Annotated in this window: 58 protein-coding genes, 2 tRNA genes and 1 other RNA gene (1 of these 61 cut by a window edge); 36 read left to right on the forward strand and 25 right to left on the reverse strand. The window is 42.8% G+C overall.

The features are described 5' to 3' along the window. Window positions 1-591, reverse strand: partial view of an alpha/beta fold hydrolase gene (locus VRU48_RS03900; protein ID WP_330106613.1) — the start only. It extends 720 nt beyond the left edge of the window; only the first 591 of its 1311 coding nucleotides appear in the window; the start codon lies at window positions 589-591; the stop codon falls past the left edge of the window. Window positions 592-1134: 543 nt separating this feature from the next. Between VRU48_RS03900 and VRU48_RS03905 the strand changes: the two genes are divergently transcribed. The 5 genes from VRU48_RS03905 (at window position 1135) to VRU48_RS03925 (ending at window position 4927) form a co-directional block, all read left to right on the forward strand. Further along, on the forward strand, window positions 1135-1575 hold the full coding sequence (locus VRU48_RS03905) for a hypothetical protein (RefSeq protein WP_330106614.1): 441 nt from the start codon (window positions 1135-1137) through the stop codon (window positions 1573-1575). Between the two features lie 109 nt (window positions 1576-1684). Then, on the forward strand, window positions 1685-2173 hold the full coding sequence (locus VRU48_RS03910; RefSeq protein WP_330106615.1) for a DUF3347 domain-containing protein: 489 nt from the start codon (window positions 1685-1687) through the stop codon (window positions 2171-2173). A gap of 153 nt (window positions 2174-2326) precedes the next feature. Then, complete coding sequence (locus VRU48_RS03915) at window positions 2327-2893, forward strand: DUF3347 domain-containing protein (RefSeq protein ID WP_330106616.1); 567 nt, start codon at window positions 2327-2329, stop codon at window positions 2891-2893. Between the two features lie 6 nt (window positions 2894-2899). Further along, a complete protein-coding gene (locus VRU48_RS03920) occupies window positions 2900-3364 on the forward strand; it encodes a heme-binding domain-containing protein (RefSeq protein WP_330106617.1) in 465 nt (154 codons plus the stop codon). 18 nt (window positions 3365-3382) lie between these two features. Then, the gene (locus VRU48_RS03925) at window positions 3383-4927 is read left to right on the forward strand and encodes a multicopper oxidase domain-containing protein (protein WP_330106618.1); all 1545 of its coding nucleotides are present in this window, start codon (window positions 3383-3385) and stop codon (window positions 4925-4927) included. Window positions 4928-5025: 98 nt separating this feature from the next. Here the strand turns inward: VRU48_RS03925 and VRU48_RS03930 are convergent, their stop codons facing one another. From VRU48_RS03930 to VRU48_RS03945, 4 genes are all read right to left on the reverse strand, one after another. Next, the gene (locus VRU48_RS03930; RefSeq protein WP_330106619.1) at window positions 5026-5760 is read right to left on the reverse strand and encodes a hypothetical protein; all 735 of its coding nucleotides are present in this window, start codon (window positions 5758-5760) and stop codon (window positions 5026-5028) included. Between the two features lie 2 nt (window positions 5761-5762). Continuing rightward, complete coding sequence (locus VRU48_RS03935) at window positions 5763-6332, reverse strand: hypothetical protein (protein ID WP_330106620.1); 570 nt, start codon at window positions 6330-6332, stop codon at window positions 5763-5765. A 338-nt stretch (window positions 6333-6670) separates the two neighbouring features. Further along, window positions 6671-6742 (reverse strand) — tRNA-Arg (locus VRU48_RS03940). A 39-nt stretch (window positions 6743-6781) separates the two neighbouring features. Then, complete coding sequence (locus tag VRU48_RS03945) at window positions 6782-7228, reverse strand: hypothetical protein (protein ID WP_330106621.1); 447 nt, start codon at window positions 7226-7228, stop codon at window positions 6782-6784. A 128-nt stretch (window positions 7229-7356) separates the two neighbouring features. On the opposite strand from VRU48_RS03945, the gene VRU48_RS03950 reads away from it, so the two are divergent. Together VRU48_RS03950 and VRU48_RS03955 are read left to right on the forward strand one after the other, a co-directional pair. Then, window positions 7357-8274, forward strand: a complete 918-nt coding sequence (locus VRU48_RS03950; RefSeq protein WP_330106622.1) for an IS1595 family transposase — start codon at window positions 7357-7359, stop codon at window positions 8272-8274. Beyond that, window positions 8271-8444: a hypothetical protein gene (locus tag VRU48_RS03955; RefSeq protein WP_330106623.1), complete on the forward strand. Its 174-nt coding sequence runs from the start codon at window positions 8271-8273 to the stop codon at window positions 8442-8444. The genes VRU48_RS03950 and VRU48_RS03955 overlap by 4 nt, the downstream gene beginning before the upstream one ends. Here VRU48_RS03955 and VRU48_RS03960 read toward each other — a convergent pair. From VRU48_RS03960 to VRU48_RS03975, 4 genes are all read right to left on the reverse strand, one after another. After that, window positions 8441-8605, reverse strand: coding sequence for a hypothetical protein (locus VRU48_RS03960; protein WP_330106624.1), 165 nt, complete (start codon window positions 8603-8605; stop codon window positions 8441-8443). The genes VRU48_RS03955 and VRU48_RS03960 overlap by 4 nt on opposite strands. An 11-nt stretch (window positions 8606-8616) precedes the next feature. Continuing rightward, on the reverse strand, window positions 8617-9036 hold the full coding sequence (locus VRU48_RS03965) for a hypothetical protein (protein ID WP_330106625.1): 420 nt from the start codon (window positions 9034-9036) through the stop codon (window positions 8617-8619). Window positions 9037-9447: 411 nt separating this feature from the next. After that, a complete protein-coding gene (locus VRU48_RS03970; protein WP_330106626.1) occupies window positions 9448-9828 on the reverse strand; it encodes a hypothetical protein in 381 nt (126 codons plus the stop codon). A gap of 98 nt (window positions 9829-9926) precedes the next feature. Beyond that, window positions 9927-10202, reverse strand: a complete 276-nt coding sequence (locus tag VRU48_RS03975) for a hypothetical protein (protein WP_330106627.1) — start codon at window positions 10200-10202, stop codon at window positions 9927-9929. Between the two features lie 109 nt (window positions 10203-10311). Here VRU48_RS03975 and VRU48_RS03980 point away from each other — a divergent pair, with 109 nt between their 5' ends. Then, window positions 10312-11124, forward strand: a complete 813-nt coding sequence (locus VRU48_RS03980; protein ID WP_330106628.1) for a cellulase family glycosylhydrolase — start codon at window positions 10312-10314, stop codon at window positions 11122-11124. A gap of 1116 nt (window positions 11125-12240) precedes the next feature. Next, window positions 12241-12636, forward strand: coding sequence for an alpha/beta fold hydrolase (locus VRU48_RS03985; RefSeq protein WP_330106629.1), 396 nt, complete (start codon window positions 12241-12243; stop codon window positions 12634-12636). A gap of 91 nt (window positions 12637-12727) precedes the next feature. On the opposite strand, the gene VRU48_RS03990 is transcribed toward VRU48_RS03985, so the two are convergent. Together VRU48_RS03990 and VRU48_RS03995 are read right to left on the reverse strand one after the other, a co-directional pair. Then, window positions 12728-12800, reverse strand: a tRNA-Lys gene (locus VRU48_RS03990). Window positions 12801-12956: 156 nt separating this feature from the next. Beyond that, window positions 12957-13820, reverse strand: coding sequence for an AraC family transcriptional regulator (locus tag VRU48_RS03995; protein WP_330106630.1), 864 nt, complete (start codon window positions 13818-13820; stop codon window positions 12957-12959). 166 nt (window positions 13821-13986) lie between these two features. Between VRU48_RS03995 and fucP the strand changes: the two genes are divergently transcribed. The 8 genes from fucP to VRU48_RS04035 all read left to right on the forward strand — a co-directional run bounded on the left by fucP (window position 13987) and on the right by VRU48_RS04035 (window position 21844). Continuing rightward, a complete protein-coding gene (fucP, locus tag VRU48_RS04000) occupies window positions 13987-15231 on the forward strand; it encodes an L-fucose:H+ symporter permease (protein ID WP_330106631.1) in 1245 nt (414 codons plus the stop codon). A 2-nt stretch (window positions 15232-15233) separates the two neighbouring features. Beyond that, a complete protein-coding gene (locus VRU48_RS04005; protein ID WP_330106632.1) occupies window positions 15234-16868 on the forward strand; it encodes a UxaA family hydrolase in 1635 nt (544 codons plus the stop codon). Between the two features lie 16 nt (window positions 16869-16884). Further along, complete coding sequence (locus VRU48_RS04010; protein WP_330106633.1) at window positions 16885-17649, forward strand: SDR family NAD(P)-dependent oxidoreductase; 765 nt, start codon at window positions 16885-16887, stop codon at window positions 17647-17649. 2 nt (window positions 17650-17651) lie between these two features. Then, window positions 17652-18977: an alpha-L-fucosidase gene (locus VRU48_RS04015; protein ID WP_330106634.1), complete on the forward strand. Its 1326-nt coding sequence runs from the start codon at window positions 17652-17654 to the stop codon at window positions 18975-18977. A 7-nt stretch (window positions 18978-18984) separates the two neighbouring features. After that, the gene (locus VRU48_RS04020) at window positions 18985-19836 is read left to right on the forward strand and encodes a fumarylacetoacetate hydrolase family protein (protein ID WP_330106635.1); all 852 of its coding nucleotides are present in this window, start codon (window positions 18985-18987) and stop codon (window positions 19834-19836) included. Between the two features lie 70 nt (window positions 19837-19906). Beyond that, window positions 19907-20236, forward strand: a complete 330-nt coding sequence (locus tag VRU48_RS04025) for an L-rhamnose mutarotase (protein WP_330106636.1) — start codon at window positions 19907-19909, stop codon at window positions 20234-20236. Further along, window positions 20236-21060, forward strand: a complete 825-nt coding sequence (locus VRU48_RS04030; protein WP_330106637.1) for an amidohydrolase family protein — start codon at window positions 20236-20238, stop codon at window positions 21058-21060. The genes VRU48_RS04025 and VRU48_RS04030 overlap by 1 nt, the downstream gene beginning before the upstream one ends. A 4-nt stretch (window positions 21061-21064) precedes the next feature. Then, window positions 21065-21844 carry an L-fucose dehydrogenase gene (locus VRU48_RS04035; protein ID WP_330106638.1) on the forward strand — a complete coding sequence of 260 codons (780 nt, stop codon included), beginning with the start codon at window positions 21065-21067 and terminating at the stop codon, window positions 21842-21844. Between the two features lie 83 nt (window positions 21845-21927). Here VRU48_RS04035 and VRU48_RS04040 read toward each other — a convergent pair whose 3' ends face one another. After that, entirely contained in the window at window positions 21928-23985 is a 2058-nt protein-coding gene (locus VRU48_RS04040) for an OPT family oligopeptide transporter (RefSeq protein ID WP_330106639.1), read from the reverse strand. A gap of 88 nt (window positions 23986-24073) precedes the next feature. Here VRU48_RS04040 and VRU48_RS04045 point away from each other — a divergent pair, with 88 nt between their 5' ends. Next, entirely contained in the window at window positions 24074-24571 is a 498-nt protein-coding gene (locus VRU48_RS04045) for a D-glycero-alpha-D-manno-heptose-1,7-bisphosphate 7-phosphatase (protein ID WP_330106640.1), read from the forward strand. Window positions 24572-25166: 595 nt separating this feature from the next. Here VRU48_RS04045 and fsa read toward each other — a convergent pair. Both fsa and ffs read right to left on the reverse strand, forming a co-directional pair. Continuing rightward, the gene (fsa, locus tag VRU48_RS04050) at window positions 25167-25826 is read right to left on the reverse strand and encodes a fructose-6-phosphate aldolase (RefSeq protein ID WP_330106641.1); all 660 of its coding nucleotides are present in this window, start codon (window positions 25824-25826) and stop codon (window positions 25167-25169) included. An 82-nt stretch (window positions 25827-25908) separates the two neighbouring features. After that, window positions 25909-26008: signal recognition particle sRNA small type (gene ffs, locus VRU48_RS04055), an RNA gene on the reverse strand. A gap of 333 nt (window positions 26009-26341) precedes the next feature. Here ffs and gltB point away from each other — a divergent pair. From gltB to VRU48_RS04090, 7 genes are all read left to right on the forward strand, one after another. Continuing rightward, window positions 26342-30850: a glutamate synthase large subunit gene (gltB, locus tag VRU48_RS04060; RefSeq protein ID WP_330106642.1), complete on the forward strand. Its 4509-nt coding sequence runs from the start codon at window positions 26342-26344 to the stop codon at window positions 30848-30850. Between the two features lie 2 nt (window positions 30851-30852). Beyond that, window positions 30853-32319, forward strand: a complete 1467-nt coding sequence (locus tag VRU48_RS04065) for a glutamate synthase subunit beta (RefSeq protein ID WP_330106643.1) — start codon at window positions 30853-30855, stop codon at window positions 32317-32319. 201 nt (window positions 32320-32520) lie between these two features. After that, entirely contained in the window at window positions 32521-33771 is a 1251-nt protein-coding gene (locus VRU48_RS04070; RefSeq protein ID WP_330106644.1) for an erythromycin esterase family protein, read from the forward strand. A 146-nt stretch (window positions 33772-33917) separates the two neighbouring features. Further along, window positions 33918-34553 carry a hypothetical protein gene (locus VRU48_RS04075; RefSeq protein WP_330106645.1) on the forward strand — a complete coding sequence of 212 codons (636 nt, stop codon included), beginning with the start codon at window positions 33918-33920 and terminating at the stop codon, window positions 34551-34553. Between the two features lie 114 nt (window positions 34554-34667). After that, a complete protein-coding gene (locus VRU48_RS04080) occupies window positions 34668-35288 on the forward strand; it encodes a (2Fe-2S)-binding protein (protein ID WP_330106646.1) in 621 nt (206 codons plus the stop codon). Then, window positions 35285-36271 (forward strand): FAD binding domain-containing protein, encoded by a 987-nt coding sequence (locus tag VRU48_RS04085; protein ID WP_330106647.1) that lies wholly within the window; start codon window positions 35285-35287, stop codon window positions 36269-36271. Before VRU48_RS04080 ends, VRU48_RS04085 begins: the two co-directional genes overlap by 4 nt. Window position 36272: 1 nt before the next feature. Continuing rightward, on the forward strand, window positions 36273-38399 hold the full coding sequence (locus tag VRU48_RS04090; RefSeq protein WP_330106648.1) for a xanthine dehydrogenase family protein molybdopterin-binding subunit: 2127 nt from the start codon (window positions 36273-36275) through the stop codon (window positions 38397-38399). A 102-nt stretch (window positions 38400-38501) separates the two neighbouring features. Here the strand turns inward: VRU48_RS04090 and VRU48_RS04095 are convergent, their stop codons facing one another. The 4 genes from VRU48_RS04095 to VRU48_RS04110 all read right to left on the reverse strand — a co-directional run bounded on the left by VRU48_RS04095 (window position 38502) and on the right by VRU48_RS04110 (window position 42451). After that, on the reverse strand, window positions 38502-39833 hold the full coding sequence (locus VRU48_RS04095; protein WP_330106649.1) for an OmpA family protein: 1332 nt from the start codon (window positions 39831-39833) through the stop codon (window positions 38502-38504). A 200-nt stretch (window positions 39834-40033) separates the two neighbouring features. Next, window positions 40034-40699: a YdeI/OmpD-associated family protein gene (locus VRU48_RS04100; protein WP_330106650.1), complete on the reverse strand. Its 666-nt coding sequence runs from the start codon at window positions 40697-40699 to the stop codon at window positions 40034-40036. Between the two features lie 3 nt (window positions 40700-40702). Continuing rightward, window positions 40703-41233, reverse strand: a complete 531-nt coding sequence (locus VRU48_RS04105) for an RNA methyltransferase (protein WP_330106651.1) — start codon at window positions 41231-41233, stop codon at window positions 40703-40705. A 48-nt stretch (window positions 41234-41281) separates the two neighbouring features. Further along, window positions 41282-42451: a galactokinase gene (locus VRU48_RS04110; protein WP_330106652.1), complete on the reverse strand. Its 1170-nt coding sequence runs from the start codon at window positions 42449-42451 to the stop codon at window positions 41282-41284. Window positions 42452-42515: 64 nt separating this feature from the next. Between VRU48_RS04110 and VRU48_RS04115 the strand changes: the two genes are divergently transcribed. From VRU48_RS04115 to VRU48_RS04135, 5 genes are all read left to right on the forward strand, one after another. Then, entirely contained in the window at window positions 42516-43559 is a 1044-nt protein-coding gene (locus VRU48_RS04115; RefSeq protein ID WP_330106653.1) for an aldose epimerase family protein, read from the forward strand. Between the two features lie 92 nt (window positions 43560-43651). After that, window positions 43652-44041 carry a DUF1398 domain-containing protein gene (locus VRU48_RS04120; RefSeq protein WP_330106654.1) on the forward strand — a complete coding sequence of 130 codons (390 nt, stop codon included), beginning with the start codon at window positions 43652-43654 and terminating at the stop codon, window positions 44039-44041. 104 nt (window positions 44042-44145) lie between these two features. Then, window positions 44146-45354, forward strand: coding sequence for a glycosyltransferase family 87 protein (locus tag VRU48_RS04125; RefSeq protein ID WP_330106655.1), 1209 nt, complete (start codon window positions 44146-44148; stop codon window positions 45352-45354). Next, window positions 45347-46282 (forward strand): glycosyltransferase family 2 protein, encoded by a 936-nt coding sequence (locus tag VRU48_RS04130; protein WP_330106656.1) that lies wholly within the window; start codon window positions 45347-45349, stop codon window positions 46280-46282. The genes VRU48_RS04125 and VRU48_RS04130 overlap by 8 nt, the downstream gene beginning before the upstream one ends. After that, window positions 46282-47067, forward strand: coding sequence for a polysaccharide deacetylase family protein (locus VRU48_RS04135; RefSeq protein ID WP_330106657.1), 786 nt, complete (start codon window positions 46282-46284; stop codon window positions 47065-47067). Before VRU48_RS04130 ends, VRU48_RS04135 begins: the two co-directional genes overlap by 1 nt. Here VRU48_RS04135 and VRU48_RS04140 read toward each other — a convergent pair. From VRU48_RS04140 to ribD, 5 genes are all read right to left on the reverse strand, one after another. After that, on the reverse strand, window positions 47051-47542 hold the full coding sequence (locus VRU48_RS04140; protein ID WP_330106658.1) for a GtrA family protein: 492 nt from the start codon (window positions 47540-47542) through the stop codon (window positions 47051-47053). The genes VRU48_RS04135 and VRU48_RS04140 overlap by 17 nt on opposite strands. Further along, a complete protein-coding gene (locus VRU48_RS04145) occupies window positions 47543-48409 on the reverse strand; it encodes a nucleoside phosphorylase (RefSeq protein WP_330106659.1) in 867 nt (288 codons plus the stop codon). A 109-nt stretch (window positions 48410-48518) separates the two neighbouring features. Then, window positions 48519-49133 carry an IMPACT family protein gene (locus VRU48_RS04150; protein ID WP_330106660.1) on the reverse strand — a complete coding sequence of 205 codons (615 nt, stop codon included), beginning with the start codon at window positions 49131-49133 and terminating at the stop codon, window positions 48519-48521. Then, window positions 49123-49989, reverse strand: a complete 867-nt coding sequence (locus VRU48_RS04155; protein WP_330106661.1) for a DMT family transporter — start codon at window positions 49987-49989, stop codon at window positions 49123-49125. Before VRU48_RS04155 ends, VRU48_RS04150 begins: the two co-directional genes overlap by 11 nt. Window positions 49990-49992: 3 nt before the next feature. Next, window positions 49993-51039, reverse strand: a complete 1047-nt coding sequence (gene ribD, locus VRU48_RS04160) for a bifunctional diaminohydroxyphosphoribosylaminopyrimidine deaminase/5-amino-6-(5-phosphoribosylamino)uracil reductase RibD (RefSeq protein ID WP_330106662.1) — start codon at window positions 51037-51039, stop codon at window positions 49993-49995. A gap of 95 nt (window positions 51040-51134) precedes the next feature. Between ribD and prmC the strand changes: the two genes are divergently transcribed. Continuing rightward, entirely contained in the window at window positions 51135-51998 is an 864-nt protein-coding gene (gene prmC, locus VRU48_RS04165; protein WP_330106663.1) for a peptide chain release factor N(5)-glutamine methyltransferase, read from the forward strand. A 9-nt stretch (window positions 51999-52007) separates the two neighbouring features. Here prmC and xerD read toward each other — a convergent pair whose 3' ends face one another. Further along, window positions 52008-52907, reverse strand: coding sequence for a site-specific tyrosine recombinase XerD (gene xerD, locus VRU48_RS04170; RefSeq protein ID WP_330106664.1), 900 nt, complete (start codon window positions 52905-52907; stop codon window positions 52008-52010). 51 nt (window positions 52908-52958) lie between these two features. Here xerD and aroQ point away from each other — a divergent pair, with 51 nt between their 5' ends. Together aroQ and VRU48_RS04180 are read left to right on the forward strand one after the other, a co-directional pair. Next, window positions 52959-53375 carry a type II 3-dehydroquinate dehydratase gene (gene aroQ, locus VRU48_RS04175; RefSeq protein WP_199139605.1) on the forward strand — a complete coding sequence of 139 codons (417 nt, stop codon included), beginning with the start codon at window positions 52959-52961 and terminating at the stop codon, window positions 53373-53375. Window positions 53376-53381: 6 nt separating this feature from the next. Then, entirely contained in the window at window positions 53382-54104 is a 723-nt protein-coding gene (locus VRU48_RS04180) for a TlpA family protein disulfide reductase (RefSeq protein WP_330106665.1), read from the forward strand. 5 nt (window positions 54105-54109) lie between these two features. Here VRU48_RS04180 and VRU48_RS04185 read toward each other — a convergent pair whose 3' ends face one another. Continuing rightward, the gene (locus tag VRU48_RS04185) at window positions 54110-55132 is read right to left on the reverse strand and encodes a glycosyltransferase family 2 protein (RefSeq protein ID WP_330106666.1); all 1023 of its coding nucleotides are present in this window, start codon (window positions 55130-55132) and stop codon (window positions 54110-54112) included. A gap of 103 nt (window positions 55133-55235) precedes the next feature. Here VRU48_RS04185 and VRU48_RS04190 point away from each other — a divergent pair, with 103 nt between their 5' ends. The 3 genes from VRU48_RS04190 (at window position 55236) to VRU48_RS04200 (ending at window position 57614) form a co-directional block, all read left to right on the forward strand. Beyond that, window positions 55236-55844 carry a WbqC family protein gene (locus VRU48_RS04190; protein ID WP_330106667.1) on the forward strand — a complete coding sequence of 203 codons (609 nt, stop codon included), beginning with the start codon at window positions 55236-55238 and terminating at the stop codon, window positions 55842-55844. Between the two features lie 3 nt (window positions 55845-55847). Then, window positions 55848-56969, forward strand: a complete 1122-nt coding sequence (gene corA / locus VRU48_RS04195; protein WP_330106668.1) for a magnesium/cobalt transporter CorA — start codon at window positions 55848-55850, stop codon at window positions 56967-56969. A gap of 369 nt (window positions 56970-57338) precedes the next feature. Beyond that, window positions 57339-57614 (forward strand): hypothetical protein, encoded by a 276-nt coding sequence (locus tag VRU48_RS04200; protein WP_330106669.1) that lies wholly within the window; start codon window positions 57339-57341, stop codon window positions 57612-57614. Window positions 57615-57671: the final 57 nt, after the last annotated feature.

Consider the following 57671-nt stretch of genomic DNA (forward strand, 5'->3'; position numbering starts at 1 on the left):
ATCTGTGTATTTACATTCAATCCTTAACGAGAATTTTCCGTTAAAAGGATTTTTGGATTCGACACCGAATTTAACACCATCAAAATTTAGGGGCTTATTATTTGAACCAGCAATCCAATTTTGGAAATCTCCTTTTTCGAATCCATAATTGCCGATTGGTATTTGTTCCCATTTAGTTGGTGATACTTCTACTTTTAATTTAAAATCATCAAATGAGAAGATGCCATCACTGCTACAATAGCCTCCAATTTCAATCGTTTTTGCATCGCTATCGATTTTCCCTTTAATGTTGGTGACCTCCCAATTTGCATTGTTTTTTGAGCTTTGGGTAAGGTCTGTGTGAAAACCCACGGTGTTGTTCTTTTTCCTGATTAACGCTATTACCGCAGATTTTGAATTATTTGTACCTGCCTTTACTTTAGTAACCGCTTTAAGCTGAAATCGTTTTCCCGCAAATTTCTCCACATCTATGTTTTGTGAAAAATATGCTTTATCACCTACAACGGTCGTAGAAAGCATTTGTCCAAACAGCTTGCCTGTCAGGAGACACTGCAGAATAAATATTAGAAATAATTGATGTTTAGTTTTCATAACTAGGTTTATTTGGTTCGAAATTCTATATTACGAAATATTTCGTAGATAAAAATGCTTTTTTCAAAAAAGAACATTTTTATTAAAAGTGAAACAACACAAGACCCAATGTTTGGGCTAGGAGCTAAAACAATTCTATTAATAACGTAAACTTAGTTTTGCCGGCTAAATAGCTTAAGATGTTTTTTGTTTTAAGTTATTGATTAATAGTGTTTTGTGTTGTTTTTGGTGAGTAGAATGGAAGTCTTTTGATTTACTCACCAAATTACTCACCAGTTTTTGAGAATTGGTGCACATTTTGGCGTTCCCCCAAATGCAAAAAGCCCGCAATCTTGCAGTTTGTAGGCTTTTTATGTTTTTTGATACTTTAGCTGTGATCCCGCTGGGGGGGATTTGCACCTAGTGCAAAAATCAACGTTTAAGCAGTAGGATAGTTTTGAAATTCGGCTCCCCGAATAACGCGCCTTTTTTTAATAATGATGTAAAAAAAACATGGAATTATGTAAATTTATTTTTGCATCCTTTTAATAGATTTGCATAGTCATGAAAAGTAAAGCGGTCTTTCTGTTAGTGATATTTTTGCTCAACACCGTTGTTGGGTTTGGATGTGCATTAGGAATGGAGACGGATCATCATGATGAAACCCATGTTCATGTAAAATCTGCTAGTCGTATACATAAGGATCATGACCATCATCGTGTAGAGGGGCATGCACACAAAAGTGCTCCTGTACCGAGTGTGAATTTTTCAAAACAAGATCTTTGTTGTAAAACCTTAGTAAACGATTTAGTTACTCAAAGCAAGTTAGTTCCTGAAAGTAGTAAAGTACTTGTTGTTTTACCTATACTATGGCTTCCTGATTATTCTTATGCTTTATTAATTCCAGAAACAGTTCTTGAACTTGATCAAGGCTTCTATGTAGACCAAAGAGAAAGCCCCCCGAACAAGGACATTCGCATAGTTATTCAAAGTCTTCAGATATAAGATTTAATGTGAGTTGCTTAACAGTCTATTTACTGCTGTTATTGCACAAATATGTTCACATAGCTACTGCTATGTCAGAAAATAAGTATGCACATTAAGTTATTACATCATGAAAAAGATATTTTTAATAGTTGCTTTAATTGCAACTGTATTGATCAAACCTAGTTTTGCTCAAAGTAACCAGACACAAGCTTTATTAACCTCTTATTACGACATTAAAAATGCGTTAGTGAATTCTGATGCAACCGTGGCGGCGTCCAAGGCAGCCGAATTCTCAAAAGCACTAAGCAGTGTCGATATGAAAGCCATGCCAACAGCAGATATGAATGCTTTTATGGGCTTTCAGGATAAGCTTGCCTTTGATGCAAAACATATCTCCGAGAGCAAAGATATTGCCCATCAACGTGAGCACTTTGCAAATTTCTCATCCAATCTCTTTAAACTGGCCAAAGTGATAAAACCGACTAAAGCACTGGTTTATTACGACTATTGTCCTATGAAAAAAAGCTATTGGCTTTCAGATAACTCTGCGATAAAAAACCCTTATTTCGGAAACCAAATGCTTACCTGTGGTTCTATAAAAGAAACCCTGAAATAGTGCTGATTGTTAATTGTATAGCTAGCCCATAAGATGTTGCTGTGGCTGTACAATTGACTTTTTGATTTGGCATCCCTTGTAAAAAGCCTAATCTGTATTCCAGTTTGAGTTTCTACATTAACTATTTTTTAAACATTTAAAATCAATCATACAATGAAAACATTATTATATAGTCTGGCATTTTCTCTATTGTTTATGACAGCATGCAACAATAGCAATACCAAGACTCCCTCTACATCAGATTCCTCTAAAAACAAAACTACCCCTTCAAATGCCATCGCCAAAGTAGCACCAATGGCTTCGCTTCTTGAATCTTACCTTAAGCTCAAAAATGCTTTTACTAGTGATCATGACAAGGATGCAGCAGCGGCGGGCAATGAAATGGTTAAAGCATTTGCCAGTTTTGATAAATCCTCATTAACAAGTGCTCAAAGAAAAACCTATGCTGATATACAGGATGATGCAAAAGAACATGCCGAACACATTGGCGCTAATGCAGGAAATATTACCCATCAGCGTGAACACTTCGATATGTTGAGCAAGGATATGTATGACCTTGTAAAATTGCTTGGGGTTGGACAACCATTATACGTTGATCATTGTCCAATGTACAACAACAAAAAGGGAGCAATCTGGCTGAGCGAAACAAAAGACATCAAAAATCCCTACCTGGGGAAAGCCATGCCAACTTGCGGTACCGTTAAAGAGGAATTAAATTAATAGGCTATGAAAGGCACAAAAAAGGTACTTCTTGGCATATTGGTTATAGTTGTGGTTATTCAGTTTATACACCCTGCCCGCAACCAAAGCGGGCAGGCTATGCCAAATGATATTTCCAAAATCGTTGCCATACCCAAAGATGTTCAGGGGATTTTAAAAAAAGCCTGTTATGATTGCCATAGCAACAATACGGAGTATCCCTGGTATACTAATATACAGCCAATACATTGGTTTATGAATTACCATATCGTTTCTGGTAAAGAAGAACTGAATTTTAACGAATTTGGCACTTATACCCCAAGAAGACAGCAGAGTAAATTGCGATCCATAGAAAATAGTTTAAAAGATGGTACGATGCCCCTGTCTTCTTACACACTGATCCATAGGAATGCCATCTTGAGCGAGGTGGAGAAATCACAAATTATTAACTGGGTTCAAAAATCAAAGGATAGTTTAAAAAAATATAACTAACCCTTAATCACCAAAGAAATGAAAAATATATTAACGGCCTTTTTATTAATCCTTTATTCCATAGCTTCTGCTCAGGATATGAAGGGAATGAAAATGCCTAACAACGGAAGTCCTAAACAGACGCAGACTATTTATACCTGTCCCATGCACCCTGAAATTCAATCGGGTAAGCCCGGAAATTGCCCTAAGTGCGGAATGAAATTGGTACCAGAGAAAGCTAAGGCAACTATACCTAAGCCTGACCAAATGAAAATGCCCAAGAAAGATACTTCCAAAAAGAATGACGACATGGAAGATATGGGTGATATGGATATGGGGGACAATAGTACCACCATGGAAAACATCAAAAAGGCAAAGTTAAATTTAGGCTCAATTAATACTGTTTCAAGTAATTTACCACCCCGTACCGTTCGCTATGACCTTTACATTGCTGATACGACTGTAACTTATGGAAAGAAAACAAAAAGGGCAATTGCAGTTAACGGGCAGATACCAATGCCAACCTTAACATTTACCGAGGGGGATACGGCATTGATATATGTGCATAATAAACTGAATGAGGAAACGTCCTTGCATTGGCATGGCCTGTTCTTACCAAACAAAATGGATGGGGTACCTTTCCTTACGCAAATGCCTATTAAGCCTCATTCTACCTATATCTATAAATTTCCCATCGTTCAACATGGTACACATTGGTATCATAGCCATAGTGAATTGCAGGAGCAGATTGGGATGTATGGCGCATTCATTATGAACAAAAGGAAAGAATGGGACATCCCAACGATTCCAGTGGTCATCAGTGAATGGACAGATATGAAACCAGAAGAGGTACACCGAAGCCTGAAGAATGCCAATGATTGGTTTGCCATAAAAAAAGGAACGACCCAAAGTTATGCGGAGGCGATCAGAACAGGACATTTTAAAACCAAAATCAATAATGAATGGAAGCGGATGAATGCTATGGATGTAAGCGATGTATATTACGACACCTTTCTGATCAATGGCAAAAACCAGAATCATCAGCCCCAATTTAAAGCAGGCGATAAGGTAAGGTTACGCATTGCCAATGGCGGTGCTTCTGATTATTTCTGGTTGACTTATTCAGGTGGTAAAATAACCGTGGTAGCTACTGATGGAAATGATGTAGAACCCGTAGAGGTGGACAGGTTGATCATCGCCGTATCCGAAACGTATGATGTGGTGGTGACCGTTCCTGAAAATAAGAGTTATGAATTTTTGATAACTCCTGAAGACCGTACCAAATCGGCCTCTTTATGGCTAGGTAAAGGGGAAAAGGTACCTGCTCAGAAATTGCCTAAGCTGAAATATTTTGCTGGAATGAAAATGATGAATGACATGATGGACATGAGCGGGAACATGATCGAAATGAAAGGGATGAAAATGCAGAATCAGGTCATGGATATGAATACAGTGATGTATCCTGAAGTAACAGGCGAGGAAAATCCGAAAGCAAAAAGCAAAAAAACTGAAATGGCGGGTATGCAAATGCCAAACGATAAAAGCATGGCAGCTGATAACCCGGACATTGTTACTTTAAATTAGGCACTTATATACAAAGCTAACCAACGCCAAGCATTTTGGTATCGCCAATTGATAAAAAAAGACGGTTGCTAGCCGTCTTTCATTGATTTAAGGTCTGCCTACCTGATTAATGCCTTGTACTTCTCTATCAGTTTTTTCTCGTCGTCCGATAGTCCTTGTTCGTAAGTATATTTGAAGCTGACTATCATCTTCCTCTTGCTGTTTGGAAAGGTTGTCTCCAAATCTATCTGACTTACAAATCCATCATAATTTTTCGCCAGCGAGGGGCTAAGGTTTACGGGAAAACCTTTCAGGTCGGTATTGACATATGTCTTTGACGAATGCAACGGCCAGTTTGGAGGTACGCCATTTGCACGAAAAACGGTATCCTTTAACTGCTTGTAGTTATTGCCATCCATTATGGTGTCCTTAACCATTATCTTATCAAGATTGATGCCGTAAAGCGATACTATATCCATGTTCAGGTCAAGACCGACTTTTTTGCTGTCCACCGTATACTTTTTTACAAGCTTTGGAGCAACACTTGAGGTATCGAACTCAAAACATTCCTTGGTTTTCAAGTTGGTAATGACATAACTGGTAAGCACGAGCTGTTCCGAAGATTTGATCAAAGACTGTTCGCCAGTCTGTGGGTTTACCTTAAATTTCTCTACTGAATTTATCGTGCTCATCGTTTCAAACAGATAGTCGCCATCCAGATATCCTTCTTTGTCTCCAAAGGTCAATGGAGTGCCATCTGAAACACAGGTCATGCGTACCTTGCCATTATAGCCATCTTTTGTGTGGCTACAGCTGATGAAGGAAGCCAGTAGAAATACGATTATCCTTAACATGCCTACAAGGTAAAGATTTTATATCCATTTTTAGCAGGCCCAAGCGTCATTCCGCAGAAAAAAACATTTCCGGTTACCCTCATGCTGGCAACATCATAACTATAGTATGGGGTTGCGCTTCCCTCTGTCCATGACATAGGCAATGGAACAGTTGTTCCTATATCAGAACCATTGTGGGTTATTCCAGTCATTTTATATGGCTTGGTGGGGTTGGCGGGCACAACCTTTTTATATGTGATAGTTTCATAAGAGGTAACCCACCAAAAATCGTTAGTATGCTTCGATACAACCCAATCAACTACTTTGGTAATGTCTGTGGCCGTTCCCGTAACAGACCCGTCGCCGTCGAAGCCGTCTGGGTTGTCAATTGAAGGCTCCATCGCTGCCATGGTGACACCAGCCTCCTCTTCACATGCAGTCAATTGAGCTTTTTGTAACGAGGCAGATTTCGTTGGTTGTGGGGTGGATTCTGAACCGCTGTTTAATTGTGTGTCCTTTTTGCATCCAGAGGCAAGAAAGATAACGGCGTAAAGGCATGGCAATGCCAATAGTGTTCTCATTGTGTTTTTCATAATTTTTCGGTTTTAGGTTTTTAATTATCTCCTATTAAATTATGGAAATGCAATCAGGCAGAAACAAACTTTATACAGAAAGGTATATTTCAGGGACGAATGGGCATTTTCGCGCGATGAATGGATTTAGACGTTAGGAAATTTCGATGCTGGCATGGTGGACTTCCTACAATTATATTTGGATATTAAGAAGTAAGAGAATACCTTTGAGGTAGCATTAAAAGAAAACAGCCGACATTTCTGCCGACTGTTTGCACTTTAAAACCAAGGGGATGCAGAGGCTAGAACCTCATGCACTGTACAACCGCCTCACACGGAGTTACCCTTAGTTTAAAAGATGGAGATGATGGGATTCGAACCCACAACTGGTAGCTTAGGAGGCCCCTGTGATACCGTTTCACCACATCCCCGAAGATCATTAAGCCCGTTGTTAGTAGCATCGGGCTTTTTTATGGCTTGTATTCTTCTTTAAGAGCATCGCCATTAAAGAACTTAAGCATTCCATAATAGTATTTTTCATCGTTTCTGGCATTCTCTTTAACGTATCTCTTTAAAAACCCCTGTTTAACCCTAACCGAAAGCTGAGCGGAAAATATCTTATAATTTACATTAAATGCCGATCCGCCTCTTTCATAAATTTCTTTGCCAAGCATTACCCTGTTCTCTGAACTGATAATCGCGTTAACTCTATCTGCGAACGTCAAATTAATACTTGGTTCAATGCCTGGCACCGTTAATTGTTCGGGGACACTAATATTCTTTTTTGGCGTAATTGGAATAAAAGCAGGGTTTTGAAAGCTCTTGATAACATCCAATGCTTCCTGTAGCTTCTTTGCCACAGAAAGGTGATGCTCAATAGCCTTTTCTATTTCTGAAATTTTAACAATATCTTCCATAACTTTTGTGTTTGTTGAGACAAATCTGAGGATTCATTTTGAAGATTCCAAGAAACGTTTCTATATTTTTAAAAAAAAGTTGACAAGACTATAGATAAGTTCGTATCTTAGTATTATAATTACTCGTTATGCTACCTAAATTCAACAACATCTTAGAGCTTGTGCAGAGGTTCCCAGATGAGCGCTCGTGCCATCAATACCTAGCTTCTAGGCGCTGGAATGGCTATATGGAATGCCCTTACGAAGATTGCGAAGGCGATATAGCCTACGTATTCAAAGATGGCATTCGCTACAAATGCACCTGTTGCAACCGTGTCTATACCGCTAAGACAGGAACGTTCATGGAAGCAAGCAAGCTATCAACACTAAAATGGTTCATAGCAATATATCTGGTTCTACATAAGAAAGGAATCAGCTCGGTACAACTAGCTAAAGACATAGGTACGACACAAAAGACAGCATGGTTTGTACTACATCGTATAAGACATGCTTTCGGGAACGAGGAAAAGGAGAAGCTAGAAGGAGTAGTTGAGCTTGATGAGAGCTATGTAGGTGGCAAGAACAAGAACAGACACTACAATAAGAAGGTAAAAAACTCACAGGGAAGAGCCTACAAAGACAAGACGCCAGTATTCGGAATGCTACAGCGAGACGGACGATTGGTAGCAATGGCAATATCATGTACATCAGCAAGGGTATTAAGACCTATCATCTATTCTAATATCAAGCAGGGTACTACCTTGATGTGCGACGAGTTCAACGTATATAAGTCATTAGAGACCAACTATACGAGAAATGTTGTAGAGCACGGCAAAGGCCAGTATGTCAATGGCGACTGCTATACTAATGGGTTAGAGAACTTCTGGTCCCACATGAAGCGTGGCATCATAGGCGTATACCACAAGACCAGTAGAACCCATCTTAACAGATACGTTCAGGAGTTCGTGTTCAAGTACAACTACAGAAATTTACCAGTACAGGAGCAGATGAACGTTGTTTTCAATAACTTTGCATGCAGACTGAAATATAAGGAGCTAATCAAATGAAGAAACAGCATATAAAGAAACCGAAGGAAGAGTGCCTAGATGAGGATATAAGCCATGTTTCTAGTCCGGATAAGCCACAAGAGGACAAGCCAGTAGAGACTAGCGGTGATGACGAGTTCGACAAGGCTATAGACAAGATGTTTCCAAAGAAGAAGAAAAGTTCTTCCTAAGGCTTTTCGTTTAGTCCTGCTTCGTAGCCTTTAGCTACGGCATATAGGATAATCTCTCTTACCGAATCATGGCCAAATATGGCATCTTCGTCAACAGCCTTGAATATTTCAGTGGCTATTTCGTCTGCGGTTTCCTTTATTGTTTCGACCTTGCTTGACATACTGCACATATTTAGTCTACTATAGTATTGCCATCTTTATCAATATTTGAATAACACGCCAATGCGCCAAACAAACAGGCGATGTTTTCTGTGATAGGGCTGTATTCTGAGTTTGTATAGCCCGTAAACATAACGGCTCCTATTGAAATGCACAGGATTATCAAAAATACAAGGGCACTTGCCTTCTTAGCTTTTGGGGCTATTAATGGTACTATTCCTATACTTCCGTTTCCTGTTGCAAAGCCAGCAACGGCCGCAACCACAAATCTTTTGTACCATGGTCCAAATTCAATAAGAAACATAGGAAGTTCAAATATGATTTTTACAAGTGGCGATATAAGAACATAAGTCACCACAACAATTGGAAGCAACAGTACCCACCTTAACCAATAATTTCTTGGTTGTTGAAAGAATTTTACAAAAGAGCTCATTAGATTTTTTTGCCGTACAGTTCCTATAGGCGCTAAAGTAAAGAAGCGTGGAACTGGAAGCATCATCCGCCCTTAAGGCTCTGGAAAAGCCTGTACAACGAACAAAGTCCAGCCCACGCTATGCGTGAGCGGTAGGTACTTCATTCTTGTTGCACTTTTTAAATTTTCCAGATTCTAAGGGCAAGAATAAAAGCTAACGCTTCTGTTTTGAATATGTTCTAGTTATGTATTTCTAAGATTTATGTAACGTTCTAAAATGTTTAACAATAATTCAAATTTATAGTATTTCAATCATTTAACCATTTAAAATCATGAAAAAGAAAAAAAACAAAATCTATGTTGCAGGAGTAGATCCTCATTCATTTGATGAAAAAGAAGCCAATCCCGCAACACTTGTTTTACTAAACAATTCTAATCAGGCAGATCAACATTGTCAAGAGGTATTAAATCAGTGTAAGTTAGTTGCCGTTTATCATCCAGCCAACCAGTTGAAATAAAATTGACTTGGCCATTCAGCAACCATGCCACTGGTGGATAATTCGCTTCGGTTTTTGTCGTGGGCACCTTCAATTCTACTGCCAATTCAGGCATTGCCAATAGCAGCCCAACCGTAAGTTCGGAATCCTTGTTGAGGTAGCATTTAACACTGAAGTTGCCACCAGTAGATTTTATCATTCCTGATAATCCTACAGCAGCCGATTCATCTGGACAGATCAACACTAATGGCATCTGTCCGTTTTTAAAATCCCTTATCTGGATTTCGTTAGCATAGATTTGTTTTTCTTCGCTCATGTTAATTTAGATTTAGAAATACAATCTAACCAGAGCGACAGAAGAATCCTAAAAAGTCAAAAAACAGAACATTCCTAAGGCTAAACCCCATTTATGGTTCACGTCAGAAACTCTATTAATGTAACAGCTTTCATTTCATCCGTCTCATCTCCTTTTGAAATATACTGTACAAACACTGATATATCGTCATTTTCCTGTATTAAAGCTTGGTTTCTATGAGTTCTGCCAAGCATTGCATTCTTCAAGAACTCTTCAAAGAGTTCATTCTTGTAAGTCGGGGCAATAAAAACTATATTGACGGTTTTATTATCAATGGTTTTTCCTTTTAAACAACAGAAAATGTCTTTTATTTCATTAGCAATCTCGTAATTCATGAACCAAATATTAAAAAGCCACTGAAATAATCCAAAAAACAACGAACAATTTTTTAACTATACGACGCTTAGGTTAGCTTTGTATATAAGTGCCATAGGTTTTAACACCATGCGGGTATTCTTGCACAGCCTTGCCTGGAAACAAGATCCGAAAGGCTTCAAGACCAGGATAGACCAATTTTTGGCAATCTGTGCAAGACATAAGATCGTACCGATGTTTGTTTTCTTTGACGATTGCTGGAACAAGACCGCATTGGAAGGAAAACAGCCAATACCAAAGCCCGGGGTGCACAATTCTGGCTGGTTGCAGGACCCCGGAGATCCTGCTTCTAAGGAGTCGCTAAATTACCCCTTCTTAGAAAAGTATGTGACAGATATACTGTCCAGTTTCGGAAAGGACAAACGCGTGTTGATGTGGGACCTTAACAACGAACCTGGAAATAGTGGAAAGGGGGACAGTACCATTCCCCTGTTAACGAATGTCATCAAGTGGGCAAGGGCCGCTCGCCCGGAGCAGCCGATCACCATTGGCCTATGGAGGTGGGAATTAGAGAAGCTGAATGCCATCCAGGTGGCAAACTCCGATGTGATCACCTATCACAGCTATGAAGAACCTAATTGGCATGAGCGCACAATCAATTTGCTAAAGATCTACGACAGACCAATAATTTGTACAGAATATATGGCACGTACGAGGAACAGCCGTTTCTCAAACATATTGCCTTTGCTTAAAAAGAAGAACGTCGGCGCAATAAATTGGGGATTTGTTGACGGAAAAACAAATACAAAATATGCATGGGACACACCCGTTGCCAGTGGTGGCGAACCTGCAGAATGGTTTCACGATATTTTCCGCCAGGATGGAACGCCGTATAGACGAGAGGAAACGGAACTGATCAGGAAGCTCAACGCGAGGCCCTAGGGAATTTCCAAGAGAGTTTAAGCTAAAGTAGCACTCGAGAGGAGCAAAACAGCCTTGTGTTTCTGTACTGTATAAAACGGAGTTCCCAAATGTATAGTAGGCCTGTAGGTACCTAAAAGCACTCATTCTAGCGCCAAAATAACCATATTTAGCAGTTTTGATGGAATAGACGTTTACATGGTCCCGATCCGAAGTTAAGGCGAGCCGAGGCAATTTGCCTCGGCTGCTGGAAGATGCAACAATGACGTGGGTTGGCCGGTTTTCGGCTATTTACATAGAGATGAAATATTCAATCCCGCGTTTCACCACATTCTCCTCACAGGCAAAGAAGTAGGACATTGTCAGAATGCAGATACAGGCCCAATATAAGGGCCAATCTACCCCATAATAATGCCTTTCTACCCATAATTCATTCTAAGGTACTGTAATAATATGCATCTTTGCTGATAATCTCCTTATTGCATATTTGTTCCCAATTTTTAATAAAGATAAAATATGTCTAAGGTAATATCCTGCCCTCTTTTTAGGAAATCGAGTTTATTGTTGCTTGCAATTGCCCTGTGCTCCGGTATGGTCAAGGCGCAAAGCGGATGCGTTGTATATCCATACAATTATCCGATTCCGCAAACCAATAAGATTTTTTCAACGCTCATTGGCACCTCTCCATCAAATGTATGCGCTACTAGCAGTGGCTCGTTTCCCATGTACGATAGCAACGGCGCATCTACTCCAATCCCAGCTGGCTGCAGTATGGTAGAGCCAGGTAACGGAGCACCGGGAACGTCACCCATAAGACAATGCGTAATAAGGATATCGGGAAGCTATGCATGCGGAGTACTAGCGGAAAACTATCTGGAGTGTCCAATAGATGAGTATGCATCCATTGCGGCCATAGCGGTCTGTGCCATATTTTTTGTTTGGAGCAGAGTCCGTCACCCCTTAATTTAGACGATGCTAACTTTGGGTACTTGACAATAATCCACTGAAACGGAGGATAGATAATATCCTCGATAATCACGAGAATTAAAGCATCAAGAAGTCGGCAGAAAAGAACGGCACAGGAAGAAAACAACAAGACCAGAAAAGCAACGAGTTTCAAGCCAAGAAAAAAATCCATTGACATTGCTAAAAGACGATGTAACCGCAACCCGTACTGCCTTGGATGCCCAAGACGGACCAGCAATTCTCGCCGGACATTCTTGGGGAGACGCCGTTATTACCGAAGCGGATAACCACCCGAATGTTGCCGGCTTGGTATATATAGCAGCCTTCCAGCCAGATAATGACGAATCTGCTTTGCAATGGTTCCAAACCGCACAACCTGCTCCTGGAAACGGTGTATTGCCTGGTGTCGAGGATAAAAGCATCAATCCGGAAATCCAACGCAACGTATACAAACGTTCAAATACGATGGTTACAGAAATTGAAGCCAGTCATGTAGTATATGTTTCGCAACCCGAAAAAGTAGCCACATTTATTGCCAAGGCAACCCGCGAACTGTCGGCAGAATAATAGCCAAAGAAAAGAACGTTAAAGATTGTTTTACCTTAAACAACAATGCCCTGCAACTATTTAAGTGACAGGGCATTGATAATTTAGATTGTGATCCCGCTGGGACTCGAACCCAGGACCACTACATTAAAAGTGTAATGCTCTACCAACTGAGCTACGGAATCTACTTTATTAAAAAGCTTGTCGCTTTGTTTTAAAGTGCTGCAAATATAGGGTTATGATTAATTTCCTGCAAGACTTTTTTTTGTTAAAGCCGTACTTTGTTGATTTATAAGGAAATTAATTGTAAAGCTCAGGTTAAGCAAAGGTAAATTCGAGGTTTAGGCATCGCCTTGCACAAAGTTCTTTTGATATTGCAATGGACTTTTTCCGGTAATCAGCTTAAAATACTGATGAAAGCTTACAAAGTTGTTGAAGCCGCTTTCAAAGCAGATTTCCTTGATGTTTAACTGTCCGTCCATTAAAAGCTTACAGGCATGGCTTACCCTGATTTCGTTGATGAACCTCGAGTAGGGTTTCTTGCTGCGCGACTTAAAGTACTTGCAAAAAGAATTGGGACTGATTTTGGCAATACCGGCAATGGTTTCTAAGCTTATCCTTTCCTTGAAATTAGAAATGGTATACTCGTAAATGGCGTGCATACGGTCTTTTTCCGATTCCTGAAAGTGATAGCGAAAGCCTACCGAAACCAGGGTTTTCGTTTGTTTGCAATCGGCAATGGCTAACAAGGCTTCCATTAAACCGATTACTTTTCGGCTACCTTTGGCCGCTACGGTTTGGCAAATGAGCGCGGCAATCTGCTTTTTTTCCTTACCGGTTACCTGTATGCCTAATTGGGACTGTTGCAATAGCTTTTTAATGTCTTTGAGCTCGGGCAAATCCAGAAAAGAACTTCCCCAAAAATCTTCATTAAAATGGATTACGCTTACATCTACGCTGTTTTCTTCGCCTGTTGCATCAAAACGCCAATAATGGGGTACATTGCTGCCCACCAATAGCACATCGCCAGAGGAGAAGGACTGGATGCTGTCGCCGATAAACTGCATGCCCTTGCCCTTGGCAAAATAGATCAGCTCAATTTCAGGATGATAATGCCAATGGCTGTTGGTATCGGCCACGGTATCTTTCCGCGCACTAAAAGAGTGGATCAGATCGGTAGTAACTTTTAATAACTGGGGCTTCATTTATTAAGCAAATTGGCAATATGGAACTAAAAATAAGATATAAATGATAAAATTCCTTAATATTTAGACAATATTTTTAAATGAACTCCACTGCGCATTGCCTTTATTTGTAAATACCGTAGGGCTTCGGCTTTGCAACAACCACCTAACCAAATAAAACTAAACTATGAACAAAGCAACCGGCAACAAGTACCTTTTTGCCCTCATATTGGTTACAAGCCTGTTTTTTTTCTGGGGCTTTGTACACAACCTCGATCCGGTTTTAATCCCGCACCTGAAGAAAGCATTTACGCTGACCGATTTAGAAACTTCGCTGGTCGACTTCTCTGTTTTTATCGCCTATTTTGTGATGGCTTTGCCTGCAGGCTTTGTAATGAGGAAGTGGGGCTATAAAACAGGTATTGTGCTTGGGCTTACATTCTTTGCCTTAGGTTCCTTTTTGTTTTTGCCGGCTGCCGATACCATGCAATATCCTTTTTTTCTGGGTGCCTTATTTATTATTGCCTGCGGATTAACCTTTTTGGAAACAGCAGCCAATCCCTATGTTACCATTTTGGGTAACCCAGAAACTGCTACGCAACGTTTGAATTTTTCGCAATCCTTTAACGGCCTGGCCGCTACCTTGGCACCGATTGTTGGTGGTGCCATTATATTAACGGATGAAATTAGCCCCAAAGCGTTGGCAGCTATGACCCCGGTGGCTAGACATGCTTATTTAGTAGAAGATGCAGCTACCGTAAAAGGCCCGTATCTGGTATTGGGCATTGTGATTGTTTTGGTAGCTATTTTATTTCTCTTTACTAAATTGCCGGATATTAAAAATGAAGATGAAAACGAAGATTCAAAAATTGCTCATGCGTGGGTGCATCCTCATCTCAGATGGGCCGTTATAGCCCAATTCTTTTATGTTGGCGCGCAGGTTTGTGTATTGAGCTTCTTTATCCGTTTCAGTACGGTGTCGGCTTCAATTACCCAACAAGAGGCTAAATGGTATGCAGGTGCGGCAGGTTTGGCTTTTCTGGTTGGACGCTTTGCCGGAACTTACTTCATGAGCTTTATAAAACCTAACCGTTTATTGGCTTTTTATGCCGTGATGAGCATGTTGCTTACCTTGGTTGCTATTTTTGGTTCAGGCATGATTACCGTATATGCCCTGATTGGCGTAGCCTTCTTCATGTCGATCATGTTTCCAACCATTTTCTCTTTAGGCATTGCCGGTTTGGGCAAAGACACAAAAATAGCTTCTTCGTTAATTGTAATGTCAATCGTTGGTGGCGCATTGTTGCCATTGGCTTTAGGTTATATATCTGATCAAACCGGTCATATCCAATATGGCTATTTGGTTCCATTGATCTGTTTCTTTGTTGTATTCGTATTCGGATGGAAGAAATGGAGCCCGAAAGAAAATTAAGAATGAAACACAAAGTTTTAAAAATAAACAAAAAAGACAATGTATTGGTGGCATTAAGCGACCTTGTTGCAGGCGAGTTGATCGAGTTTGAAGGCACAACCTACAAGCTCCAGGAAAACATACCGGCAAAGCATAAATTTTTTATGCATCACATGCAGCAAGGCGATGAAGTGCTCATGTATGGCGTTTTGGTTGGCAAAACCCAATATGAAGTGCCTCAGGGAAGCAGAATGACCACAGACAATACCAAACATGCTACCGAGCCCTATATCTACAGAAAAACAAACTATCAATGGCATCAGCCTAACATTGATAAATATGCAAACCGCACATTTCAAGGCTATCATCGCAGTAACGGAACGGTAGGTACAGCCAACTATTGGCTTTTTGTACCTACTGTTTTTTGCGAGAACAGAAACCTCGACATGATTAGAGAAGCATTGCACAATGAGCTAGGTTATGCAGTTGGTGGTAAATACAAGAACTACGCACACGATTTGATCAGTGCGTATCAAAATGGGGAAGATTTAGACGCGGTATTGTCGGTTCCCAACCCGCAACAACGCCGTTTGTTTAAAAATGTTGATGGCATCAAATTCCTGAACCACAATGGTGGCTGTGGGGGTACCCGTCAAGACAGTCATACTTTGAGCCAGCTTTTGGCGGCCTATGCCGACCACCCCAACGTGGCCGGAGTAACCGTATTGAGCCTTGGCTGCCAGCATTTGCAGGTAAACGACTTTAAAAATGACCTGCTGTTGCGAAACCCTTCTTTCGATAAACCCTTGCTGGTTTTTGAACAGCAAAAGGCGCAGAGCGAAGAAGAACTGATTAAAGATGCCATTAAGCAAACCCTAAAAGGACTGATCCAAATCAATGAGATAGAACGTAAGCCGGCACCCTTAAGTCAGCTTTGTGTAGGCGTAAAATGCGGGGGGAGCGACGGCTTTAGCGGTATTTCTGCCAATCCGGCTGTAGGCCATTGCGCCGATTTGTTGGTCGCCTTGGGTGCCAAAGTACTTTTGGCCGAATTTCCGGAGCTCTGCGGGGCAGAACAAGAAATGATCGATCGTTGCGAAACCGAAGAATCGGCACGTAAATTTATGCGTCTGATGAGCGAATACGACGAATTGGCCCATCAGGTGGGTTCTGGCTTTTACATGAACCCTTCGCCAGGCAATATTAAAGACGGCCTCATTACCGACGCCATTAAATCGGTAGGCGCCGCGCGTAAGGCAGGCAGCGCCAGCATTGTTGACGTATTGGATTATACAGAACCGGCCACCAAACCAGGATTAAGCTTGGTTTGCACGCCTGGAAATGATGTAGAAGCCACTACCGGCAAGGCCGCTGCAGGGGCGACGCTGATTTTGTTTACTACCGGCCTGGGTACGCCAACCGGAAATCCGGTTTGCCCAACCATCAAAGTGGCTACCAATTCAGGATTGGCCAAACGCATGGGCGATATCATTGATATTGATGCAGGGCCAATTATTACCGGCGACAAATCCATTGCCGAAATGGGCGAAGATATTTTGGAATACTGCATTAAAGTAGCCAGTGGCCAGGAAATTCCGAAAGCCGTACAACTGAACCAAGATGATTTTATTCCTTGGAAAAGAGGAGTGAGTTTATAACTTTAACCTAACAACCATGTTTTCATTCGAACATAAAAAAGCAATAGTTACTGGAGGCGGAAGCGGTATTGGCAAAGCCATAGCCATGGCATTGGCCAAAAACGGCGCAATGGTTCATATTTTAGAAATGGATGTGGCCGGTGCCAGCCAAACGGTTGATGAAATTAAGGCGCTAGGCTTTAAAGCCGAAGCCCATGCCTGTAATGTAGCCGATCAAGTGGCTGTCAATGCCATTTTCGAACAGATTGGCAATATTCATGTTTTGGTGAACAATGCCGGTATTGCCCATATTGGCAAGGCCGATAACACTGCCGAAGACGATTTCGACCGTGTGATGAACGTTAACGTAAAAGGCGTTTACAATTGCATCAAGGCCGCTATTCCGCAATTGCGTCAAAGCGGGGGCGGGGTTATCCTCAATATGGCTTCCATAGCCGCTTTGGTGGGACTGGCCGATCGTTTTGTTTACAGCACAGCCAAAGGTGCCGTAAAAGCCATGACCATGAGCGTGGCCAAAGATTACCTGAAAGAAAATATCCGCTGTGTTTCTATCTCACCGGCGCGTGTGCATACGCCATTTGTGGACGGTTTCCTGGAAAAAAACTATGCCGATAACAAGGCCGAAATGTTTGATAAGCTCTCCAAATCGCAACCGATAGGCCGTATGGCCAAACCCGAAGAGATTGGATATTTAGCCTTATATTTATGCAGCGACGAAGCTTCGTTCATTACCGGGGTAGATTATCCAATCGACGGCGGATTTACCACTTTAAACAACTAGTTATGAAAAGAATTCTGATGGTTTGCCTGTTGGCATTGCTTGCGCTTGGTTCAAAGGCCCAATATGTGCCTACCAAAGAAAATCTTGAAGCCAGAAAAGCTTTCGAGGCCATGCGTTTTGGCTTGTTTATCCATTGGGGGCCATTCAGTATTCCGGGTAGTGGCGAGTGGGTGATGAACAACCGCAACATCAAGGTAAAGGATTACACGCGTTTAAAGGATTTTTTCAACCCAACGGCCTTCGATGCAAAAGAATACGTAAGCCTGGCCAAAAGAGCCGGCATGAAATACATTACCCTCATTACGCGTCACCACGATGGTTTTAGCATGTGGGACACCAAGTATTCGGATTTCAACATCATGAATACGCCCTACAAAAAAGATATCGTCAAAATGTTGGCCGACGAGTGCCACAAACAAGACATCAAGCTCTTCTTGTACTATTCGCTCTTAGACTGGCGCAGGGAAGATTATCCGCACGAAACCGGTAAAACAGGGCAAAAGACTGGAAGGATTGGTAAAAAAGGAGATTATGCTTCTTATTTGCAGTTCATGAAAAACCAGCTGACCGAATTGTTGACCAACTATGGCAAAATTGCCGGAATTTGGTTCGATGGGCACTGGGATCAAACTGCTCCGGAGGGAGAAAAAGACAGGTCGTCGAGAATTGATTGGAAATACGACGAAATTTATGGCCTCATCCACAAGTTGCAGCCTTGGGCATTGATTGGCAACAATCACCATTTAAGTCCGTTTCCGGGCGAAGATTTTCAGATGTTCGAAAAAGACTTGCCTGGCGAAAACAAAGCCGGATTGAGCTTTCAGGAGCCTTCAGACCAACTGCCGGTTGAAACCTGCGAAACCATGAACGATTCGTGGGGCTTCAATATCACCGACAGCAAATACAAATCCGAGAAACAGGTGGTCCATCTTTTAGTAGGCGCTGCAGGCAGAAATGCAAATCTATTGCTTAACGTAGGCCCAATGCCAAGCGGCAAAATACAGGAAGAATTTGTAGATACCCTCGAGGCAACCGGTAAATGGATGGCCAAATACGGCGAAACCGTTTATGGCACCACAGGCAACGTCATCAAGCCTCAAAAATGGGGTTTGGCTACTCGAAAAGGCAAAACGATTTACATCCACATTTTAAACGACAGTGGCAGCGACCAAATCGTTATTCCCGAATTTGACAAAAAACTAAAAAGCGCCACTTTTTTTGAGGGTGGCAAAAAAGTAACCTATAAATTGGAATCCGATGGCCTGCACCTGCTGGTTAAGAAAGATCCGGCAACAATAGACACGATTATCAAACTAGAACTAGAATAGCATAAGCATGAAACTGATCAGATTTGGAGAAATTGGAGAAGAAAAACCAGGTGTAATCCTCAATGGCGAATATTTCGACGTATCCTCTATCGTAACCGATTACGACGAAATCTTTTTTGCAAAAAACGGTCTCGAGAAACTTGAAAACGCCCTGAAAGATACCGAACTTAAAAAAATAGATCCAAATGTACGTTTGGGATCGCCGGTGGCCAGACCTTCCAAGTTACTTTGTGTAGGGCTCAACTACTTAGACCATGCCCACGAAACCAATGCGCCAATTCCGAAAGAACCCATTTTGTTTTTCAAATCGACCACGGCCATCGTTGGCCCTTATGATGATTTGATTATCCCTAAAAACAGTGTAAAAACCGATTGGGAAGTAGAATTGGCTATTGTAGTCGGTAAAAAAGCATCGTACGTAAGTGAAGCCGAAGCCGAAGACTATATTGCCGGTTACTGTCTGCACAACGATTATAGCGAAAGAGAGTTTCAGCTAGAGCGCAATGGGCAATGGGCCAAAGGCAAAGGTTGCGATACTTTTGCGCCGCTAGGCCCGTTTATGGCGACCAAAGATGAAATTGCCGATGTGCATCAGCTTCGCCTATGGCTTACCGTAAATAGCAAGACCTTGCAAGATGGCAATACGTCGAACCTGATTTTCAATGTGCCGTTTTTAGTGTCGTACATTAGCCAATTCATGACTTTGTTGCCTGGCGACGTCATTACCACCGGAACACCAGCGGGCGTAGGCCTAGGCCAAAAGCCAGAACCTTGGTACCTTAAACCTGGCGATGTAGTGGAACTGGGAATTGATGGATTGGGATCAAGCAAACAAACGGCTAAAGCCTACGGAGTATAAATTAGGGAATGATTGAAATAGGGTATTTCCATTCAAAATTCAATCGACTATTCCTTCAAAAATTAAAAAGATGAAAAGATACGCTTTAGCCCTCGATTTGATCAACGACCAAGAACTGATCGAAGCTTACGAACGCTACCATCAAGTCGTTTGGCCTGAAATTATAGCCAGCATCAAAGATTCCGGTATTACGAATATGGAGATTTATCGTATTGAAAATAGGTTATTTATGATTATGGAAGTGAATGATAGCTTTAGCTTTGAAGCCAAGGGCAAAGCCGATGCTGGAAATGCCAAGGTGCAAGAATGGGAAACTTTGATGTGGAAATATCAACAGGCTCTGCCTTTTGCCAAACCTGGCGAGAAATGGTTATTAATGGATAAGATTTTCAGTTTGTAATGATCGATTCGCACGTTCACTTTTGGCAGTTCGATCCCGTTAAAGATGCATGGATCAATGAGGAAATGGCTGTTTTGCAACGTGATTTTTCTCCTGCAGATTATTGTGCCTTGCAAACGGAAAATGGCATCGATGGCTGTATTGCCGTACAGGCCGATCAAAGCGAACAGGAAACAGCTTTTTTGGTTGATTTGGCCAAACATAACCCTATAATCAAAGGTGTAGTTGGTTGGGTTGACCTCAAATCGAAAGTAATTGAAGAAAAGCTTTCATTTTACGCAAAAGAGCCAATGATTAAAGGCTGGCGACATATTGTACAAGCCGAAAACGAAGGTTTCTTATTACAACCCGAATTTATAAGAGGAGTAAGGGCGTTGAAAAACCATGGTTATACTTACGATATCTTGGTTAAGCACAATCAATTGCCTGAAGTAATGCAATTTATAGACCAGCTTGGCGAACAACCCTTGGTTATCGATCACTGTGCCAAACCCGACCTCAACAACAAAGACATCAGTGCCTGGACCGCACAGCTAAAAACCATTGCCCAAGCATCTCATGTGTATTGCAAACTTTCGGGTCTGCTTACTGAAGGAGATTGGAATAATCCAGATAAACAATTAATTTTTAAATGTTTAGATGTTGTATTTGAAAGTTTTGGTACAGATAGATTGCTGTTTGGTAGCGATTGGCCAGTTATGTTACTCAGCAAAAAGTACAGCTATTGGATGCAAATGGTTGGCGAATATATGCAACAATTTAGCAAGCAGGAACAACAATTGGTTTTTGGCGATAATGCCATTAAATTTTACAAATTAGACTAAACAAATGGATTTAAATCTTCGCAATAAAGTAATCGTAGTATCTGGCGGCGCCAAGGGAATTGGAGCGGCTATTTCCGCAATTTTGGCCGAAGAGGGTGCAACAGCCGTAATCATTGGCCGTAATGAAGAAGACAATGCCAAACTTGTTCAAGAAATAACAGGCAAAGGCCACAAGGCAAGCCATGTTACCGCCGAATTAACGCAACCTGATGAGTGTAAACGTGCCATCGCAATGATATTGGAGCAATATGGCGGCATAGATGGTTTGGTAAACAATGCCGGAGTTAATGATGGCGTTGGACTGGAAAATGGCAATTATGAAGCTTTTATGGTTTCTTTACATAAAAATTTGGTGCATTACTATCTTTTGGCACAACATGCCTTGCCGGCGCTCAAACAAAGTAAGGGGTCCATTGTCAACATTGGCAGCAAAACCGGCGAAACAGGGCAGGGCGGTACTTCGGCCTATGCGGCCGCCAATGGGGGCAGAAATGCGCTTACTCGTGAGTGGGCGGTAGAACTTTTGCCTTATGGTATTCGTGTAAATGCAGTTATTGTAGCCGAAGCCTGGACCCCGTTATACGAAACCTGGATCAACACCTTCGAAAATAAAGAGGAAAAGCTTAAAAGCATTACCCAAAAAATCCCACTAGAGCAGCGCATGACTAAAACAGAAGAAATTGCCAATACGGTGGCTTTTCTATTGTCGGATAAATCAAGCCATACCACGGGCCAGCTCATCCATGTTGATGGAGGCTACGTACATTTAGACAGAGCTTTGTAATTAAATAGAAAAAGCCACAGACTGAAGATTTTACCTTTGAGGGATATTGAACTTCGGTCTGTGGCTTTATTATGTTTTGATTTTTAATCTATCTTGTCCTGCTTTTTGATGCCGATATTGTAAAGTACAAAGCCCATAAACAAGAAGAATAGTACGCCCAGGATTTCGTAACCACCTTGTCCGAACCAGTTTACAAAAGTTGGTTCTATATTTACCTTGCTCAAATTATCGCGTACTGCCGGAATAACCATCAAAATCGCAACGATTACACCAGCGATGGCACCACCCGCCACCAAACCGGTTGCAAAGAGGTTGCCGGGCGCAATTTCTTCTTCTTCGGCGGTTTTTACTTTTTGTTTTTCGCGCCAGTTTACAATGCCTTTAATGGCGCCACCTGCAAAAATAGGCAGGGTAGTAGACAACGGCAAATAAGCGCCAACTGCAAACGAAAGCGCATTAATGCCACACAATTCAATAGTAATTGCTATACAAGCACCTATCATTATAAATTGCCAATCAGGTTGATTTCCTAGTATCCCTTTAATTAAAGTTGCCATCAAAGTCGCCTGTGGTGCGGCATAGGTTTCGGTACCAATGGCATGATGAATGCCTTGTTTCAGCATTTCAGCTGTAGGAGTATCCAAAATACGAACAGTTATTCCAATCATAATCGAAGAAACAATAGCACCAATAAACAAGGCAATCTGCTGGTATTTTGGCGTAGCTCCAATCAAATAACCCGTTTTTAAATCCTGCGAAGTTGCTCCGGCGTTGGCCGCCGCAATACAGATCATGCCACCTACAACCAGGGCCATTGGTTCGTAAAGTTTTCCGGTCCAGCCCACAGCAATAAATACCAAGCAGGTACCCATAATGGTGGCAATGGTCATGCCCGAAATCGGATTGTTGCTCGAGCCAATCAAACCCACAATCCGGCTTGATACCGTGACGAAGAAGGCACCGAACACAATCACCAAGACCCCAATCAATAGCTTATTAACGATACTATCGCCAGGAATTTGGGGCAGAATAGCCATTAATAAAATCAATACTAAACTACCTATACCAACCAGTTTGATAGATAAATCGCGATCTGTACGTTTAACTTCACCTCCAGTTTTTCCTGCTTTTATAGCTCCTAAACTCTCTTTGAAAGAAGATATGATAGTAGGGATAGTTTTTATTAAAGTGATAAAGCCACCTGCAGCTACTGCTCCTGCACCAATCTGTTTCACAAAGGCCTGGTAAATAGCGCGGGGGTAATCGGCAAAGGTATGTGTGACCGGATCCCAACCACCAACACCACCAGCTTTATTAATATCAGCTAATAAGCCAAGGTTAAATAATTTTTTAGCTGCAATTAAAGGATCGATCAGAGTTGACAACAACGGAATTAAAGCCAACCAGGCCAACACGCCACCCGCTACTAAAATACCCGAGATTTTTGGTCCAATGATATAGCCAACCCCCATGTATTCGGGCGTAATCTCGCCACTTACCTGTGCCGATGGCAAAAATTTATTAGCCTGCTTTGAAACCCAGGTTGGTGCCTCGGCTACTAAGTGAAATACTTTTTGTAATAGCGCGTAAGTTAATGAAAAACCCAATCCCCAGAATGCCGTACGGGCAAAACTGCCACCTTTTTCACCAGCCTGCAGTACAGAGGCACAAGCCGTTCCTTCTGGGTAAGGTAGGTTTTCATGTTCTTTGACAATGAGCGACCTCCGCAAGGGAATCATCATCAAGGTTCCTAAAATACCTCCCAATATCGCCAAAATCAAAATGGTCATGTAATTGAAAAAGGCTTCGCCAGAACTTTGGCCACCAACACCGGTACTCAAAAACAAGAAACCCGGTAAGGTGAAAACCACGCCTGCTGCAATCGATTCGCCAGCAGAACCCGTAGTTTGGATAATGTTGTTCTCTAAAATGGTGGTCTTGAAGAACCTTTTGCCCAAGGTAATGGCCAAAACAGCGATAGGGATAGAGGCCGAAACGGTCAGTCCGGCTTTCAGGGCGAGGTAAACGGTGGCCGCGCCAAAAATAATCCCGGCAATACAGCCCAACAAGATCGACTTGATGGTAAATTCTGCCACTTTGCTTTCTGCTGGTACAAAAGGCTTAAATTCTTCTTTGCTCATTTGATTTAAGGTTTTAAAGGTTAAAGGTAATTTTTTTTGATGAGTTGGCAAGCCTGAAAAGAAGCCAATATTTTTAGATATTTGCGCCATGAAGAACAAAGCGATTTTTTTGGACCGCGACGGCGTGCTTAACCATGAAATTTATGATTACATCTGCAGGATGGAAGATTTTGAGGTTTTGGAATATCAAATTCCGCCACTCAAGCGATTTTATGACGAGGGCTACCTGCTGATAATCATTACTAATCAGGGTGGCATAGCCTTAAATCGTTATACGGAAGAAACTTTGACTCAAATGCACCAGGTTCTGTTTGATTCCTTTGAAGCCCAGGGCGCTAAAATCACCAAGGCCTACCATTGTCCGCACCACCCAACGGTTTCGGCACCATGTAATTGCAGAAAGCCGCTGTCTGGCATGTTGCTCGAAGCCATTGCTGCTTTTGATATCGATCCAGCGCTATCGGTTATGATTGGCGATAAGCCCCGCGATGTAGAAGCCGCCAACGGAGCAGGGGTGAAGGGCATCCTGATCGAACCCGACGAACAAATCGATTATGATCGAGTGAAGGCGGTTTTGCTAGACTAGTTTTTTGGGCTTTTTACCACCTAAGACACCTTAGGACAGCTAAGACTATGCCACTATAACCGTAAATATGTAAAGAAGCAAGCCTTATATTTGCTTATATGGCTCAACCATCAACCATATAAGACCATATTAAATCAATAGGAACTGCAAACCTAACCTAAGGTGAACTTAGGTTTCTTAGGCGATAAAACGATATGACGGCTTGTGTGTGGCGACTACAAAGTTTAACGCAAAAAAAACATAAGCTTTATATTTACCTTTAGATAGTGAAAATATGCGTCTACTCTCCAATCATATAAGACATATTGGATCAAATAAGAACTGCAAACCTAACCTAAGGTGAACTTAGGTTTCTTAGGCGGTAAAACGATATGACGGTTTTGTAGTATTACGTAAAAACATAAGCTTTATATTTACGTATATGCCTAAATGGTAAATGCGCTATCTATGTGCCTACGTGGTTTAATCCTATAAGGCATACTATTACGCTAACCTAAGGCGAACTTAGGTGTCTTAGGCGGTAAAACCCCCAAGCCTTAAAAACAAAAGAAGCCCCGAGTTATCGAGGCTTCTATTTTGTAATAACGTGTTCTAATTATTTTGCATTTGCTTTGGCGTGATCGGCCAAGAAAGTAGCCAAACCCGTATCGGTTAACGGATGTTTCAGCAAGGCGGTAATGGCCGACAATGGCGCAGTAATGACATCGGCACCCAATTTGGCACAATTTACAATGTGCAACGGCCCGCGGATAGAAGCAGCCAAAATTTGAGTAGGATAGCCATAGTTGTCAAAAATCAAACGGATATCTTCAATCAATTGCAAGCCATCGGTAGAAATATCATCCAAACGGCCCAAAAATGGAGAAACGTAAGTTGCACCGGCTTTGGCAGCCAATAAAGCCTGACCAGGAGAGAAAATCAACGTGCAGTTGGTTCTGATACCTTTACCCGAAAAATATTTAATGGCTTTGATACCGTCCTTGATCATCGGTACTTTCACTACGATTTTTGGATTAAGGGCCGCTAAAGCTTCACCTTCCTTTACAATGCCATCAAAATCGGTCGCAATAACTTCGGCACTTACGTTGTCGTCAACAATATCGCAAATGGTTTTATAGTGCGCAATCACATTGGCATCGCCAGAAATGCCTTCTTTGGCCATTAAGCTTGGGTTGGTGGTTACACCGTCTAAAATGCCTAAATCCTGTGCTTCTTTAATCTGGTCTAAATTGGCGGTATCGATAAAAAATTTCATAGTACCTAAATCCTGAAAAGGAAAAATTATGATGAGAAGAACCCTGATTTGTGTCGCCCCTTCAGGGGGTTAGGGGTAAAAAAAAGGGCAAGCAACTTTTATCGCACCGCTACAACCTTCTACCCTTGCTTTGTTCCCAACCTGGGGGAGTTCAAAGGGAGCTGATCGTAAAAGACTTGCCCGGCACAAAGGTAGCAAATACAGTCGTTTTTCAAAAAGGAAATGCGTTTATTTTTAAGAAATCAGGTATCTGATTGATTAGTAGTAGTTTGAATTTAACGATTTTTTAACCAGCTCCAAAATGTTGTACAGCCACCTATTGCAATTTTATTATGCATAAATATTAAATATGATATTACGAATTTGATAAATGAAAACGATTTCGTTAATCAATTTGACAATTATAGTCCCGTATTTTGAATAATATATATATAATTCCTAAAAGTATTGCTGATAATCTAATTTGATGCTCATTTTCGCTATCTTAGTGTTTCATATACACTAACTCAAACCAGATGAAAAACTTGAATGAACCACAAGGATTGTATCGTGAAAGCTTTGAGCACGATGCCTGCGGGATAGGCTTCGTTGCCCACGTGAAAGGGCGTAAATCTCATCAGATTATTTCGGATGCGATTACCATTCTTGAGAACCTAGACCACAGGGGTGCTTGCGGTGCCGAACCCAACACGGGCGACGGTGCCGGAATCATGATTCAAGTTCCGCACGAATTCCTTTTCGACGAATGTTTAAAAACCGGCTTCAGCCTGCCGGCCTATGGCGATTATGGCGTAGGGATGCTCTTTTTGCCCAAAGAAATCAGGGCCCGCGAAGAATGCAGGGAGATTATTTACCGCACCGCCGAAAAACTCGGCCTCGAAGTGCTCGGCTTTAGAAAGGTACAGGTAGATACCACCGATATCGGCAATATGGCCCTATCGGTCGAGCCTGAAATTGAGCAGGTATTTGTGGCCCGGCCATACCAAATTGCCGAGGGTGCCGATTTCGAGCGCAAGCTGTTTGTGTTCAAAACCTATTTAACCAAAACCATTTACAGTACCGTAGCAGGCAGCAAGCAGGATTTCTATATTGCTTCGTTTTCTTCGCGTACCATTATATATAAAGGTCAGCTCACCTCTTTGCAGGTGCGCACTTATTTTACCGAATTGAGCGATAAACGTATGGTATCGGCCTTTGGCCTGGTACATTCGCGTTTTGCCACCAATACTTTCCCATCGTGGCGATTGGCCCAGCCGTTCAGGTTTATTGCCCACAATGGCGAAATCAATACCTTGCAAGGCAATTTGAACTGGTTCAGGTCGAGCGTAAAATCGTTTACCTCGCCGTATTTTACACCAGAAGAACTGAACATGATTTTGCCGGTTATCGACGAAACCCAGTCGGATTCTGGCTGTTTAGATAACGTGGTGGAACTTTTATTACACGCTGGCCGTTCTTTGCCACATGTGTTGATGATGCTTATTCCGGAAGCCTGGGATGGCAACGAAGACATGGATCCGATTAAAAAGGCATTCTACCAATTCCACGCCTCATTGATGGAGCCTTGGGATGGTCCGGCGGCAATTGCCTTTACCGATGGCAACCTGATTGGTGCTACTTTAGACCGTAACGGCCTACGTCCATCGCGCTATGCCTTAACCAGCGACGACCGCGTAATTATGGCTTCCGAATCTGGAGCCTTGGCCATTGATCAAAGTACCATCATCGAAAAAGGGCGTTTAACCCCTGGCAAGATGTTCGTGGTGGATATGCAGCAAGGCCGTATCATCAGCGACGAAGAAATCAAGAAACAGGTATGTGGCCGCAGGCCTTATGCCGACTGGATTAACCAATACCAGATCAAATTGGAGGAATTGCCAGAGCCAAGGCTCATGTTTACCAATTTATCGCAGGATTCGATTTTTAAATACCAACAGGTTTTTGGCTATACCCGCGAAGACATCGATTTGTTGCTCAAACCCATGGCTATTGAAGGCAAAGAAGCGATTGGCTCGATGGGTACCGATACGCCTTTGGCCATTTTATCGAAACAGCCACAACATCTTTCTTCTTATTTCAAACAGTTGTTTGCCCAGGTAACCAATCCGCCAATTGATCCGATCCGCGAAAAAGTGGTGATGAGCTTGGCCGGATTTATGGGCAACAACGGCAACTTGCTGGAAGAAAACCAGATGCAGTGCCATTGTGTTGGTATCAAGCACCCGATTTTGACCAATCTAGAACTCGAAAAACTGAGGAGTATCGATACCGGATTGTTCCAGTCGAAAACGCTCCAAACCTATTTCAGGGCTAACGATAAGCCTGGATCGATGGCTAAAGCCCTAGATCGCTTGTGCCGTTATGCAGTTGATGCCGTAGAAGATGGTTTTCAGGTTATCGTGCTTTCAGACAGGGCAATCGACTCAGAACATGCCGCTATTCCGTCATTATTGGCGGTTTCGGCGGTGCATCATCATCTGATCAGAAAAGGCTATCGTGGCGCCGTAGGCATTGTGGTAGAAGCTGGCGATGTTTGGGAGGTTCACCATTTCGCTACCTTGATTGGTTTTGGCGCAACGGCAGTAAATCCGTATTTGGCATTGGAAACCATCAGCCATTTTGATCAAGAAAGTGGCCTGAAACCAGAAAAACTGATTTCGAACTATATCTATGCCGTAAACAATGGCTTGTTAAAGATTTTCTCTAAAATGGGAATTTCCACCTTGCAGTCGTACCACGGCGCACAGATTTTCGAAATCTTAGGCATCAATGAGCAAGTAGTGGACACGCATTTTACAGGTGCCGTATCGCGTATTGGTGGCTTAGGCTTGGATGAAATTGCTTACGAAACATTAATCAAGCACCGTCGTAGCTTTGGGCCACAAACCCAGGCCGAGCATTTGCTTTCGGCAGGAGGTACTTATAAATGGAGAAGAAGGGGCGAAAAACATTTGTTCAATCCCGAAACCATCCACTTGTTGCAAAACTCGACACGCAGAAAAGACTACGAAACCTTTAAGAAATACTCCAAACTCATTAACGACCAAACGGCACAAGCTTATACCATCCGTGGTTTGTTGGAGTTCAACTATAACCGTTCGTCGGTTCCCTTGGAAGAAGTAGAACCTATCGAATCGATTTTAAAGCGTTTTGCCACAGGAGCGATGTCGTTCGGATCGATTTCGCACGAGGCACACTCCACTTTGGCCATTGCCATGAACCGCATTGGCGGCAAGAGCAATACCGGCGAAGGTGGCGAAGACGAAATTCGCTACCAAAAGCTGGAAAACGGCGATTCGATGCGATCGGCCATCAAACAGATCGCTTCTGCACGCTTTGGGGTAACCAGTTATTACTTGACCAATGCCGACGAATTGCAGATTAAAATGGCACAAGGCGCCAAGCCTGGCGAAGGCGGCCAGTTGCCTGGCCACAAAGTAGACGATTGGATTGCCAAAGTTCGTCACGCTACACCTGGTGTAGGTTTGATTTCGCCACCGCCACATCACGATATTTATTCGATTGAAGACTTGGCTCAGCTGATTTTCGACCTGAAAAATGCCAATCGTGCTGCTAGAATCAACGTAAAATTGGTTTCAAAAGCAGGTGTGGGTACCATTGCAGCTGGTGTGGCCAAAGCACATGCCGATGTAATTTTGGTGTCTGGCTACGATGGCGGTACCGGAGCTTCGCCTTTAACATCTATCCAACATGCCGGTTTGCCTTGGGAGCTTGGCTTGGCCGAAGCGCACCAAACCTTGGTTAAAAACCGCTTGAGAAGCAGGGTAGTAGTACAAACCGATGGCCAGCTGAAAACCGGTCGCGATATTGCCATTGCCGCTTTATTGGGCGCCGAAGAATGGGGCGTAGCTACGGCGGCCTTGGTTACTTCGGGCTGCATCATGATGCGCAAATGCCATTTGAATACCTGTCCGGTAGGCGTGGCCACACAAGATCCGGATTTGAGGAAATTGTTTACTGGCGATCCAGACCATGTAGTCAACTTATTCTACTTCCTGGCCGAAGAACTGCGCGAAATCATGGCCGAATTAGGCTTCAGAACCGTAAACGAGATGATTGGTCAGTCTGATGCCTTGCGCATGAGGCCAATTGACAATGCCGATTGGAAACTGAAATATGTAAACCTCGCACCAATCTTGCACAAAGAGCCTGATCATGGCGAACCTTTGTACCAAACCGAGTTCCAAGACCACGGTTTAGGAAATGTATTGGATCACCAACTGATCGAAAAAGCACAGCCAGCCATTTTGAACAACGAGCCTGTGTTTGCCAATTTCGAGGTTAAAAATACCGATAGGGCTATTGGTACCATGCTTTCGAATGAGATTTCGAAAGTGCATCAAAGCGCAGGATTGGCCCCCGATACCATCAACTTTAAATGCGTGGGTTCTGCCGGACAAAGTTTCGGTGCATTTGCCACTAAAGGCTTAACCTTATCTTTAGAAGGCGAAGGTAACGACTACGTAGGCAAGGGTTTATCGGGTGCTAAATTGGTCATCTATCCATTTGGCAACATCAACTATGTGCCAGAACAGAACATCATTATCGGCAACGTAGCCCTGTATGGTGCCACTTCGGGCGAGTTGTATGTACGTGGCAAAGCGGGTGAGCGTTTCGCGGTACGCAACTCGGGTGCTACGGCAGTGGTAGAAGGTGTGGGCGACCATGGCTGCGAGTACATGACCGGTGGCGAAGTATTGGTAATTGGCGATACAGGAAGCAATTTTGCCGCAGGAATGAGTGGAGGCATTGCCTGGATTTACGATACTGCCGGAACTTTTGCCAAGAAATGCAATCCCGAAATGGTCGATTTAGATCCATTGCAAGCCGAGGACGAAGAAAGAATAATCACTTTACTTAAAAATCATATTAGGTTAACCAACAGTAGGGTTGCCGAGTTTATATTAAGTGATTGGGAAGCGCAGTCGGCACATTTTGTGAAAGTATTCCCTAAAGAGTACAAAGCAGTTTTATTACAACGTCAACAAGTTAAAATCAACTAACCATGGGAAAAGTGACAGGATTTCTTGAATTCGAAAGAGTTTCGCCTTCAAGACAGGAACCAGCAGAACGCATTAAACATTACGATGAGTTCTTACAGGCTTTGCCAAATGAACAGTTGAACAAACAGGCTGCGCGTTGTATGGATTGTGGGGTGCCTTTTTGCCAATCGGGTTGTCCGTTGGGCAACGTCATACCAGAATTTAACGATGCCGTTTACCGTGGCGATTGGCTGAATGCGACGGAGATTTTGCTCAGCACCAACAATTTCCCTGAATTTACCGGTAGGATTTGTCCAGCGCCCTGCGAAAGTGCTTGCGTATTGGGTATCAATAAACCACCTGTATCTATCGAGGAGATTGAAAAACATATTATCGAAATTGCTTTCGAGAAAGGCTATATCAAAGCCAATGCACCATTAATCAGAACCGGAAAACGCATAGCCGTTATCGGTTCAGGTCCAGCCGGATTAGCCACTGCTGCACAGCTGAATAAGGCTGGGCACGAAGTGGTAGTTTTTGAACGCGACGATGTACCGGGTGGTTTGCTTCGCTATGGTATTCCCGATTTCAAATTGCAAAAAGATGTCGTAGAAAGAAGGATTAAATTAATGGAAGAAGAAGGCATTACCTTTAAATGCAATGCCAATGTGGGCGAAAACGTAGAGCTGAGTACTTTGTTGAGAGATTATCATGCCATTGTATTGGCTGGTGGCTCCACCATTCCGCGCGATTTGAATTTGCCATGCAGGGAGTTAGACGGCATCCATTTCGCTATGGATTTCCTCAAACAACAAAACAAGCGCGTTGGTGGACGTGAAGTGACCGACAAACCGCTAATGGCAACTGGCAAAAACGTGATTGTAATTGGCGGTGGCGATACGGGTTCTGACTGTATCGGTACTTCTAACCGTCACGGTGCCAAATCGGTTACCCAATTCGAAATCATGCCTACGCCGCCGCAAAGCAGGCCCGAACACATGCCTTGGCCACAATATCCGATGCTGTTAAAGGTCACTTCTTCGCATGAGGAAGGAGCCAGCAGGAATTGGGCCGTGAACACCAAAAAGTTCATTGCCGACGAACAAGGAAACTTAAAAGCATTGAGTGTAGTAGAAGTAGAGTGGGAAATAGATGCGCTTGGCCGACCAGTGAGTTTTAAGGAGATTGCAGGCACCGAAAAAGAATATCCATGCGAATTGGTTTTATTGGCCATGGGATTTTTGCATCCTCAAAAACAAGGCTTGCTCGAAAAACTAGGCGTAGAACTAGATGCCAAAGGCAATGTAAAAGCAGTGGAAGGTCAATATCAAACCAATATTCCGAAGGTTTTTGCCGCTGGCGATATGCGTAGAGGCCAATCTTTGGTGGTTTGGGCCATTTCTGAAGGTCGCGAAACTGCCCGCAAGGTCGACGAATACCTGATGGGCTATAGCAAACTGCCCTCAAAAGACGCGATTGCCTACGCCTAAATAAGTATAGTTTTTCCCAAATTATAACGATAACCACAGTTAAGCATTTGCTGACTGTGGTTTTTTGTTTTGCAATTCTAAAGCAAGCAATCAAAACTAAGTAGCATTGTAATTAAAATATTATGTTAAAAGCTGTTAATTTACAGTCTTTTACACAAAGTCTTCTGTACATTTAAGAATTGACCGGAAATCATTAAACCCATGACCAAACAGTTCTTCTTGTTAACGCTCGTTTTATTTTCGCTTTTAAGCTACGGGCAACAGCCAACCAAAAAATATGTACAAAACAACATGGCAACAATTGCCACTATTGAACCTGATTCTTTAAATTTTAAAGACTTAGAAGCTATTGGAAATGCAATTGGCGATTCGAGAATAGTTATGCTTGGAGAGCAAGATCATGGAGATGCACCCACATTTTTGGCAAAAACCAGGTTGATCAAGTACCTACATGAAAAAAAGGGCTTTAATGTAGTGGCTTTCGAAAGTGATTTTTTTGCCCTTACGGAAGGATGGGAAAAATTGAACAAAGAAAAATCGGCAACCAATAAATTTATACGCAACAATATTTTCTCGTTATGGTCAAACAGTAAGGAGTGTGAAAATCTGTTTTACTCCTATATTCCAAGCACGCTACAAAGTGGCCATCTCATAATTATAGCCGGTTTTGATAGCCAGGTACATGCCAATTACAGCAAGGAAAACCTGAAGACTTTTATTGATAATTACTTGAAAAACAAAAATATCGATTTTGTGAAGACACCCAACTATCAGTCAGAGTTCCTTTCGGTAATGGATGGAGAACCGCTCATATCCTGGGCCAAACCACACGCGTCATTTGTAAATGCCATCAATACCATTATTAGTCAGTTGCCTAAAAAAGACAGCACCAGCTTTGAAATGATGGTCTTAAAAAGCATGCGGGAGAATAGTAGGAGCACGATGCAGTATAGAACCAACCCCAAGGAATATAGCGATATCAGAGACCAGCAAATGGCCGAAAACCTAAAATGGCTGGTACAGTACAAATATCCGAATGAGAAGATCATCGTTTGGGCGGCAAATGCGCATATCCTTAAAAACCAGATTTTCATCAAGGTACCTAAAGCCGATCGACAGCCAATGGGTAACTTTTTTACACAGGATGAGCTGTTGGCCAAAAGTACCTATATACTGGGTTTCAATGCTAGGCAAGGTACGGCTGGCAGGCTGACAAAAGAAAGCAAATACGCCATACAAGCTCCTAAAGCAACTGGTTTTGAAACCTGGATACCTGATGATACCAAGTTTGCTTTTGTCGATTTCAAGAAGTTCAGGGAAAAATATCCAAATCAATCAACGTATTTTTTCATGAAAGGCATTGGGCATTCTAATGCTTATGCGCTATGGACCAATATTTACGATGGTGTTTTTTACATTAGGGATATGTATCCTAGTGAAAAAATGGAGTGAGAAAAATCTACAATAAAAAAATGAGGAAGTTGCAGCAATGCGATTTTGTAGCTGATTTTGGCATTATCATCTAAATTGTATTGGAAGACTCCTGATGGCTTTATGGAATTTGTGATTTTCAATCATCATTTTATTAAACTCAAAAAATGCTACTGAAAAAACTACTTATTTTACTCCTAGTATTATGTTCATATGGCTTGCAGGCTCAAACCAATTTTCGCCAAATAGAAATTGCATTGGGCAAGCAGAGAAATGAACAGAAAATATCCGACAATGAGTACTATTCAAGACTTAAAAGCGAAGCTGGAGTTCTCAGTGAGTTGAATTTATGGATAGAATCTGAAGATACGATTGTCGTTAAATCCGGTACCAAAAAGCTCAGCCTTCGCTTTCCCGAAAAATTCCAAATCGTCATGCCCAATGGCAATAAATATGCACAGGCTTATCTGCAAAACAATACTTCCGATTCGCTTCATATTGCCAGGATAGACGCTACAATTAATAAGGTTAAGGAATATTTTTTCATCAACAAAAAATGGGTGGCTTATAGAACAAACGGAACATCGACTTGTGGAAATAGTTACTTTGACAGTAAACTGGCGCCTCATAGGCAGCTCACCCTTCATTTGGATAATGAAGATTTAACAAAGGGCAAAAATAAAATCAAGTATAAGATTCAAATCAATTTGGGTAATCAGGTCATCGAATCAAATGTGATTACTGTGCGTCTGTACGATAGCCAACTTAAACGCATTACAGAAAGCACCTTAAAAACGAAATGAGTCGTGATTTTGGTTCTTTCGAGCTTTTAGATTCCTTCTAAATAATTACGAGCCATTTTAAACCAACGTTCTTATTCCGATATTAGGTAATTATCCCTTAAACGCCGTTACCTTATGTCTGAAGCAGCTCACAATCAAGCAGGCGATACCCGTCGCGATTTCCTGAAAAAAACATCTCTGGCCGCCGCTTTATCCTTGGCACCAGCTACCATTTTAAAGGCAGCCGATCAAAAAATGGACGAACGCTTTGCGGAGCTGTTCGAAAAAATACCGTTGAATTTAAAGGTGAATAATAAGGCCTACAGCCTCAAAGTTGAACCTAGGGTTACCTTATTAGATTTGCTACGGGAACAACTGCACCTTACAGGCACCAAAAAAGGTTGCGACCATGGCCAATGTGGGGCTTGTACCGTTCACGTAGATGGACAACGCGTAAATTCCTGCTTCAGTTTGGCCGTGATGAACGATGGGAAGAGCGTAACCACCATTGAAGGTTTGGCCAATGGCGATGATTTGCATCCCATGCAAGCCGCTTTTATCAAGCACGATGGCTTTCAGTGTGGCTATTGCACACCCGGTCAGATCATGAGCGCAGTGGCCTGCGTACGGGAGGGACATGCCAATTCGAGAGAAGAAATCAGGGAATACATGAGTGGCAATATCTGCCGTTGCGGCGCTTATCCCAATATTGTGGATGCCATACAAGAGGTAAAAGAGAAAGGAGCCAAAGTATGATCAATTTTCAATACCTCAGAACATCGGTTGTCAAAACAGCCTTGGGACTGATTGCCAAGGATTCTAAAGCTACTTTCATTGCTGGGGGTACTAATCTCGTCGACTTGATGAAAAGGGGCGTAACGGCGCCAGAAAAACTGATCGACATCAACAGCCTGCCCTTAAAAGAAATCAGTTATGCCAATAACCTGTTACAGGTAGGCGCACTGGCTACGAATACGGCCTTGGCCGAAGCCTCGATTGTAAAAGAGAAGTTCCCCTTGCTTAGCCTCGCTATCCAGGCGGGTGCTTCGGCGCAGCTGCGCAATGTGGCTACTGTAGGTGGCAACATGATGCAACGCACGCGGTGTGGTTATTTTTACGATACCACAATGCCCTGCAACAAACGCGAACCCGGTAGTGGCTGTGGGGCTATTGGAGGCTATAACCGGATGCATGCCATTTTTGGCACTTCCGAAAACTGCATTGCCGTTCATCCGAGCGATATGTGCGTTGGTTTGGTTGCATTGGATGCACAGGTAACCATTGTGGGCCCCAAGGGCGAACGCAAAATCCGTTTTGCCGATTTTCATAAACTGGCCGGAAACACGCCTGAAAAAGACAATACGCTACAAAAAGGCGAATTGATCAAGTCCGTTGAAATTCCGGCCAATAATTTCCATAAAAACTATCATTACCTTAAGGTACGCGACCGTTCTTCGTATGCTTTTGCACTGGTTTCGGTTGCGGCAGCCATGGATATTAAAAACGGGCTCATTAACGATGTACGTCTCGCTATGGGTGGTGTGGCACACAAACCTTGGCGATTAACCGAAGCCGAGCAATTTTTGAAAGGAAAAACCCCTAACAAAACCAATTTTGAACAAGCGTCCAAAATAGCCATGAATGGTGCCAAGAGCTTTGGCGAGAACGATTTCAAGCTCACCTTGGCACCCCATGCAATAGTAGAAGCATTAACCTTAGCCCAAGCGAAAACAGCCTGATATGGAAGATTTATTTTTTTTAGACGAAAACGATCGTGTTGATGGCGTAGCAAAGGTAACTGGAAAAGCCAAATACTTTGCCGAATTTCAGTTGCCGGGCCTTGTTTATGGTGTTTTGGTAACCAGTACCATCACCAAAGGCAAAATTACCGCCATCGATGCCAAAGCGGCCAATAATGCGCCTGGGGTTTTAGGCATCTTATCGCATTTGAACAAACCTTCGGTACCTGCCTACGAACAGGAAGGCGGTTCGCCGATGAAGATTTTTTATACCGATCAGGTATTTTTTAACGGACAGCCTATTGCCTTGGTAGTGGCCGATACTTTTGAAAGAGCTACCTACGCGGCTTCATTGGTTAAAGTAAGCTACGAAAAAGCCAGTTTCAATACCGATTTTGAAGGCAGCATCAAAGATCCAAAAGCAAAAAAGCTACAAGGACAAGCACCTTATAAACGTGGTCTTGAAGACGCCTACAAAACGGCGGAAGTCAAAATCGAGGCCACTTACACCTTGCCGGTAGAAACCCATAACCCCATGGAACTGCATGGCATTATTGCCGATTGGGGGCCTAACGATAAAGTAACGCTTTATGCCAAGACGCAAGGCGTAAAATCGACCCAAAATACGGTGGCCAATACCTTTAAGATCCCGGCAGAAAATATTCAGGTGAATTCGGAGTTCGTAGGTGGTGGCTTCGGGATGGCTTTAAGAACTTGGCCATTGGAAATCGCAGCGGTAATGGCCTCCAAGCAATTGAAGAAGCCGGTTAAGCTGGTCATTACCCGCGACCAAATGTTTACGATGGTAGGCAATAGACCAGCATCGCACCAAAAAATAGGTTTGGGTGCCAGTAAAGACGGAAAAATTACGGGGATTACCCATACTGCTTTCGGGCAAGGGGCAACTTATGAGAACTTTACGGAAGGCGTGGTAAACATGAGCAAGTTTATGTATGCCTCTGAAAATGTGAACACCAATTATTATGTGGTACCCTTGGATATGGGCGTACCGATTTGGATGCGTGGTCCGGGCGAGGCCACGGGCGCTTTTGCGTTGGAGAGTGCCATTGACGAGTTAGCGCATGCCTTGGATATGGATCCCCTCGATTTCAGGATCAAAAATGACCCCGAAACCGATTTGGCCCAAAACAGGCCCTTTTCTAGCAAGTATGTAAAGGAAGCCTATCGTTTGGGCGCTGCTAAAATTGGCTGGAGCAACAGAAAAAACAAACCAGGAAGCCTCAGCGATGGCCCTTGGCAATTGGGCTATGGCGTAAGTGTAGGTGTGTTTAACGCTTCCCGTGGTAGGGCAAGCGTAAAAGGCATACTCAAGGCTGATGGAACTTTGGTTTTGCAAAGTGCAACCAGCGATATTGGTCCAGGTACGGGAACAGGCATGACCTTGATTGCCAGTAGGCTGATGGGACTTCCGGTAGATAAAATTACTTTCGAATTAGGCGATTCATCGTTGCCACCCGCGCCAAGCCAGGGAGGTTCTGCAACGCTTTCTACGGTAGGTTCGGCAGTAAATGATGTGTGCGTTTCCCTAAAATCGACCATTGCCGAATTGGCGGCCAATTCCAATATGCCCGCCACTTCAAATTTTGTGGAGGTGCTTAAAAAGAACAACCTGCCTATGATTGAAGTGACCAAGCAGTCGCAGGGCAGCTCGGAAGCCAGAAATTATTCGATGTATTCTTTCTCCATCCACTTTGTGCAGGTAAAAGTGCATCAAACTACAGGCGTGGTTAAGGTAAGCAAAATCGTTTCGGTGGGAGATTCCGGAAAAATAGTAAGCCCAAAAACCGCGCGAAGCCAAATGATAGGAGGCGCGGTAGGAGGTATTGGGATGGCGCTAACCGAAGAAGCTATCCTCGATAACCGCTATGGTCGTTATGTAAACAACAATTTTGCCGATTACCATGTGCCGGTCAATGCCGATGTACCCGATATCGATGTGATTTTTATCGACAAGCCCGATCCGGTCATCAACCCAATGGGCGCCAAAGGAATGGGCGAAATTGCCTTGATCGGTTTTTCTGCTGCCGTAGCCAATGCCGTATTCAATGCTACTGGCAAAAGAATCAGGAGCCTGCCTATCACACCCGATAAAATTCTAACCGCATAATGTTTTCCTTTAAATAGAATAACAAAAAATCCCGCTAGTGAATAAACTAACGGGATTTTGTTTTAAACGAAGCGCGCTGCAAAGCGGCTTAACGTTTGATGCTTAGTACAAAGTGAACTCTACACGACGGTTGGCTTGACGGCCAGCTGCAGTTTTATTGGTTGCAATTGGTTGGTCTGGACCGTAACCAGTAGCTTCGATACGTGAAGCATTGGCACCTTGACCTACCAAGTAAGCTTTCACAGCTTCTGCTCTGTCTTTAGACAAACGCAAGTTTAATGCTCTTGAACCGGTGTTATCGGTGTGGCCAGCTAATTTCAAGCTGAAATCTTTAGTCATCAATAATGAAGCTACATTGTTTAAGCTTGCATATGATTTTTGACGGATGGTAGATTTACCCAAGTCAAATTCCAAGTTTTTAATGGCCTCGGCAACTACTTTACGATCAGCTTCGGTTACCACAACTTTGGTTTCTTTAATTACCTGAGGTTTTGGAGTAACCAACGGACAACCTGAACCGTCAACTACAGTACCAGCAGGGGTACCTGGACATTTATCGAATTTGTTGGCTACGCCATCACCGTCATCATCGCCCATATCTTTGGCATATTGCGCTCTATCTCTTTCTGCATTTTGCTCAGCAGTAGACAAAGCTCTTCTCAACTCATCGCTTTCTTCTTTGCTTTGGATGCGTACGCTAGCCAAAGAGCTGTAGTTTTGCAATTGTGGTTTCTCTTTTTTGCCTAATGCAAACTCTAAACCAGCATGGGCATAAGTAAATTTATCGTTTCTTAAACCATTGCTTCCGTCAAATTTGCCCGATTTTACAAAGTTTACATCGTAGCCTAAATCAAGGTTGATGCCTTTAGTTACGCCAACTTTGAAACCGATACCTGTTGGAATAAACCAGTTTTCCATATAGCTCTGGTTGTTTTGTACAGCACCGTTGTAGTAATCTGCACCCGACGACATATAGCCGGCACCAGCTTTAACGTAAGGGATCAACACGGCATTTTCATTGTTGATGTTGATATTGGCAATGTTGTAAACCGCAGTTAAGGCACCAGACCACTGGATGTGGGTTTTGAAGCCAGAATTGGCAATATAGGTAGGATCTCCATTGGCATCAACACCAAATTGGCTTCTTAAACCCTCAACCTTACCGGCCAAGAATTCGGCTTGGATGCCCAAAGAAGGCAAAATTTGTTTTTTGATATAACCACCATAACCTATATTTTCTTTTGCGGTTTGGAAATCACGGAATTTTCCATCAAATAATGTTCTTGGTGTCAATACACCGCCATGAACTCCAACAGACCAAGTACGGAAACTTTGGGTGGAGAAGCGATCTGCCGTAGGCGTTTGCGCAAATACCTGAGTAGATAAGCCAAGCGCTGCAACCAGCATTGTCGATTTGATAATTTTTGTGTTCATGTTTTTTTGTTTTTGTAAGTGTTCTTAAACGTAACTCAACAAGTTTGTTACATCCACCACAAAGAAAAAACCCTGCCAAAAAGGTACAGAACAACATCAACTTACATGATTTCAGTAAGTTAGCCGGCTTATTTTGAAAAGCCTTACATTTTGGGCTTAACGTAAAAAAAGGTAAAAATTGTATACTTTACTAGACAAAATCAGCTTTTGGCACTGGGATTCTTCAAACTGTTTTCTAGTTTTTCGATGGCTTTTTCGATACGGTCGAGCCTCGTTTTTTCCTGCTTGGCCGTTAAGATCCAAAGCACGTATTCTTTTTGGTTAGAATAGGAGAGCTGCTCGTAAAAAGCCAAGGCTTTTGTGCTTCTTTCCAAGGCATTTTTAAGGTCGACCGGAAGCTTCACTTTTTTGTTGGCCACGTCAATGTACTCGCCAAAGGCATTGCCCGTAATTTCCTGATTGCCAACACCTGATTTCTTTTGGGCATCGGCAGGTTTGATCCTTAAGGCCGTCCAGGTTTCGTTAATGGCGGCCGAAGCGCAGGGTGCCAGGTTAAACACCTTTAAATCATCCCACGATTGCATCAGGTTTAAATCGGTAGCTAACCCTGATTTGGCTTTGGGATATAAAATCCAGCAGATGGTTTTGGCACCAATCGAAATAGCGTTTGCTTTTAGTGCATCCATCATGGCCGTTTTGGTTTGCGCGAAAATCAGGATGGCATCAAAATCGGCCTGTGGAGCAAAAGAAACGTCAATAGTTGTAGGTATAGGATCGAAAATGGCACTGGCATTAGCCGGCGCATTGACAATATTTACCTTAAATCCAGGTTTTACCTGCAGTTTTTTGAAAAGTGCGTGTTCCATGAGCTACAATCTGAGTTTGGCAAAGAAATCCCAAAGTACGATGCCGGCAGAAATCACAATATTAAAAGAATGTTTGGTGCCAAATTGCGGTATTTCTATACAGCCATCAATGTTTTTCATGGCTTCGTCGCTTACGCCATTTACTTCGTTTCCGAAAATCAGCGCATATTTTTTATTCGTGTCGGGTTTAAAAACATTGAGCATGGTGCTGTTCTCGGCCTGCTCAATGGCTATAATTTCATAACCATGTGCCTTTAGGCTGTTAATAGCCGTTAGCGTATCGGCAAAATGAATCCAATCGACAGATTCGGTAGCGCCCAAAGCCGTTTTTTCGATTTCGCGGTGCGGAGGCTGCGCCGTAATGCCACACAATACTACCTTTTCGATGGCAAAACCATCAGCCGTTCTAAATACCGAACCTACATTGTGCATGCTCCGCACATTATCCAACACCACTACTACAGGCAGTTTTTCCTGTTCCTTAAATTCCTGTACGCCTACACGGTTCAGTTCGTCGAGTTTCAGTTTTCGCATGTACAAACTTAGAAAAACCTAATTATTTTGAATGGCATCACGGGTAAATTAATTAACCGGAACAGCCAGGGCCTTTACGCCGTCGCCAATGGCATGCACGTAAATGGCTGCCGGATAACCAATTTTAGCCACGTAATCTTCGGTTAGGTGCTTGGCGAAATCTTGTTCATAACCCTTTTGAAGCAAAGCAATGGCACAGCCGCCAAATCCGGCACCGGTCATGCGCGCGCCGATCACATGCGCGTAGTTCTTACAAAAATCTACCACGGCATCCAGCTCTTTTCCGGTAACTTCATAAAGCTCTTTTAGCGATTGGTGCGAAGCATACATCAAACGGCCAAATTCTTCAAGTTCGCCGGCATTGAGCGCTTTGGCTGCCAAGTGCACCCGATCATTTTCCCTAACCACGTGGGTTGCTCTTTTCAATACGGTTTCGTTGGCAATCAAATGGCTATGCAAGGCGAATTTTTCGGCATTGAGCTCGCAAAGGTTATTGACGTTGATTTCCTGTTGCAGTGCCTTCAAGGCTTCCTGGCATTCGGCAACACGTTCATTGTATTTCGATTCGGAAAGTTCGCGGGTTTTATTGGTATTGATGATGGCCAAAATATAGTCGCCAAGCTGACAATCTACTACTTTGTATTTCAAGGTATCGCAATTCAGCACCAAAGCCTTGTCGGCTTCGCCAAAAGCAATGGCAAACTGGTCCATAATGCCAGAATTAACGCCTATAAATTCGTTTTCTACTTTTTTGGAAAGCTTAACCAGTTCGAGTTTGTCGTGGCCCAATTGGTAATAATCGTTAAGCGCATAGGCGGTAAGCACCTCGATAGAAGCCGACGACGAAAGGCCAGAGCCGATGGGAATATTGCCATAATAAAGCAAATCGAGGCCAGTTGCCAGCTTCCAACCTTTGCCCTGAAGTTCGTTAATAACGCCCAAAGGATAGTTGTACCATTCGCCACCCGTCTTTTCATAGCTGTTTTGCAGGGCAAAGTTGCCTTCGTCCTTAAAATTCATGCTTTTAAAACGGATCACCCCCTCGTTGTTTGGCGCCAAGAGCAACCAGGTTCCGGCCGTAATGGCACAAGGCATCACCAAGCCTCCGTTGTAGTCGATATGTTCGCCAATTAAATTCACCCGGCCCGGGGCAAAATACGTAGCAGCTGGATCTTGTTGGTAATGTTCGTTAAATACGTCGGTTAATTGGTTTTTCATGTTTTAGTTCTTGGTAGAGTTATATTTTAAATTGTATTTTAGCAGAGCACCTAAGATACAACTTATGAAAACAAAGCAAATACACACAGGTAAAATTATTGACGAAAAAGAAGTTATTGCGGTTGAACTGACCAATGACAAAGGCACTTTGGTAAGCATCTATAATTATGGTACCATCATCAGCAAATTTGTAGTACAAAATGCCAAGGGCGAAATGCAGGATATCGTGTTGGGCTTCGATAATTTTGACCAATACGTAAGCGATGAATATTTAGTGAATTACCCATATTTGGGGGCCATTATCGGCCGTTATGCCAACCGTATCAAGAACGGAAAGTTCAGCATCGATGGCGTCGACTACCAATTGGCCAAAACCAACGGCGAAGACTGCCTGCATGGCGGCATGAAGGGATTCGACAAAAAGATATGGGATATTGTGGCTACCAGCGAAGAACCGAATGCCAGCGTTACGTTCCAGTATTTCAGCTTAGATGGCGAAGAAAATTTCCCTGGCGATTTGGCTGTGCAGCTTACTTTCGAACTGACCAACAACAACGAACTGATCTTGACCTACCAGGCCGATACAGACGAAGCCACGCCGATTAACCTGACCCACCATAGCTATTTCAATTTATCGCCAACTTTAGGGCAAGTTACCGGGCACGTGCACCAAATGAATGCTTCCAACTATTTGGAGCAAGACAGCAATTATGTGGTAACCGGAAAATTGATACCGGTTGAGGGCACTTATCACGATTTTAGAAAAGGCAAAATAATAGGAGAGAACTGGAATACCGAAGAAGGCTATGACCAAACCTATGTGCTGGATAAAACTTATGGCGAACTGACCTTAGCCAGCAAAACCAGCGAAGCCAACAGCGGACTTACCTTAAGCATTTATACCACCGAACCTGTTGCACATTTGTATACGGCCAAATACCTGAATGTAAAAAATGGCAAGGGAAATCAGGATTATAACGAGTTCGATGCTTTTTGCGTAGAAACCCAGCACCATCCGAACGGCATTAACCTGCCGCAGTTTCCTTCAACCTTGTTAAGACCCGATGAAGTTTATAGCCAGGTTACCATTTACAAAGTTGGAACTTAAGCCAAACCTTTAGCGTTTTTTGTTGTTGCATAACTAGACTTGCCTTAATGCCGGAATGAATTAACCGCAATTTAACTTCAACTTCAATAGCGATGTTTACTTTAGACGCCATCGAGCAGGCAGCCAGCAAAGTGGCTTCCGGTGCCGACTTTCCTCAGTTTGCGAAAGCCCTCAAAGCAATGGGCGTGCGCAGAAACGATGTTTATGTAATGAATGGCATGGCCGTGTATTTTGGCGATGGCGAAGAGAGCATTGAAAGTGGCCCGGCTTATGAAAATCTGCTGATTGAAGAGAAGTCGGACAGGGAAGCCTTACAGCAAGCGCTGAAAACGCATCAGCAAGGCCAGAGCGATTATCAAACATTCTGCAGGCAAGCCGCCGCAGCCGGTGTAGAAAAGTGGATTATAGACCTGAACGTTGGCACGGTAGCGTATCTGGATACAAGCGGAAAGGAACTGATTATAGAAGAAATCGCGCTCTAGTTAAGTGTTTAAAAATATTTATTGTTTTGTAACAGAAATGTTATTGTAAGTTATATATTTGTTAAAATAATGAACAATTATTAACACACCAAATATAACCTTCTGTGACGAAATCACTCCTGCAAAACAACTTGCGTATAAAGGCAAGTTTATGCAATTTATTAAACAACCAGAACTTTATACTTGCAATTTGGGTAGCATTGGCGCTAGCCGTGTCGATAAAGCAGGCATTTCAGCCAACCAACAACAACTACCTGATTTTTAAATACGTTTACCTGCATGCAGTAGAGAGATTGCCGTTGTACGATTTCTATTTCAGCCAGTATCAGGATTCGAACCATTACGGACCTTTTTTCAGTTTGGTTATTGCGCCATTTGCAAAATTGCCCGATTATTTGGGGATGTTGTTTTGGCAACTGGCTAATATTGGCTTTTTGTTCTTCGCCGTTAAGCAATTGCCCCTAGGCAAGAACAAGGTAAATTTGGTTTTTTGGATCATTACCCACGAGCTTTTAACAGCCATGTTCGGCCTGCAGTTCAACATTTCCATTACGGCTATTATTGTGTTGGCTTATGTATTCATTGTCCAAGGCAAGAATTTCTGGGCGGCATTTGTCATTATGCTGGGTACTTTTGTAAAACTTTATGGCATTGTAGGTTTAGCTTTCTTCTTTTTTGCCAAACAAAAGCCCAAGTTTATATTGTATTGCATTTTTTGGGCAGCGGTAATGTTTGCGGCGCCCATGCTGTTTTTTTCGCCGGCCTACATTTTGCAATGCTACCACGACTGGTTTGTTTCGTTAAGCGAAAAACAGAACCTCAATGCTTCGCTCAATTCTATGCAGGATATTTCGGTAATGGGTATGGCCAGACGCATCAGCGGCTATGCCAGCTTGCCCAACTTGCCTTTTATTTTAGGGGGGCTTTTGCTGTTTGGCCTGCCTTATCTACGTATCAAATATTATAAAAACGAAGTGTTTAGGCTCCTGATTTTGGCCTCCACGCTCATTTTTACGGTCATCTTCAGCAATTCTTCAGAATCGCCTACCTATATTGTGGCCTTTACCGGAGTTGCGGTTTGGTTTGTGGTACAAGATAGGCCACTCAAACCGATTGTTATCTTCCTATTCATATTTGCCTTTGTATTAACCAGTTTATCACCATCCGATTTGTTCCCGAGGTACCTGAAAGAGGCTTACGTAAAGCCGTATTCTCTAAAGGCATTGCCATGCATACTCATCTGGCTGGCTATCATCTACCAATTGATAGTAGAGAAATTTAAGTTAAAACCTATACAACACACAAATGAATAAATTAGTTTCAATCGTTATCCCAGCCCACAATGAGGAAGAGAACATCATCGTCATTGTAGACAGGATAGAGAAAGTATTCGACACCTTGCCCTACCGGTTCGAAATTCTGGTAGTAGACGATGGTGGTACGGATAAGACCCTAGAAGTAATCGAAAACCTGGCCAAGGCCAAAGACAATTTCTTTTACGTCGAGTTTTCGCGGAATTTTGGTCATCAGCCTGCTTTAAAAGCTGGTTTGGACTATGCCAACGGCGACTGCGTAATTTCGCTGGATGCAGATCTGCAACATCCGCCAGAACTGTTCAGGCAAATGCTCGAAAAATGGGAGGAAGGCTACGACATTGTCTACACCCGCCGAAAGGAAGACAAAAAACTACCGTTTAAGAAGCGTAAAACCTCTTATTATTTCTACAGGTTGCTCAACTCGCTTTCCGATATTGAAATCGAACAAGGTACAGCCGATTTCAGGTTGTTAGACAAAAAAGCCGTCAAAATATTCAGGGATTTTAAAGAGAATGATTTGTTTATCAGGGGATTGGTTAAATGGTTAGGATTTAGGCAATGTCCAATAGATTATATCCCTGAAGCCCGTTTTGCCGGTGCCAGCAAATACAGTGTCAGCAAGATGCGCAAGTTGGCCATACAGGGCGTAACTTCGCTTAGCACCAAACCGTTGCACACGGCGGCTTATTTGGGCTTCTTTTTCTCCATGATGTCGCTACTCTATATTCCTTATGTAGTTTATGCGTTTTATGTAGGCAAACAGGTGAATGGCTGGGCGTCGCTCATTATGACGGTTGCTTTTTTCGGTGGCTTGCAGCTCATCATCCTGGGGATTATTGGTATTTACATTGGCAAAATGTTTATGCAGACCAAAAACAGGCCGAATTACATTATCCGTTCAACTAATATAGAGGGGATACTGTAGTGTTTTTGATCAGTTTTGATATTGAAGAGTTCGATATGGCCTTCGAATATGGAAAGTCTATCACTTTCGAAGAGCAAATCAGTATTTCGGTTGAAGGGTCGCATCAAATCCTCGATCTTTTAAAGAAGCATCAAATTACAGCCACGTTTTTCTCTACGGTCGTATTTGCTACGCATGCTCCCGAAATCATCGAACGTATTAAGAGGGAGGGCCACGAACTGGCCTCCCATAGTTATTACCATTCTAAGTTTGCCACCGAAGACCTAGCACTGGCCAAGCAGAAACTGGAAGAACTGTCGGGTTTGCCGATAACAGGCTTTCGGATGCCCCGAATGATGCCGGTTGACGAGCAGGAGATTGCCAAGGCTGGTTATTTGTACAATAGTTCTATCAACCCAACTTATTTGCCGGGCAGGTATAATAACCTGAGCGTTTCGAGGACTTACTTTGAGAAGGAAGGGGTATTGCAATTACCGGCATCGGTTAGCCCGATGTTTCGTGTACCATTGTTTTGGCTGTCTTTTCATAATTTCCCGCTTGGGTTGTACAAATATTTGCTGCAGAGGGCTTACCAGAAAGACGGCTACGTAAATATCTATTTTCACCCTTGGGAATTTACGCCATTAAACAACAAGCAAAAGTTTGGTTTTCCGGGCTACGTCAGCAAAAACTCTGGAGGACAAATGATTGCAAGAATGGACAAACTATTGGCCTGGGTAAACCAAAAAGGTTATAAAAGCAGCACTATAGCCGATTTTGTAAAGAAAATCAAGCCTCTTTCTTGACCGTTTTGAACGAAAAATAGGTTTGGCAAAAATAGCTGAACAAGGAAAGCAACACGATAATGAATGCTTGTGATGGTGTTGCCCAAAACTTGAAGTAGCCCACCAATAAGTGCAACAAGAAATAATCGAGAAAGATATTGGTTACCGTAAGGCTGGCATAGCGGATAAACTGTACGCGCCCTAATAGGTTGGAAGATTGGAATACCACATATTTATTGAGGCAAAAACCAATGGGAAAGCTAATGGAAAGAGCCAGCAGGTAGGCCGCGATATACCTCGATATGGCAAAGCCGAGTACATAGATCACTTTATCGGTAAAGAGAAAATTGTAGCTGGCCGAGAAAACCAACAGGTTGAGCAGGGCATTGCTGCCGCCACAAAAGGCATATCTAAATGTTTGTATTCCGATTAGCCTCCTAAATGGCGGATAAAAGAAGTCGATAAAGCTTAAAATAAAGTCCCTGACCCGGTGCATTTAGGCTAGTCTTTCTAAAACGGTTTTGATGGCTTTCTCTACGATTTTTTCTGGCTGGCTGCTAAACTCAAACTTTACGCGACTGGCCAGAATAGCATTAACTGACAATGCTTTATGTCCTAAGGTTTTGGCCAAGGCATAAATGCCGGCTGTTTCCATCTCGAGGTTCGTGATGCGGTGTTTGCCTTGTGCAAAGCTGTTGAGCTGACTAATGAAATCAGGCACTGCATTTTTGGCTCTTACCTGTCTGCCTTGCGGTGCATAAAAGCCCGGAGCGGTAATGGTAATACCCTGTACTATGTCTTTGCCTATGGTATTGAGCAAGGTGTCGTTGGCTGCAGTGAGGTAGGGATGAATGCTCCTGATGTGCGAAAAATGCGTTTTGATGCTTTCCAGCAAACTGTGTTCTTCTCCCGATGCCTGATGGATGTAATAGTTCATCAAAGCGTCAAAACCCAAGCCGTATGAAGAAGCCAGTATGGTACCCATCGGGATATCGGGTTGAATAGCTCCAGAAGTACCAATGCGGATAATATCCAGTGATTTTAATTCCTCTTTAACGGTTCGGGTTACAAAATCGATATTAACCAAAGCATCCAATTCGTTAAAAACAATATCGATGTTATCGGTGCCAATGCCTGTAGAGATTACGGTAATGCGTTTTTTGCCCAAATAGCCGGTATGGGTTACAAACTCCCTTTTGCCTTTTTTAAGCTCGATCGAATCAAAATGCTTGCTGATTTCGGGTACGCGGTCCAAATCGCCAACGGTAATTACCGTGTCGGCAATATCTTCGGGCAATAAATTCAAATGATAAATGCTGCCGTCGGGATTAATAATCAAATCGGCTTCTGATAGTTTTTGCATATGTTCAATTGTTATACTGTTTGATTGTTATATTGTTTGATTAGTGCATAATTGGTGGTTTGCATCAACCATCATAAACAATATAGCAATTTAACCATAATTAGAAATATTAAATTGTATAGAGGTATTTCACTTTTAGCCCGTTTACCTTTTCCAGTTTGCCCAGAACCGTATTGAGGTTGGTTTTTCGCACTTCGAAGCGCAGTACGCATTTCATGTCGAAGTTTTGCTCCAGTATTTGCAGTTCTTCTTCTTTCATGATGCGCATCACTGGGTTCATTTCGAGGTAATCGAATTCGGCTTCGTAAATATCGTTTACGGTCTTGGCAATGATTTCGCTGGCCTGCAAAGCTTCAACCGAGGCCGATTTGTAGGCATTGATCAGGCCCGGAACCCCCAATAAGGTGCCACCGAAATAGCGGACTACTACCATCAAGATATTGGTTACATCGGCCGAAAGCAATGAATTGAGGATAGGTCGGCCTGCTGTGCCCGAAGGCTCTCCATCGTCGTTCAGCTTAAATACATTGCGATCCTGGCCCAAACGAAAAGCCCAGCAAAAATGTCTGGCCTTGGCATGCTCGGTCCTTAACTTGCTTAAGATGGGCTTCAGCTCTGCTTCGTTTGTAAAAGGGTAGGCGTAGGCAATGAATTTGCTGCCTTTGTCGCGAAAAATCCCTTCGGCGGGGCCCTTTATGGTTTGGTAGGTATCATCAAACAGCATGCAGCTTGGATAAAGTAATCAGAATAATGGCCGCCAATGCTAAAACCAGTCCCAGGTAATTGAGCTTGGTCAATCTTTCCTTAAACAATACAATGCCAATAAAGCTTCCGGCTATAATGACACCCATGTTCATGGTGGCAAAAACCGTAGATGGATTTTCCGACATAGCTTGGTGGGCCTTGAGGTAAAAAAGGATATTCCCAAAGTTGAAGAAGCCAAGCACGCAGCCACAAATAAAGTTGATCAGTTGCAGTTTGGTCTTTTTAATCGATGCCAAATAAAGGATATAAGCCAACGACAACACAAAACAAATACAGAATATCACAAAAAGCGACGTGGTAAAAGGCATGACCGTAATTTGGCTGACCAGCTTCAGCAACACATCTATGACCCCAAAGCCCACAAAAACGAGCAAGAGGTACAGCCACGATTTTTTTGACGAAACGCCTTCAGACTTGCGGTACATGGTAAAGATAATAGCCGCAAAGCCGAAAATAAGTCCCACGTATTTCAAGCGGTCAAAACTATCATTGAATAGGAAATAGGCAGCGCAAAGCGAAATAAACAAAGACAAACGCTGGGCAATATCGGTGCGGGCCAAGCCGGCCTGCCTAACGGCAATACCCTGAAACAAAAAGATGGAAGGCAACAAAATACCCAAGGCCGGAAATACCCACGAAATGCTACCCATGCTGATATCGCCCAAATTAGGCTTAAAAAATACGGCACTCAGCACAATGGCAAATAAGTAGTTCCAGGTTACGGCCTGCATCACATCAATTTCGTAACGTTTGGCTAGTTTGAGCAATACGCCCACGGTAACACTGCAAATAATGCTTAGCGCTAAATAAATCATGTTTTATAAAGGGGTATAAATTTTAAGTACGTCGGTTCCCATTGCTGTTTCCGAAACCAGTGTTCCGGTAATAGCAGGTGCTAATATACCATTTGGCCACGTGGTTTGCGAAGTAAATATTCTGGCTTCGTCCCAAAGCGAGGCATCGATGAAGTGCTTTAAGATCTGTGCGCCGCCTTCAACAATTACCGATTGGATATCCATCAGGTAAAGCTGAAAGGCTATTTTTTGCGCCAAATAAAACGACATGTCTTCCATTTGCACAAAGTGGATATGGTCTTGCACATCGGTTTTTACTTCGTTAAAAATAATGGTTTTGGCCTCCGTATCATAAAGATGATGAGAGCTTGGCACCTCCAGGTTTCTATCGATGAGGATACGCACCGGATTTTTGCCAGACACATTTCTGGCCGTTAAACGCGGATTGTCGTTCAAGGCAGTTTGTTTGCCCACCAAAATGGCATCTTCTTCGGTACGCCATACATGGTTTAGCTGGTTGGCCAATGGCCCTGAAATCCAGGTTTGCCCGCCATTTTCAGGGGCGAAATAACCATTGGCGGTTTGGGCCCATTTCAAGATGATAAACGGACGCTGCGCTTTTATCCTGGTCAAAAAACGACGGTTCAGCTGATTACACTGTGCCTCTAAAACACCGATTTGTACCTGTACGCCACCGGCTTTTAGTTTTTCGATCCCTTTGCCGTTTACGCCTGCAAAAGGGTCGGGACTGCCAATGACCACTTTTTTGAGCTGATGTTTAACCAAGAGGTCGGCACAAGGAGGCGTTTTGCCAAAATGTGCACAAGGCTCGAGGCTTACGTATGCCGTAGCATTTTTAAGCAGGAGCGGGGCTTTATCGGCATGACGGCTAAACACCTCATTAATGGCGTTAACCTCGGCATGGGCTTCGCCAAACTTCTGGTGATAACCTTCGCCGATGATTTGGTTTTCGTGAACAATCACACAGCCCACCATCGGATTAGGACTAACTTGGCCCATACCTAGGATAGCCAATTCCAAGCAACGCTGCATGTAAAATTCGTCGTTCATCACTGCAAAAATAGTCGATTGGCCGACAATTCAGTCATCAGAGCCTAATTTATTCCGATTGTATTTTGTAACAACGATTAGCTATTTTTGCCCTAATGAAGCTTAAAGAACTGGCAATCAAATTTAATTCGGAATTAAGTGCCTTGTATGATGTCGCAGAAAGCCAAGCCCTTTTCTTGATGGCTTTGGAGCAATTGCTGCAGATTAAATACAATGCTTACCTGCTTAAAAAGGAAGAAACATTGGCTGCTAACGATTTGGCCAAGTTCGAAGACCTGTTAACTGAATTGATCACTGGTAAGCCCATTCAATATATTTTTGGAGAGGCTCATTTCTTTGGACTTTCTTTTAAGGTAAATCCTGAAGTGCTTATTCCGAGGCCCGAAACCGAAGAACTGGTCGACTGGATCATTAAAACAGTTAATAGCCCTCAGTTGGCAGTAGGTAATAAACGCCTGTTAGATATCGGAACGGGAAGCGGCTGCATTGCCATCGCCTTGAAAAAGCATTTGCCGCAGTTTGAGGTAGAAGGGTTGGATATCGCAACGCCGAGCTTGGACATCGCGAAGGAAAATGCCGAACTAAACAAGGTTGAAGTAGGGTTTTGGCAACAAGATATCCTCCAAACGCAAGCTGTCAAATCGCAGGAACCTTATGCCATCATCGTAAGCAATCCGCCCTACATTACCCAAACTGAAAAAGAAAGCATGCACCAAAACGTGCTAGCCAACGAGCCACACCGCGCGCTGTTTGTGAGCAACGAAAAACCACTGGTCTTTTACGAAGCCATTGCCAATTTTGCTGTATTGAATTTGACAGAAGGAGGTTTGCTATTTTTCGAAATCAACGAACATTTAGGTCAAGAAACAGTTGATTTGTTAAAACATAAAGGATTTAACCACATTGAATTAAGAAAAGACATGCAGGGCAAAGACCGAATGATTTGTGGCAGGCTTTAACCTTTAAACTTACGATCTTGGGTGAAACTGCGTGATGACGGTCTTCAGGTAATCGCGGTCTAAATGGGTATAGATTTCGGTAGTGGTAATGCTGGCATGGCCCAACATTTCCTGTACTGCCCTTAAATCGGCGCCTCCTTCAATCAAATGCGTAGCAAAAGAATGCCTTAGCGTATGCGGACTGATATTTTTACGGATATTGGCTGCTACTGCCAGCGATTTGAGCAACTTGAACACAGAAATCCGCGATAAGCTGCTGCCTGAACGGTTTAGGAATACAAAATCTTCATTTCCTTTTTTGATGTTCAAGTGAACCCGGCATTCGTTGATGTAGATTTCCAACAATTTTAAGGCAGTCGATCCAATGGGAACCAAACGTTCTTTGTCGCCTTTTCCAAGCACCTTGATAAATTCGGTTTGGGGAAAGATATTCGAAATACGAAGAGAGGTTAACTCACTCACCCTTAATCCACAACCATATAATATTTCAACAATCACTTTGCTTCGCATACCTTCTGGTTTAGAGGCATCTATACAATCAATCATCTTGTTGATTTCGTGTATATTGAGTGTATCGGGCAGTTTTCTGCTCAATTTGGGTGCTTCTAGCAATACGGCAGGATCTTCATCCAATATTTCTTCCTGCATCAGGTAGCCAAAAAAAGCTTTGATACCCGATATAACCCTGGCTTGGGTAGTGGCCTGCGCGCCCAAATCGTTAAGCCAAGTAATAAAAGCCCTTAAATCGTCTAACTGTATCTCCTTTAAAAGCAAATCGCGTCCAATAGATTCATAATATTGGCAAAGCTTCTGTACATCGCCCAGGTAGGCTTCTATAGAATTTGCAGCAAGCGAACGCTCTAACCTTAAATAATCGTTAAAACCTTTGAGATAGGGCTGTATGCTCATTCAGATTATGGAGTTTTTTTTATAACATTGCAATGTTACATAATATTAGGCATGAAGATACAAATTATTAACGGCCCCAACCTTAACCTGCTGGGCCTGCGCGAACCAGGAATTTATGGCAGCCAAAGTTTTGACGAATATCTGGAGCAATTGCGCGAGCAATACAGCATTATTGAGATTGCCTATTACCAAAGCAACGTAGAAGGCGAGCTGATCAACAAACTGCACGAAGTTGGCTTTTCTTACGATGGCATTATCATTAATGGCGGTGCCTACACCCATACTTCGGTTGCCATTGCCGATGCCATTGCGGGCATTAAAACGCCAGTGGTAGAGGTTCATATCTCCAATATTTATGCCCGTGAAGAATTCCGCCATGTTTCTTTAACTGGCAAAAACTGCAAAGGTGTGCTAACCGGTTTTGGCCTCGATGGCTACCGTTTGGCACTAGAAAGTTTTTTAAAATAACAGCTGATGAAAAAATACTTACTGATTTTACTGCTGGGCCTGTCACTTAAAGCTTTAGCACAAGCGCCAGCCACCAAGATAGTTCCAAAGCTGGAGCAAACTTCGGTGGTGAAGGACCCTGACGGCTTGACATTGCCTTATGCCGTATGGAAAAAAATGTTGGAAACGGGCGAATATTCGGTCAAGCCTGTGGAAAAAGGGAGCAAGGAGTTTGTTATTTATCAACTTACAGAAATCGAAAAATCGATTAGAGCCGAACGCTTGAAGGCATTGATCCCTGCTATGGGGAAACCGATGGCTAGCAGCAGCTTTAAAGAAGGCGATAAATTCGTCGGCGAAAGAATAACCGACATGAACGGCAATAAATTCGACCTGAAAAAAATCAGCGACAAAATTTATGTGATTAATTTCTGGTTCATCGACTGTGCGCCCTGTCGAGACGAAATACCCGAACTGAACGAATTGGTGAAGCAATACAAAGACAATAAAGACGTTGTTTTTCTGGCCATTGCCTTAGATGACAGGTACACCATCAAGCAATTCCTTAAAACTTTGCCGTTTAGCTATAACATTGTTGACGACGGCAGGTATTATGCCAATAAATACGGTGTAAAAAGTTATCCAACCCATGTCATTATTGGCAAAGACGGCCTCATCAAGTTCAGTACCGTTGGTTTAGCGCCACATACCATGCATTGGATCGAAAAAACCATTAAAGAGCAGCTTTAGGGAGCTTAGCTCTTTAAATTGAGTTCGCTAAATTTCCTCACTTTGTGCACGAAATAAGCCCAAACAACACTGCCTTTGTAAACCCCTTGGTGCTTTTTTAAGGCTATTTGCTTAGTACCTCTTTTACGTGCAGTTTTGCCTAATTGCCTAAAGAAATGAAAATGTGCCTTGCTAATGGCCAAGGTAAATTTGGGTTTTCCTTTTAAAAGAAACTGTAGCCATGCTGCCAAATCGTACCATAAACGTATAAAAATACGTCGGTAGGCTTCGCCTTTAGGCAGGTTTTTCTGCATGATAATGAGATTGTTCCTGAAATTGAGGTAGGTTTTAAAAGGATTGTTGGCACTCAGCGTACCGCCTCCCAAATGGTAAACTTCGGCACCGGCACAGCACATTACCTTGTAGCCCATGTTTTTCAGTCGCCAGCAAAGATCTATTTCTTCCATGTGTGCAAAGAGGTCTACATCTAGACCACCCACTTCGTTCCATACCGATTTTTTGATGAAAAAAGCAGCGCCACTGGCCCAAAAAACCTCAAGATTGTCATCGTATTGGCCATGATCTGTTTCTACCTGATCAAAAATACGTCCTCTGCAAAACGGAAATACATCGGCATCTACAAAGCCCCCTGCTGCACCGGCATATTCGAACTGATCTTTTTGCGTGGCCCATTTGATTTTTGGCTGTGCGGCGCCAATGGCTTGGTCGCTTTGCATCAGGTCTATCACAGGCTTGATCCAGTTTTGGGGCACTTCAACGTCCGAATTGAGCAGTACATAATAATCGGCATCTACACGGGAAAGAATGCGATTATAGCCATCGGCAAAGCCATAGTTCTGTTCGTTGGTTAAGATGGCAACCTGCGGGTAATGTTCGTGTACAAAAGCCACCGAATCGTCGGTAGAGGCATTGTCGCCAACAATGAGCTGTAAATTAGGGTATTCGGTCTGAACAACACTGGGCAAAAAACGTTCTAAAAGTGCCCGGCCATTCCAGTTAAGGATTACCACAGCTACACTTGGTTCCATATCTTCAATCTTCTTATTTTGTCTCCAAAAGAACAGGCTGTATACAAAAAGCCTTTTATAATTGTAAATTTGGGGATTCTAGAATGCAAACATAAATTATCAGATGCAAAGTTCAGCTATATTTCCGCTATTTTATCTTCCTCCGGTTGGCTATTTTTCTGCCTTAAAGGCGCACAACTTCAATTTCGTGCTCGAAAAACAGGAACATTTCCCGAAGCAGACCTATCGCAACCGAACCAGCATCGCATCGCCCGATGGCACTTTAGATCTGATCATTCCGGTTGTTAAAGGCGCCAAGGTACATACTGCCTTAAAGGACGTAAAAATCAGTTACGATACTCGCTGGCAACGCCTGCATTGGCTCAGCCTGCAAAACTGTTACCGCAGTTCAGCTTATTTCGAGTTCTATGAAGATGGCCTTCGTCCGTTTTACGAGCGCAAATTCGACTTTCTATACGATTACAACCTTGAATTATTGCACTGGTTAGGCAAACAACTGAAAATAGATTTGGCCATCACCGAAACCCAAAGCTATGAAAAGGAGTGGGTTGGGTTGATGGACTACAGGAACCGAATGACTAAAAAGGAGGTGCCACAGCAGGAAACAAAAAGTTATTTTCAGGTGTTTAGCGACAGGAATGAATTTATTCCTAACTTAAGCATGGTAGACCTGCTGTTTAGCCAGGGGCCACAAAGCAAGACCTATTTTTAGCCAATGGGAAGAAATACGAAGCACAAGCCACACAAAAAGCGCCATTATGCGTTGCCTACGCCGGGTTCGAGTCCGGGTTTGATTTATATAGACGAGAATTCTCTTAAGCCTAAAATCACGCTTTATACCTATAATCAACAAACCTACAAGGTAGAGGAACTGCACAACCTCAACGGCATCAAGGCACGTACCGATAACAAAGATTTTAATTTTTGGATTGAGGTGAAAGGTTTTAACTCGGTAGAAATGTTCGAAACCTTGGCCAAGGAACTGCACATCAATAAACTGATTTTGGAGGATATTACGCGTACCTACCAAAGACCGAAATTTGAAGAATACGACGATTATATTTTTTCGATCAGCCGGATGCTTTGTTTAGACACCGATGGTGCGCTAGAAAATGAACAGGTTTCTTTTATCCTGACCAAAAACGCGCTTTTCACTTTCCAGGACCGCTATGAAGATTGTTTAGACCCGGTGCGCAAACGCCTTGATCTGGGCAAGGGGAACATCAGGATAGGAGGCAGCAGCTATTTGATGTATGCACTGATGGACATGATTGTCGACAATTACTTTTCGGTACTTGGCGTATGGAGCGAGGAATTGGATTCTATCGAAGACCGTTTGCTCGACAAACCCGACAAAACCATCATGTACGATACGCAGATGATCAAGCGCAACCTCATTACCCTACGTCGTGTGGCCTGGCCTGAGCGAGATAAAATGAACGATATTTTGCGTACCGACAGCCAGTTTATAGACGGGCAGATCAAAATGTATTTCCGCGATGCCTACGATCATTGCATCCAGATTATAGACATGGTCGAATCGATGAAGGAGATTGCGGCCAGCAACATCGACATGTATCTTTCCATCATCAGCAACCGCATGAACGAAATCATGAAGGTGCTGACTATTATTTCGTCTATCTTTATTCCACTGACCTTTATTGCCGGTATCTATGGCATGAACTTCTCTCGCGAGGATCCGGTGACTGGCAAGGTGATGCCGTTAAATATGCCCGAACTTTACTCGGCACACGGTTATGTATGGGCGCTAGTTATAATGGCAGTGATTGCCATATTGCAAATTATCTATTTCTGGCGAAAAGGCTGGTTCAAGTAATTGACAGCTGATTTACCACTACCAATTACCACCTAAGAAACCTAAGGGCATCTTAGGCCAAAGATTACCACTCTTAGATGGCCTAGGCGTCTTAAATGGTAAAAGATAAGCCTTGCTTTATAATAATATATCTGATTAACCACCTAAGAAACCTAAGAGCATCTTAGTATTAAATATTATTATCCTTAAATGAACTAAGACGTCTTAGATGGTAGAAACAGAGGCTCAATGATGATTATGTTAGCAACCACGTTAAGACCTTAAGATTGAGCTTTGTCATTTAAAAACGGTAAAACGAAATTAATAGTTGATTTTGTTTTTTATCTCCATGTAAAAGTGTATTTTACATCAACCAAATATTTAAAATCTATGAAAAAAACGAACCTACTCAGCAAAGCTGAGATGAAAAAAGTAATGGGTGGCAGGAGAGAAGCCGTATGCTTAACTTGCGATGGCGATCTTGTAGCATTTGAATGTACGGGAAACATGAACCAGCTTGATGCAAATGGAGCACCTGTAGGTGGAAACTGGACTCCTACAAACGGAGGATGCAAAGGAACTGGTAGTTATCCGATTTACATGTGCATTGGAGAAATGGTAGAAAAACCTTGTGGCAGCTTTCCTGGCGCACCAACAACACCTTAAAACAAACTGTAAAAGGGATTAGGAATATCTTAATCCCTTTTATTATATATAAAATAG

Origin of the sequence: Pedobacter albus, from assembly GCF_036324255.1 — a bacterium.
Classification (GTDB): Bacteria; Bacteroidota; Bacteroidia; order Sphingobacteriales; family Sphingobacteriaceae; genus Pedobacter; species Pedobacter albus.

Bases quoted from the DNA above. Each gene is read 5' to 3' on its own strand.
- xerD (WP_330106664.1), bottom strand. From the start codon at position 52,907: ATGAGCATACAGCCCTATCTCAAAGGTTTTAACGATTATTTAAGGTTA.
- VRU48_RS03960 (WP_330106624.1), bottom strand. From the start codon at position 8,605: ATGTCAAGCAAGGTCGAAACAATAAAGGAAACCGCAGACGAAATAGCC.
- VRU48_RS03980 (WP_330106628.1), top strand. From the start codon at position 10,312: ATGCGGGTATTCTTGCACAGCCTTGCCTGGAAACAAGATCCGAAAGGC.
- fsa (WP_330106641.1), bottom strand. From the start codon at position 25,826: ATGAAATTTTTTATCGATACCGCCAATTTAGACCAGATTAAAGAAGCA.
- VRU48_RS04045 (WP_330106640.1), top strand. From the start codon at position 24,074: ATGAAGAACAAAGCGATTTTTTTGGACCGCGACGGCGTGCTTAACCAT.
- gltB (WP_330106642.1), top strand. From the start codon at position 26,342: ATGAAAAACTTGAATGAACCACAAGGATTGTATCGTGAAAGCTTTGAG.
- VRU48_RS03915 (WP_330106616.1), top strand. From the start codon at position 2,327: ATGAAAACATTATTATATAGTCTGGCATTTTCTCTATTGTTTATGACA.
- VRU48_RS04115 (WP_330106653.1), top strand. From the start codon at position 42,516: ATGAAAACAAAGCAAATACACACAGGTAAAATTATTGACGAAAAAGAA.
- VRU48_RS04150 (WP_330106660.1), bottom strand. From the start codon at position 49,133: ATGCTGTTTGATGATACCTACCAAACCATAAAGGGCCCCGCCGAAGGG.
- VRU48_RS04075 (WP_330106645.1), top strand. From the start codon at position 33,918: ATGCTACTGAAAAAACTACTTATTTTACTCCTAGTATTATGTTCATAT.
- VRU48_RS04200 (WP_330106669.1), top strand. From the start codon at position 57,339: ATGAAAAAAACGAACCTACTCAGCAAAGCTGAGATGAAAAAAGTAATG.
- VRU48_RS04025 (WP_330106636.1), top strand. From the start codon at position 19,907: ATGAAAAGATACGCTTTAGCCCTCGATTTGATCAACGACCAAGAACTG.
- VRU48_RS04030 (WP_330106637.1), top strand. From the start codon at position 20,236: ATGATCGATTCGCACGTTCACTTTTGGCAGTTCGATCCCGTTAAAGAT.
- VRU48_RS04035 (WP_330106638.1), top strand. From the start codon at position 21,065: ATGGATTTAAATCTTCGCAATAAAGTAATCGTAGTATCTGGCGGCGCC.
- aroQ (WP_199139605.1), top strand. From the start codon at position 52,959: ATGAAGATACAAATTATTAACGGCCCCAACCTTAACCTGCTGGGCCTG.
- VRU48_RS04155 (WP_330106661.1), bottom strand. From the start codon at position 49,989: ATGATTTATTTAGCGCTAAGCATTATTTGCAGTGTTACCGTGGGCGTA.
- VRU48_RS04090 (WP_330106648.1), top strand. From the start codon at position 36,273: ATGGAAGATTTATTTTTTTTAGACGAAAACGATCGTGTTGATGGCGTA.
- VRU48_RS04145 (WP_330106659.1), bottom strand. From the start codon at position 48,409: ATGCAAAAACTATCAGAAGCCGATTTGATTATTAATCCCGACGGCAGC.
- VRU48_RS04085 (WP_330106647.1), top strand. From the start codon at position 35,285: ATGATCAATTTTCAATACCTCAGAACATCGGTTGTCAAAACAGCCTTG.
- VRU48_RS03965 (WP_330106625.1), bottom strand. From the start codon at position 9,036: ATGAGCTCTTTTGTAAAATTCTTTCAACAACCAAGAAATTATTGGTTA.
- VRU48_RS04190 (WP_330106667.1), top strand. From the start codon at position 55,236: ATGCAAAGTTCAGCTATATTTCCGCTATTTTATCTTCCTCCGGTTGGC.
- VRU48_RS03925 (WP_330106618.1), top strand. From the start codon at position 3,383: ATGAAAAATATATTAACGGCCTTTTTATTAATCCTTTATTCCATAGCT.
- VRU48_RS04180 (WP_330106665.1), top strand. From the start codon at position 53,382: ATGAAAAAATACTTACTGATTTTACTGCTGGGCCTGTCACTTAAAGCT.
- VRU48_RS04015 (WP_330106634.1), top strand. From the start codon at position 17,652: ATGAAAAGAATTCTGATGGTTTGCCTGTTGGCATTGCTTGCGCTTGGT.
- VRU48_RS04070 (WP_330106644.1), top strand. From the start codon at position 32,521: ATGACCAAACAGTTCTTCTTGTTAACGCTCGTTTTATTTTCGCTTTTA.
- VRU48_RS04095 (WP_330106649.1), bottom strand. From the start codon at position 39,833: ATGAACACAAAAATTATCAAATCGACAATGCTGGTTGCAGCGCTTGGC.
- VRU48_RS04140 (WP_330106658.1), bottom strand. From the start codon at position 47,542: ATGCACCGGGTCAGGGACTTTATTTTAAGCTTTATCGACTTCTTTTAT.
- ribD (WP_330106662.1), bottom strand. From the start codon at position 51,039: ATGAACGACGAATTTTACATGCAGCGTTGCTTGGAATTGGCTATCCTA.
- VRU48_RS03970 (WP_330106626.1), bottom strand. From the start codon at position 9,828: ATGAGCGAAGAAAAACAAATCTATGCTAACGAAATCCAGATAAGGGAT.
- VRU48_RS04100 (WP_330106650.1), bottom strand. From the start codon at position 40,699: ATGGAACACGCACTTTTCAAAAAACTGCAGGTAAAACCTGGATTTAAG.
- VRU48_RS04120 (WP_330106654.1), top strand. From the start codon at position 43,652: ATGTTTACTTTAGACGCCATCGAGCAGGCAGCCAGCAAAGTGGCTTCC.
- prmC (WP_330106663.1), top strand. From the start codon at position 51,135: ATGAAGCTTAAAGAACTGGCAATCAAATTTAATTCGGAATTAAGTGCC.
- corA (WP_330106668.1), top strand. From the start codon at position 55,848: ATGGGAAGAAATACGAAGCACAAGCCACACAAAAAGCGCCATTATGCG.
- VRU48_RS04005 (WP_330106632.1), top strand. From the start codon at position 15,234: ATGAAACACAAAGTTTTAAAAATAAACAAAAAAGACAATGTATTGGTG.
- VRU48_RS04105 (WP_330106651.1), bottom strand. From the start codon at position 41,233: ATGCGAAAACTGAAACTCGACGAACTGAACCGTGTAGGCGTACAGGAA.
- VRU48_RS03935 (WP_330106620.1), bottom strand. From the start codon at position 6,332: ATGAAAAACACAATGAGAACACTATTGGCATTGCCATGCCTTTACGCC.
- VRU48_RS03995 (WP_330106630.1), bottom strand. From the start codon at position 13,820: ATGAAGCCCCAGTTATTAAAAGTTACTACCGATCTGATCCACTCTTTT.
- VRU48_RS04130 (WP_330106656.1), top strand. From the start codon at position 45,347: ATGAATAAATTAGTTTCAATCGTTATCCCAGCCCACAATGAGGAAGAG.
- VRU48_RS03930 (WP_330106619.1), bottom strand. From the start codon at position 5,760: ATGTTAAGGATAATCGTATTTCTACTGGCTTCCTTCATCAGCTGTAGC.
- VRU48_RS04020 (WP_330106635.1), top strand. From the start codon at position 18,985: ATGAAACTGATCAGATTTGGAGAAATTGGAGAAGAAAAACCAGGTGTA.
- fucP (WP_330106631.1), top strand. From the start codon at position 13,987: ATGAACAAAGCAACCGGCAACAAGTACCTTTTTGCCCTCATATTGGTT.
- VRU48_RS03955 (WP_330106623.1), top strand. From the start codon at position 8,271: ATGAAGAAACAGCATATAAAGAAACCGAAGGAAGAGTGCCTAGATGAG.
- VRU48_RS04110 (WP_330106652.1), bottom strand. From the start codon at position 42,451: ATGAAAAACCAATTAACCGACGTATTTAACGAACATTACCAACAAGAT.
- VRU48_RS03945 (WP_330106621.1), bottom strand. From the start codon at position 7,228: ATGGAAGATATTGTTAAAATTTCAGAAATAGAAAAGGCTATTGAGCAT.
- VRU48_RS04185 (WP_330106666.1), bottom strand. From the start codon at position 55,132: ATGGAACCAAGTGTAGCTGTGGTAATCCTTAACTGGAATGGCCGGGCA.
- VRU48_RS04065 (WP_330106643.1), top strand. From the start codon at position 30,853: ATGGGAAAAGTGACAGGATTTCTTGAATTCGAAAGAGTTTCGCCTTCA.
- VRU48_RS04080 (WP_330106646.1), top strand. From the start codon at position 34,668: ATGTCTGAAGCAGCTCACAATCAAGCAGGCGATACCCGTCGCGATTTC.
- VRU48_RS03950 (WP_330106622.1), top strand. From the start codon at position 7,357: ATGCTACCTAAATTCAACAACATCTTAGAGCTTGTGCAGAGGTTCCCA.
- VRU48_RS04040 (WP_330106639.1), bottom strand. From the start codon at position 23,985: ATGAGCAAAGAAGAATTTAAGCCTTTTGTACCAGCAGAAAGCAAAGTG.
- VRU48_RS04010 (WP_330106633.1), top strand. From the start codon at position 16,885: ATGTTTTCATTCGAACATAAAAAAGCAATAGTTACTGGAGGCGGAAGC.
- VRU48_RS03920 (WP_330106617.1), top strand. From the start codon at position 2,900: ATGAAAGGCACAAAAAAGGTACTTCTTGGCATATTGGTTATAGTTGTG.
- VRU48_RS03975 (WP_330106627.1), bottom strand. From the start codon at position 10,202: ATGAATTACGAGATTGCTAATGAAATAAAAGACATTTTCTGTTGTTTA.
- VRU48_RS03910 (WP_330106615.1), top strand. From the start codon at position 1,685: ATGAAAAAGATATTTTTAATAGTTGCTTTAATTGCAACTGTATTGATC.
- VRU48_RS03905 (WP_330106614.1), top strand. From the start codon at position 1,135: ATGAAAAGTAAAGCGGTCTTTCTGTTAGTGATATTTTTGCTCAACACC.